At 48.2% G+C, this 57,671-nt stretch carries 43 protein-coding genes and 4 pseudogenes (2 of these 47 cut by a window edge); 42 read left to right on the forward strand and 5 right to left on the reverse strand.

Annotated features, from left to right (window positions below; translation table 11 throughout):
• From ACK2JC_RS25590 to ACK2JC_RS25640, 11 genes are all read left to right on the forward strand, one after another.
• Nucleotides 1–297 carry the 3' portion of a DNA-methyltransferase gene (locus tag ACK2JC_RS25590; RefSeq protein ID WP_411338047.1) on the forward strand. 468 nt of this gene lie to the left of the window's left edge, so 297 of the gene's 765 nt are visible here — the last part of the coding sequence; the start codon falls outside the window, past its left edge; the stop codon is at nucleotides 295–297.
• Between the two features lie 12 nt (nucleotides 298–309).
• On the forward strand, nucleotides 310–639 hold the full coding sequence (locus ACK2JC_RS25595; RefSeq protein ID WP_411338049.1) for a helix-turn-helix domain-containing protein: 330 nt from the start codon (nucleotides 310–312) through the stop codon (nucleotides 637–639).
• A gap of 174 nt (nucleotides 640–813) precedes the next feature.
• On the forward strand, nucleotides 814–1,851 hold the full coding sequence (locus tag ACK2JC_RS25600; RefSeq protein WP_411338051.1) for a hypothetical protein: 1,038 nt from the start codon (nucleotides 814–816) through the stop codon (nucleotides 1,849–1,851).
• A gap of 16 nt (nucleotides 1,852–1,867) precedes the next feature.
• A complete protein-coding gene (locus ACK2JC_RS25605; protein WP_411338053.1) occupies nucleotides 1,868–3,361 on the forward strand; it encodes a hypothetical protein in 1,494 nt (497 codons plus the stop codon).
• A gap of 35 nt (nucleotides 3,362–3,396) precedes the next feature.
• Entirely contained in the window at nucleotides 3,397–3,714 is a 318-nt protein-coding gene (locus ACK2JC_RS25610) for a hypothetical protein (protein ID WP_411338054.1), read from the forward strand.
• A gap of 1,182 nt (nucleotides 3,715–4,896) precedes the next feature.
• On the forward strand, nucleotides 4,897–5,199 hold the full coding sequence (locus tag ACK2JC_RS25615) for a TnpV protein (RefSeq protein ID WP_368072520.1): 303 nt from the start codon (nucleotides 4,897–4,899) through the stop codon (nucleotides 5,197–5,199).
• A 1,589-nt stretch (nucleotides 5,200–6,788) separates the two neighbouring features.
• Nucleotides 6,789–13,016, forward strand: a complete 6,228-nt coding sequence (locus tag ACK2JC_RS25620) for a DUF3849 domain-containing protein (RefSeq protein WP_411338533.1) — start codon at nucleotides 6,789–6,791, stop codon at nucleotides 13,014–13,016.
• Between the two features lie 179 nt (nucleotides 13,017–13,195).
• Nucleotides 13,196–14,539, forward strand: a complete 1,344-nt coding sequence (locus ACK2JC_RS25625) for a hypothetical protein (RefSeq protein WP_411338056.1) — start codon at nucleotides 13,196–13,198, stop codon at nucleotides 14,537–14,539.
• A gap of 187 nt (nucleotides 14,540–14,726) precedes the next feature.
• Nucleotides 14,727–15,566 carry a DUF6674 family protein gene (locus tag ACK2JC_RS25630; RefSeq protein ID WP_368432074.1) on the forward strand — a complete coding sequence of 280 codons (840 nt, stop codon included), beginning with the start codon at nucleotides 14,727–14,729 and terminating at the stop codon, nucleotides 15,564–15,566.
• Between the two features lie 91 nt (nucleotides 15,567–15,657).
• On the forward strand, nucleotides 15,658–20,295 hold the full coding sequence (locus ACK2JC_RS25635; protein ID WP_411338058.1) for a YodL domain-containing protein: 4,638 nt from the start codon (nucleotides 15,658–15,660) through the stop codon (nucleotides 20,293–20,295).
• 4 nt (nucleotides 20,296–20,299) lie between these two features.
• A complete protein-coding gene (locus tag ACK2JC_RS25640; RefSeq protein ID WP_411338060.1) occupies nucleotides 20,300–20,503 on the forward strand; it encodes a transposon-transfer assisting family protein in 204 nt (67 codons plus the stop codon).
• A gap of 688 nt (nucleotides 20,504–21,191) precedes the next feature.
• Here the strand turns inward: ACK2JC_RS25640 and ACK2JC_RS25645 are convergent.
• Both ACK2JC_RS25645 and ACK2JC_RS25650 read right to left on the reverse strand, forming a co-directional pair.
• On the reverse strand, nucleotides 21,192–22,565 hold the full coding sequence (locus ACK2JC_RS25645) for a relaxase/mobilization nuclease domain-containing protein (protein WP_411338062.1): 1,374 nt from the start codon (nucleotides 22,563–22,565) through the stop codon (nucleotides 21,192–21,194).
• A complete protein-coding gene (locus ACK2JC_RS25650) occupies nucleotides 22,514–22,855 on the reverse strand; it encodes a plasmid mobilization protein (RefSeq protein WP_160566882.1) in 342 nt (113 codons plus the stop codon). Before ACK2JC_RS25650 ends, ACK2JC_RS25645 begins: the two co-directional genes overlap by 52 nt.
• Nucleotides 22,856–23,258: 403 nt before the next feature.
• Here ACK2JC_RS25650 and ACK2JC_RS25655 point away from each other — a divergent pair, with 403 nt between their 5' ends.
• From ACK2JC_RS25655 to ACK2JC_RS25675, 5 genes and pseudogenes are all read left to right on the forward strand, one after another.
• On the forward strand, nucleotides 23,259–23,615 hold the full coding sequence (locus ACK2JC_RS25655; protein ID WP_002584851.1) for a nuclear transport factor 2 family protein: 357 nt from the start codon (nucleotides 23,259–23,261) through the stop codon (nucleotides 23,613–23,615).
• A gap of 21 nt (nucleotides 23,616–23,636) precedes the next feature.
• Nucleotides 23,637–24,500, forward strand: coding sequence for a GNAT family N-acetyltransferase (locus ACK2JC_RS25660; RefSeq protein ID WP_411338065.1), 864 nt, complete (start codon nucleotides 23,637–23,639; stop codon nucleotides 24,498–24,500).
• A 57-nt stretch (nucleotides 24,501–24,557) separates the two neighbouring features.
• Nucleotides 24,558–25,102 (forward strand): annotated as a pseudogene (locus tag ACK2JC_RS25665) (GNAT family N-acetyltransferase).
• Between the two features lie 741 nt (nucleotides 25,103–25,843).
• On the forward strand, nucleotides 25,844–27,763 hold the full coding sequence (gene tet / locus ACK2JC_RS25670) for a TetM/TetW/TetO/TetS family tetracycline resistance ribosomal protection protein (RefSeq protein WP_411338067.1): 1,920 nt from the start codon (nucleotides 25,844–25,846) through the stop codon (nucleotides 27,761–27,763).
• Between the two features lie 81 nt (nucleotides 27,764–27,844).
• Nucleotides 27,845–28,300 (forward strand): helix-turn-helix domain-containing protein, encoded by a 456-nt coding sequence (locus ACK2JC_RS25675; RefSeq protein ID WP_411338069.1) that lies wholly within the window; start codon nucleotides 27,845–27,847, stop codon nucleotides 28,298–28,300.
• Between the two features lie 134 nt (nucleotides 28,301–28,434).
• On the opposite strand, the gene ACK2JC_RS25680 is transcribed toward ACK2JC_RS25675, so the two are convergent.
• A complete protein-coding gene (locus ACK2JC_RS25680) occupies nucleotides 28,435–28,782 on the reverse strand; it encodes a helix-turn-helix domain-containing protein (RefSeq protein WP_107435215.1) in 348 nt (115 codons plus the stop codon).
• A gap of 521 nt (nucleotides 28,783–29,303) precedes the next feature.
• On the opposite strand from ACK2JC_RS25680, the gene ACK2JC_RS25685 reads away from it, so the two are divergent.
• The 6 genes and pseudogenes from ACK2JC_RS25685 to ACK2JC_RS25710 form a co-directional block, all read left to right on the forward strand.
• A complete protein-coding gene (locus ACK2JC_RS25685) occupies nucleotides 29,304–29,744 on the forward strand; it encodes an RNA polymerase sigma factor (protein ID WP_107435216.1) in 441 nt (146 codons plus the stop codon).
• Entirely contained in the window at nucleotides 29,728–29,976 is a 249-nt protein-coding gene (locus ACK2JC_RS25690) for a helix-turn-helix domain-containing protein (RefSeq protein WP_160566862.1), read from the forward strand. Before ACK2JC_RS25685 ends, ACK2JC_RS25690 begins: the two co-directional genes overlap by 17 nt.
• Before the next feature lie 437 nt (nucleotides 29,977–30,413).
• Nucleotides 30,414–30,608 (forward strand): DUF6462 family protein, encoded by a 195-nt coding sequence (locus tag ACK2JC_RS25695; RefSeq protein WP_138262931.1) that lies wholly within the window; start codon nucleotides 30,414–30,416, stop codon nucleotides 30,606–30,608.
• A 108-nt stretch (nucleotides 30,609–30,716) separates the two neighbouring features.
• A complete protein-coding gene (locus ACK2JC_RS25700) occupies nucleotides 30,717–30,899 on the forward strand; it encodes a hypothetical protein (protein ID WP_411338071.1) in 183 nt (60 codons plus the stop codon).
• 33 nt (nucleotides 30,900–30,932) lie between these two features.
• On the forward strand, nucleotides 30,933–32,174 hold the full coding sequence (locus ACK2JC_RS25705; RefSeq protein ID WP_411338073.1) for a tyrosine-type recombinase/integrase: 1,242 nt from the start codon (nucleotides 30,933–30,935) through the stop codon (nucleotides 32,172–32,174).
• 176 nt (nucleotides 32,175–32,350) lie between these two features.
• A pseudogene (locus tag ACK2JC_RS25710) lies at nucleotides 32,351–32,815 on the forward strand (hypothetical protein); the annotation flags it as partial.
• Between the two features lie 201 nt (nucleotides 32,816–33,016).
• Here the strand turns inward: ACK2JC_RS25710 and ACK2JC_RS25715 are convergent.
• Entirely contained in the window at nucleotides 33,017–33,550 is a 534-nt protein-coding gene (locus ACK2JC_RS25715) for a TetR/AcrR family transcriptional regulator (RefSeq protein ID WP_092361080.1), read from the reverse strand.
• 109 nt (nucleotides 33,551–33,659) lie between these two features.
• On the opposite strand from ACK2JC_RS25715, the gene ACK2JC_RS25720 reads away from it, so the two are divergent.
• The 9 genes and pseudogenes from ACK2JC_RS25720 to ACK2JC_RS25760 all read left to right on the forward strand — a co-directional run bounded on the left by ACK2JC_RS25720 (nucleotide 33,660) and on the right by ACK2JC_RS25760 (nucleotide 46,800).
• Nucleotides 33,660–34,445: an EFR1 family ferrodoxin gene (locus ACK2JC_RS25720; protein ID WP_368272069.1), complete on the forward strand. Its 786-nt coding sequence runs from the start codon at nucleotides 33,660–33,662 to the stop codon at nucleotides 34,443–34,445.
• Complete coding sequence (locus ACK2JC_RS25725; protein ID WP_276953162.1) at nucleotides 34,442–35,218, forward strand: nitroreductase family protein; 777 nt, start codon at nucleotides 34,442–34,444, stop codon at nucleotides 35,216–35,218. Before ACK2JC_RS25720 ends, ACK2JC_RS25725 begins: the two co-directional genes overlap by 4 nt.
• 558 nt (nucleotides 35,219–35,776) lie before the next feature.
• Nucleotides 35,777–37,168 (forward strand): group II intron reverse transcriptase/maturase, encoded by a 1,392-nt coding sequence (gene ltrA / locus ACK2JC_RS25730; protein WP_411338076.1) that lies wholly within the window; start codon nucleotides 35,777–35,779, stop codon nucleotides 37,166–37,168.
• Between the two features lie 282 nt (nucleotides 37,169–37,450).
• A complete protein-coding gene (locus ACK2JC_RS25735) occupies nucleotides 37,451–39,583 on the forward strand; it encodes an ATP-binding protein (RefSeq protein WP_368272104.1) in 2,133 nt (710 codons plus the stop codon).
• Between the two features lie 2 nt (nucleotides 39,584–39,585).
• Nucleotides 39,586–40,923: an ABC transporter substrate-binding protein gene (locus ACK2JC_RS25740; protein ID WP_320936692.1), complete on the forward strand. Its 1,338-nt coding sequence runs from the start codon at nucleotides 39,586–39,588 to the stop codon at nucleotides 40,921–40,923.
• A gap of 50 nt (nucleotides 40,924–40,973) precedes the next feature.
• Nucleotides 40,974–41,159: pseudogene (locus ACK2JC_RS25745) on the forward strand (GntR family transcriptional regulator); the annotation flags it as partial.
• Nucleotides 41,160–41,735: 576 nt separating this feature from the next.
• Nucleotides 41,736–42,449, forward strand: a pseudogene (locus ACK2JC_RS25750) (winged helix-turn-helix domain-containing protein); the annotation flags it as partial.
• Nucleotides 42,450–42,497: 48 nt separating this feature from the next.
• The gene (locus ACK2JC_RS25755; protein WP_320936691.1) at nucleotides 42,498–44,051 is read left to right on the forward strand and encodes a sensor domain-containing diguanylate cyclase; all 1,554 of its coding nucleotides are present in this window, start codon (nucleotides 42,498–42,500) and stop codon (nucleotides 44,049–44,051) included.
• 7 nt (nucleotides 44,052–44,058) lie between these two features.
• The gene (locus tag ACK2JC_RS25760; RefSeq protein ID WP_368272103.1) at nucleotides 44,059–46,800 is read left to right on the forward strand and encodes a putative bifunctional diguanylate cyclase/phosphodiesterase; all 2,742 of its coding nucleotides are present in this window, start codon (nucleotides 44,059–44,061) and stop codon (nucleotides 46,798–46,800) included.
• On the opposite strand, the gene ACK2JC_RS25765 is transcribed toward ACK2JC_RS25760, so the two are convergent.
• Nucleotides 46,775–47,695, reverse strand: a complete 921-nt coding sequence (locus tag ACK2JC_RS25765; protein ID WP_320936689.1) for a SufD family Fe-S cluster assembly protein — start codon at nucleotides 47,693–47,695, stop codon at nucleotides 46,775–46,777. The genes ACK2JC_RS25760 and ACK2JC_RS25765 overlap by 26 nt on opposite strands.
• A gap of 268 nt (nucleotides 47,696–47,963) precedes the next feature.
• On the opposite strand from ACK2JC_RS25765, the gene ACK2JC_RS25770 reads away from it, so the two are divergent.
• The 11 genes from ACK2JC_RS25770 to nagE all read left to right on the forward strand — a co-directional run.
• Nucleotides 47,964–48,386 (forward strand): hypothetical protein, encoded by a 423-nt coding sequence (locus ACK2JC_RS25770; RefSeq protein WP_007712635.1) that lies wholly within the window; start codon nucleotides 47,964–47,966, stop codon nucleotides 48,384–48,386.
• Complete coding sequence (locus ACK2JC_RS25775; RefSeq protein WP_107435222.1) at nucleotides 48,383–49,333, forward strand: ABC transporter permease; 951 nt, start codon at nucleotides 48,383–48,385, stop codon at nucleotides 49,331–49,333. Before ACK2JC_RS25770 ends, ACK2JC_RS25775 begins: the two co-directional genes overlap by 4 nt.
• A 41-nt stretch (nucleotides 49,334–49,374) precedes the next feature.
• Nucleotides 49,375–50,247: a diadenylate cyclase CdaA gene (gene cdaA / locus ACK2JC_RS25780; RefSeq protein WP_092361085.1), complete on the forward strand. Its 873-nt coding sequence runs from the start codon at nucleotides 49,375–49,377 to the stop codon at nucleotides 50,245–50,247.
• Nucleotides 50,225–51,565: a YbbR-like domain-containing protein gene (locus ACK2JC_RS25785; RefSeq protein WP_092361086.1), complete on the forward strand. Its 1,341-nt coding sequence runs from the start codon at nucleotides 50,225–50,227 to the stop codon at nucleotides 51,563–51,565. The genes cdaA and ACK2JC_RS25785 overlap by 23 nt, the downstream gene beginning before the upstream one ends.
• Before the next feature lie 31 nt (nucleotides 51,566–51,596).
• Nucleotides 51,597–51,860: an HPr family phosphocarrier protein gene (locus ACK2JC_RS25790; protein ID WP_007712625.1), complete on the forward strand. Its 264-nt coding sequence runs from the start codon at nucleotides 51,597–51,599 to the stop codon at nucleotides 51,858–51,860.
• Nucleotides 51,861–51,935: 75 nt separating this feature from the next.
• Nucleotides 51,936–53,657: a phosphoenolpyruvate--protein phosphotransferase gene (ptsP, locus tag ACK2JC_RS25795; protein WP_276953183.1), complete on the forward strand. Its 1,722-nt coding sequence runs from the start codon at nucleotides 51,936–51,938 to the stop codon at nucleotides 53,655–53,657.
• Entirely contained in the window at nucleotides 53,657–55,159 is a 1,503-nt protein-coding gene (locus tag ACK2JC_RS25800) for an O-antigen polymerase (protein WP_320936688.1), read from the forward strand. The genes ptsP and ACK2JC_RS25800 overlap by 1 nt, the downstream gene beginning before the upstream one ends.
• A 286-nt stretch (nucleotides 55,160–55,445) precedes the next feature.
• Complete coding sequence (licT, locus tag ACK2JC_RS25805; protein WP_007712610.1) at nucleotides 55,446–56,276, forward strand: BglG family transcription antiterminator LicT; 831 nt, start codon at nucleotides 55,446–55,448, stop codon at nucleotides 56,274–56,276.
• Nucleotides 56,277–56,307: 31 nt separating this feature from the next.
• Nucleotides 56,308–56,796, forward strand: a complete 489-nt coding sequence (locus ACK2JC_RS25810; RefSeq protein ID WP_092361089.1) for a PTS glucose transporter subunit IIA — start codon at nucleotides 56,308–56,310, stop codon at nucleotides 56,794–56,796.
• Nucleotides 56,797–56,824: 28 nt separating this feature from the next.
• Entirely contained in the window at nucleotides 56,825–57,085 is a 261-nt protein-coding gene (locus ACK2JC_RS25815) for an HPr family phosphocarrier protein (RefSeq protein ID WP_024734994.1), read from the forward strand.
• Nucleotides 57,086–57,161: 76 nt separating this feature from the next.
• Nucleotides 57,162–57,671: the start of an N-acetylglucosamine-specific PTS transporter subunit IIBC gene (gene nagE / locus ACK2JC_RS25820; protein WP_368271481.1), read on the forward strand. Its footprint extends 966 nt past the window's final position; 510 of the gene's 1,476 nt are visible here — the first part of the coding sequence; its start codon is at nucleotides 57,162–57,164; the stop codon falls past the right edge of the window.

The following is a 57,671-nucleotide window of genomic DNA, read 5'->3' on the forward strand; positions in this document are numbered from 1 at the left end:
AAAAATCCAAAAGGAAAATCCTGCGGGAATGTGTGGGAGTATCCGAGGGTTATGCCCAATTATAAAGAATCAACCGGACACCCTACACAAAAACCGGAAAAACTGGCGGAAAGAATTATTCTTGCAAGCAGTATGCCGGATGATTTGGTTTTTATTCCGTTTGCAGGATCGGGCAGCGAGATAGTCCAATGTATGAAGCATGGGAGAAATTTTATAGCAACAGAGATAAATACATCTTATGTCCGGGATATTATCCTGCCCCGGATAGAGATAACAGGCAAAATGCTTAGAAAATAGGAGGAAAGGGATATGTTTACAACAGGAGATAAGTTATTAAACGTGATGAAAGAGGAAGAAATCAGCATTATGGAGCTTTCCAGAATGTCAGGAGTGCCGGAGAGGACAATCATGGATATTCTGGCAGGCATCAGGGAGCCGGAGCTTGGCGTGGTATGCAGGATTGCGGACGGGCTTGGCATCTGTGTCCATGAGCTTCGTGCCGATGAGGAACAGTATGCAATATCTGTGCAGAAAGATACCCTTGCAAAGCTGATTGTAGTCAGCGAGATTAACGGTGTGGAACTGGAGGAACTGATACGTACCATTCTGGAAAAAGGCATTGAGGAACATGGCTTCTAGGTATAACACTTGATAGAAAATAAATCTCGGCTTTTATTTGATGAAAAGCCGAGATTTATTTTAGGTTTATGCTAGTCGAAAGGAAGTAAATATTGTAGAAAAAGGGTATTTTCTTATTTAAGGCAGTGCCAATGTGTGGTATAATTAAAAAAAGTGTTGGCAGGAGGGACAAGTATGGAAATTGTCATTCAAACGATAAGGATTATTGATTATGAAAATAATGCTGTCTATATAAGAGATACGCCAGAAACATTTTCTGAATATGTAAGACAATTAATTACTTATATAAATGGGAATACTTCTATTAGGGAGTATCGTACACGTTCAGTCAATACGGAAGTAATCAGTTGCATTGTAGATATTGTGAAAAACCAAATTGATGTGGATTATATAACAGATAAAATAGACTTCATTGCCAATAGATTATTGCTAAAAGAACGTGAGGCACAGACATCTGTTGCACATCTGGATACAAATGTGCAAAAAGGTAGTTTGATACAAGCTCTTTTGTATGATGAAGAAAATGATAAGTATACCTATCTGTTAGCAAAGGTAGAGCATACAGATTTTGTAGATGATTCAGATTTTAGTTTTAAGTCAGGTTTTTCAAAAGATATGAAAAAACTTTGGAAGTCTTGTACTTTTGAGATTGATGATTTAAATGCAGCTAGTTTTTCAGCAAAAGTATATTCTAATACTGTTGCAAAATATTGGTATGACAATTTTCTGGAATTAGATCAGGTTGTGAGTGATGAAGTGAATACAGACAAAGCATTTCGGGCAATCGAAAGTACATTAAATAGAAATGTAAAAAATATTGCGCCTAGAGATCATACCTTACTACGAAATACCATGATTACCTATTTTAGATCTAATGATTTTATTGATTATGATACCATGATAAGAAATACAGTGGAAAATTATCACCCGGTGGAATTAGAACAAGAAAAACTGGAAAAGGTAATTGAAAAGCTGCGAGAGTTACCAGAAAAACATAATTTTGATAATCAGTTTAATACGGTTTCCTCTGCTATAAATGCAAGAATTAGAAAAGTATATGATGTTTGTCATGGCGTTCAGTTAAAAATAACGGATGCGATTGAAGATTTTGATGATACAATTAAGGCATATAGAGAGAATGACGGGAATAGATATATAAGAATAAAAACAGATAATGATTTGACATATAGGAGATTTTCAGATCAGGAATGATGAGAGGAGGTAGAGTATGCTTGTAGAATTAATTCAGGCGGCAACTATAAAAGATATTGTTGTTTCAGAAAGAATGAAAGTATATGAAGCCTCTTTTAAATTTGACATAGAGAATGCTCCAGCATATAGTTATTTTTCAAACATAATTCAATTTGTTTCGCAGCGAGATAGAATTAAAATAATTTTGGAAGACGAAGCAGAAAGGATTTTTGATTTTTCAAACACTAGTGAGGAAAGCTATAAAGCATATATAAGAGATGCTTTAGTTGACGAAATTGTAGATGTTAGAATAAAAATTGACAAAGATGTGATAGATGATCATTTTTCTGTTTATGCGTTTAATGAATTTGTTAATGATATATTGTCTTTATCAATAGAAGAAGTGATGATTTCTTTTTCGGACTTGTTAAAACAAGTTTCTGAAATTTTAGTTTTTGATATATATGACACTGTTAGAATGTTTGCGACTAAATCAATGTTTTTTGTGCCATTTGGAAATAGTGTGACTAATTCAGAGTTTAATAGGTCACAAAGAATCGAAAAGTGTAAAGAAGTGTCGTATTTTTATAATTTTGACACTTATGAACTGTTGCCTGATGATTTTAAATTGATGATTGATTATGAAAGCAATCCGTTGACGGAACTTTTTCAAAAACTTACTTTTTTATTATCTATTAGTTTTATCGCAACGTCATCTTCAATTAGTGGAAGTTATCTTAAAGGAATAATAAATGGGCAACGTACAATGGAATATCAATGTGAGATAAATCAATTGCCCAATAATAAAAATTTGTATAGTATATATAACTGGATATATACAGAAGGAAATGCGATTGATAAGGCTATTATAGCAAGAAATGTAATTAGTTTACATTGCAAATATGTTCCTGTAACGGAAATTGATGATAAAGTAATGGCATCAATTCAATCAAATTATAATCTATATTTAAAGGAAAATGTAAAAGAATACTTGGACTTAAAGAATAAGGTTGCCGAATTTATTAGTGAAACTATTTCTAAAACCGGGGAATATGCGACAGGACTGTTAGATAAGTTTAAAGGAAATATAATAGCTATATTTGGTTTTATGTTTTCTGTAATCTTAGCCAATGTTGTTTCAGATCAGCCATTAGATAACATTTTTACAAAGGAAATCACTACATTGGTGGAATGCGTAATAGTGGGTTCATTTGTATATTTGGTGATATGCTATTTACAATCACGCTATGAGATTCAGAAAGTTTATGATAGCTATAATCAGTTGAAACAAAATTATAAAGAAATTTTAACAGAGGAGGATTTGCATGAGATATTTGGCGATGATGAGATGTTATTTAAAATGAAAAAAACAATCAGTAAATCAGAAAAAATTTACATGGGAATGTGGATATTATTTTTGATAAGTGTATTGATTGTTGTGGAGTGTTTAAGTAGTTCACCCAATATACAATTTATTATAGATTTTGTTAAAAAAATATATTTATCAGTTTGTATGAATAATAAAGCATAATAGAAAATATAGTTTATACGAAAGGAATATTTGCGATGAGTAATAGAAATCCAATAGAAAATTTAGGCGATTATAATAAAGTAAGAGAAGATTTGCAAGCAGTAGGGGGTAATTTAGCAGCACTTTATAAAAGTATTGGAGATACAGCGGTTTTTAAAGCAGCACCTAAATTGTTGCTTGGAGGTATAGCAATAGGAGCAGTAGGAGTTATTTCTTTTAACAAATGTGTTGATTTTGTAAAAACCAGAAGACACAAAATCGAGAAAGAACCAGAATTAAAGAAAGAATTTGTGAAGGAATTAAAAGAAGCCTCAAAGGAAGTCGAAGATGAAAGACTTACAAATTCAAAATAAGTAATATGTGAATTATTGAAAATGCTATTGATAAAGATATACATAATAATAGAGTCATAGGTGGCACTTAGGAGAAATCTTAGGTGCTTTTCCTATATAATAAATCAAAGGAGGAGCAGAAAAATTGAATAAAATTTACCGTCACTGGTGGCAATGGCTTATGAACGAACCATAGCCACCTTTTTTATTGCACAAAAACAATAAACAGGAAATGGAGGTTTACCATGAGAAAATATGACTTAATTTCCGCACTTTCCGCAGAAACATCAAAGGAAGTGGCGAGGAATGAAGAAAGCTGGAAGAAATATCTGAACACAGCATCAAGGCTCTACAAATACCCGTTCAAAGACCAGCTCCTTATCTATGCCCAAAGACCGGATGCGACAGCCTGCGCTTCCATAGAGATATGGAATGAAAAAATGCACTGCTGGGTAAATAAAGGGGCAAAGGGTATTGCCCTGATTGATGAGGAAGGGAGTCCTTACACCGGACTGCGGTATGTCTTTGACATATCGGACGTACATAAGGCAAGGCGCATTGGTCGTTTCCCGCAGCTATGGGAAATGAAGGAGGAACATCAGGAAGCGGTGATTGACCGTCTGGAAGGGATTTACGGGGAAACCAGCGAAGAAGCCGGGTTTACGGACAGGATCAGGGAGATTGCCGCTCGGATTGCACAGGATTGTTACGGGGAGCTTGCTTCAGATATGGAATATTTGAAAGAGGGAAGTTTTCTGGAGGAACTGGACAAACTGAATATTGCTGTGCGTGTCCGGGAAACGCTGGCGGACAGTATCGCTTATATGGTCTTAAAGCGGTGCGGCATGGATGATGCGGAGCTGGCGGAGGAAATCCAGTTCCCTTATATCCATGAATTTAATACGGTGGAAACCCTGTCGCATATCGGGGACAGCATATCCGATTTATCCAAGCCTGTCCTTATGGAAATCGGGAAGGCAATCGGGGTATATGACAGGGCGTATGCCAGAAATGAAGCGTCGAAAAATTTAGTTGAAAAAGGACTTGCAAATACCGCTGGCACACGCTATAATGCTTTAAAGCGTGAAAGTGAAGCGCAAGACGTACAATCTACCACACAGACCGGAAATGCCGGGGAAAGGGGAAATAATGATGAATCTGACTTACGAAAAGAACGGGGATTATCTGATACCGATGTTACAGATGGACGAGCAGCCGGAGGGGACACTGACGAAGTACGGGCTGATGAGGAAGAATTACTTGCAGGAACACAAGAAGGGAATCTACACCGGACTTCTGCTGAAAGGGAAACTGAAAGAGCATCTTCTGACCATTCAGGAACAGGCAGAGCAGAGGATGGAGCTGCTGACCGGGCAGATGATGAAGCAGGAGGGAGTGACGGAGAAACTCAAGGCAGAGAACCAGATGCTGTGGGTGCAGAAGATGAACAGCATCAGGCAGTCGGCGGAGGAGATCGTGCTGACGGAGCTGGTGTACAGCCTGTAAATAGTAAAGACACAACTGAAAATATGGAATTGCAGGAGCCGGATAGTGGAGAAACCACATTATCCGGCTTTCCTTTATCTGGGGAAGAAATCATCAACAGGCACTGGGCAAAAATAGAAAAAGGCATTTTGCAGTTTGACGAGTTTATGGAGCATAAATGCCCTGAGATAGCAGGGGTAATGCTTTTTGAGCCGGATAAGGGCAGGCAGACGGAATATATCAAGAACAGTTACAGGCATGGGGAATATACGGAATTTTATGTGGGCAAGGAACGTGCCGGATATAAGGCGGATGAAAATGGTCTGACGCTCTGGAGTGGAAGCTACCTGAACCGGACAGCGGAGGCATCTGTGTCATGGGAAACTGTGAGGGACAGCATCGCTTTTTACATGGAGAAAGGCGAATATCTGAAAGAGGGGCAGATACCGCAGTGGGAAGAAACGGAGTCAAAGGAAACGGAAGTTTACCAACAGCTTAGCCTTTTTCCAAGCATCGAGGAACAGATCGGCACTACCTCCGTGGCGCAGGCAGGAGAGAAATACATCATGCCCGCCGCTTTTTTCCTGCCAAAAGAACAGCTTGAAGCCATTCTGCGTACAGGAGGCGGACGGGATAATAACAGAAGCCGTATTTATGCCAAGTACCAGCAAGGCAAGACACAGGAGGAAATGGCGGAGTTCCTGAAAAACGAATACCGGACTACCGGGAAAGGCTTTGATTTCGGGAATAACCCTGTTTCTGTCTGGTTCAATGAAAAAGGCATGAGCGTTGGCTATGGTATGTCTGCAAGGGAAACCCCGGTTGCGGTAATGGGATGGCAGGAAGTAGAGGGCATTATCCGGTCTATGGTGGAAAATGGCACTTACATGGGCGCAAACGAAGTGTTCCTTGTGGACGCAGTGGAGCGGCAGAGGGTGTCAAATGACCTGTTCAATTTCTTCCGGGACGGTATCGGGGAAGTGCCGGAGAACATACCCATAAAGAACTATAACCACCCGGAAAGTATCACGAACCTTTGCGAGCTTTTATCCACGCAGGAGGGGAGGGACGTTGTTTCCGGGGAGCTTTCCAAAGCGAAAGAACAGCTTGAAGCCGGGGAAAAACAGATAAAATGGCGGTATGTGAAAAGACCGGAGCATCTGCTTTCAGAGATAGCGGATTTAAGTACGGAGAAGAAAGAGTACCCGGTACAGGACAGTGTGGAGGTCTTGCATGAGGATTTTATCACGCAGGACGAGATAGATGCCCGCCTGACAGGGGGCAGCGGTTTTCATAACGGGCATTTCCGCATTTATGAGTATTTCATGGAGGGGCATGACAAAAAAGATAATATCGCCTTCCTTAAAAATGAATATGGAACGGGCGGCAGTTCACCCGCCTTAATCGGTTCAGACCGGAGCGATGACTGGCACGATTCAAAGGGAATCAAGTTACAGAAAGGCACGATAGGCGATCCTTACGCAAAAGTCCTTTTGAAGTGGAATGTGGTGGAGAAGCGTATCAGCGAGCTTGTAAAAGCGGATAAATACCTTTCGCCAAAGGGTAAGGAAGCCTATGCACAGTATAAAAAAGAGCAGGCGGAGGAAGCCATGCGCCGGGAGCAGGAAAAACTGGAGCATGGTATCCGGGTGGAGTGCAAAAATGCCATAGAACAGGCGATTGCAGAAAAATTTGACGGTTATACACTTCAGGGGGATACCGCCGAGGGCGTTATCAGGCAGTATGGGAAGGAACGTGTAGAACTTGTCCTTGCCAACACAATCATGCACTTATCCCATGACGGGCGTTTTTCCCCGGATAATAAGGAATGGGCAAAATCGCTCATGCCCGATGCAGACTGGCAGACAAGGGATTATATCGTCACTTCCCACCCGGCTGTGCTGGACGGTTTTACCAACCAGGCAAGGCGGTACATAGAGCGTGACAGGGAGCCGGACAAAGCTCAAATACCAGAACCGGCAGAAGAAACTTCCGGGCAGGATGCCCAAAAGCCCGAAGCACAGCATGAAGCAGGAGAAAGCGACAGGGCGCTTGCGGAAAGGATTGCGGAGATGTCCGCTGTGGTAAAAATCTGCGGTGCGCTGTCCATGAAAGATGTGGTCGGCTGGAATGAGGACACCGGGGCGGTTGCCATTGAGGACGCTGACAGGCGGTTAGAGGGAAAAGCGGTTTATGACGCTTTATTTTTAGAAGCCGCCGATTATGTCCTGATGCAGTCATTAAGCGGCAATACGCAAAAAGCGGTGGAAATGGATACTCTGCTGAAGGAAGCACAGAAATATGCGGTACGTTACGAGAATGAGCCGGAACAGCCGAAGGAAGAAAAAGCTGCGGAGGAAACTCCAAAACCAGAGCCGGAAACAGCAGAACGCTTTACAGTTACGGAAACAACCGATGCCTTTACAGAGCCTTATACGGTATGGGATAACGAAACACAGGATTATTATGTGGCGGGCGATGGCACAGTGCCGACATTCGCTGCACCAGAGGAAGCGGATATTTTCTGCGGTAAACTCAACGGAGAGTTACAAGGTAAGGATTTACCAGCAGAGGATTTACCGGAAACAGAAACAGTTTCAGGAACAAAGGAGGTTTCCGTAAAAGAAGATGATTTCCTCGACATTGACACACAGACAGTCCGGGAGCGTTTGGAAAAAGCAGGCATTGTGGACGGGCAGCTTGTAGATGAAAACGCCTTAGAAAACGATCCGTTTATCAGGCAGGTTATGGGTGATGTGGAAGCACTGACAGGGGAAATGGAGGAAGAACCGGAAAAACCACCTGAAAAAGAGCCGGAGATTGATAAGTCGGCAGCAGCAAATTACCACATTTCTTTTAATGAAGCCGAAAACACTGGGAAAGGTTTTGCTCCAAAAGAGAAATTCCGGCAGAACGTGGAAGCCATACGCACCCTTGAAAAAATAGAAGGGGAGCGCCGCACAGCAACGCCGGAGGAACAGGAGGTCTTAGCAAAATATGTGGGCTGGGGCGGTCTTGCCGACGCCTTTGATTCTTCCAAAGCGAATTGGGCGAATGAATATCAGGAATTAAAGAGCCTGTTATCCCCGGAAGAATACGCTTCCGCAAGGGAAAGCACCTTAAATGCCCACTATACAAGCCCGGTCATCATTCAGGCAATCTATGACGCAGTGGGGAAAATGGGATTTACCAGAGGGAATGTGTTAGATCCCGCCGCCGGGATCGGGAATTTCTATGGCTGTCTGCCGGAGGAAATGCAGGGAAGCAGGCTGTACGGGGCGGAGCTTGACGGGCTTACCGGGCGTATCGCAAAGCAGCTCTATCCCCATGCGGATATAAAAATCACAGGCTTTGAAAATACCAATTATCCCAATGATTTTTTTGACGTGGCGGTTGGAAATGTGCCTTTCGGACAATATAAAGTGTCTGACAGGCAGTATGACAAGCACAATTTCCTTATCCATGACTATTTTTTGGCAAAGACACTGGATAAGGTCAGACCGGGCGGCATTGTCGCTTTTGTCACTTCAAAGGGGACAATGGATAAGAAAAACCCGGAAGTGCGGAAATACCTTGCACAGAGGGCGGAGCTTTTAGGGGCGGTCAGGCTCCCGAACACAGCATTTAAGGAAAATGCAGGTACGGAGGTCACTTCGGATATTTTGTTTTTAAAGAAGCGTGACCGGGTAATGGATATAGAGCCGGACTGGGTGCATCTGACGGAAAAAGACGGTATTGTGATGAACCAGTATTTTGCAGACCACCCGGAGATGGTATTGGGGAAAATGGAGATGGTTTCCGGGGCGCATGGCATGGAAAGCGCCTGCCTGCCGGACACTTCCCTTCCCTTGTCGGCACAGCTTAAAAATGCGCTTTCCCATGTGGAGGGCAGCATCGAACAGGCGGATTTTAACGAGATTGACGATGAGCTGGCAAAGGAGAACATACCCGCCGATCCGGATGTGAAGAATTACAGTTATACGGTTGTGGACGATACCGTGTATTACCGGGAAAATTCCATTATGAAGCCTGTGGACGTGTCGGAAAAGGCGGAACAGAGGATTAAGGGCATGGTAGCAATCCGGGATTGTACGCAGGAGTTGATAAATTTCCAGTTGGAAGAATACCCGGAGGATATGATTCAAAACAAGCAGACGGAGCTAAACCAGCTATACGATGATTTCTCCAAGAAATTCGGTCTTATCAGCTCACAGACCAATAAAAGGGCGTTCAATCAGGATTCCAGCTACTGCCTGTTATGCTCCCTTGAAAAGCTGGACGATGAGGGAAACTTCATCGGCAAGGCGGATATGTTCACGAAACGAACCATTAAAAAGCAGGAGGTTGTGACAAGCGTGGATACAGCCAGTGAAGCGCTGGCGGTATCGCTTAGCGAAAAGGCGGGCGTGGACTTAGCTTATATGTCACAGCTTGCGGATAAAAGCGGGGAAGAAATTACAAAGGAGCTTGCGGGGGTAATCTTCCAGAACCCGGTTACAGAGAAGTGGGAAACCGCAGACGAATATCTGTCCGGAAACGTGCGGGAAAAGCTGGCGGTGGCAAAAGTGTTTGCGGAGAACCGCCCGGAATATGCCATTAACGTAACTTCATTGGAGGGCGTACAGCCGAAAGAGCTTGACGCTTCGGAGATTGAGGTGCGCATCGGCGCAACATGGATTGACACAAAATATATTGAAGACTTCATGCATGAAACCTTTGAAACGCCGGGATACCTGATAGAACGGGGTACAATGGGGGTACAGTATTCCGATGTGACAGGGCAGTGGAACGTGAAGGGGAAAAATGCGGACAGGGGAAATGCGCTTGTCAACATGACCTATGGTACAAGCCGGGCAAATGCTTACAGAATTTTAGAAGATTCCCTGAACCTTCGTGACACCCGTATCTTTGATGTGGTTACGGAGGACGGGAAGGAAAAGAGAGTCCTTAATAAAAAAGAGACCATGCTTGCAAGCCAGAAGCAGGAAGCCATAAGGGAAGCCTTTAAGGACTGGGTATTCCGTGATCCGGGGCGCAGGCAGGATTTATGCGCAAAGTATAACGAGCTTTTCAATTCCACCAGACCGAGGGAGTATGACGGTTCGCACTTAAAATTCCCCGGCATGACGCCGGACATTGTACTCAGACCGCACCAGCTTAACGCAGTGGCGCATCAGCTTTACGGGGATAACACCCTGCTTGCGCACTGTGTAGGGGCAGGAAAGACCTTTGAGATGATTGCGGCGGCAATGGAGAGCAAGCGGTTAGGGCTGTGCCAAAAGAGCTTATTTGTTGTGCCGAACCATTTGACAGAACAGTGGGCAAGCGATTTTCTGCGCCTGTATCCGGGGGCGAATATTTTAGCGGCTACAAAAAAGGATTTTGAACCCGCCAACCGGAAAAAGTTCTGTTCCAGAATTGCAACAGGGGATTATGACGCTGTGATTATCGGTCACAGTCAGTTCGAGAAGATACCGCTTTCCACTGAAAGACAGATGGCGATGATCGAAAGGCAGATAGAAGAAATTGAAATGGCAATCGAAGCCCTGAAAGCGGAGAATGGCGAGCGTTACTCCATTAAGCAGATGGAAAAAACAAAAAAGTCACTTTCCACCAGATTAAGCCGCTTAAACGATTCGAGCCGGAAAGACAATGTTGTGACTTTTGAACAGTTGGGCGTAGATAAGTTATTTGTGGATGAAAGTCATAATTATAAAAACCTATTTTTATACACAAAGATGCGGAATGTAGCGGGCATTGCACAGACGGAAGCACAGAAATCTTCGGACATGTTTGCGAAGTGCCAATATATGGACGAACTGACCGGAGGGAAGGGAATCACATTTGCAACAGGTACACCGATTTCTAATAGCATGACGGAGTTATACACCAATATGCGTTATCTCCAGTACAATACCTTACAGCGTCTGGGATTGGGGCATTTTGACAGTTGGGCGGCATCGTTTGGGGAAACGCAGACAGCCATAGAATTAGCACCGGAGGGTACGGGTTACAGGGCAAAGACAAGGTTTGCCAAGTTCTTCAACCTGCCGGAGCTGATTGCGTTATTTAAAGAGAGTGCTGATATTCAGACACCGGATATGCTGAAACTTCCTGTGCCGGAAGCGGATTATGAAAATATTGTGCTAAAGCCGAGCGAATACCAGCAGGATATGGTACAGTCCCTTGCAGACAGAGCGGAGGCGGTCAGGGACAGGAAAGTGCAGCCGAACATCGACAATATGCTGAAGATAACCAACGACGGGAGAAAGTTAGCGTTAGATCAGCGGCTTATCAATGATATGCTTCCGGATGAAGAAAATTCCAAAGCCACAACCTGTGTGGATAAGGCATTTGAGATATGGGAGCAGACCAAAGAGCAGAAGTCGGCGCAGCTTATCTTCTGTGATTTATCCACACCGAAAGGAGATGGGACATTTAATGTATATGAGGACATCAGGGATAAGCTCATGGCGAAGGGAGTGCCGGAGAATGAAATAGCTTTTATCCATGATGCCAATACGGAAACAAGGAAAGCGGAGCTGTTCGCAAAAGTAAGGAGCGGGCAGGTTCGTTTTTTATTAGGATCAACCGCAAAAATGGGAGCCGGAACCAACGTACAGGATAGGCTTATCGCCCTGCACCACCTTGATGTGCCCTGGCGTCCTTCCGACATTGAACAGCAGGAAGGTCGTATTTTAAGACAGGGCAACATGAATGACAAAGTGAAGATTTTCCGGTATGTGACGGAAGGGACATTCGACAGTTATTCGTGGCAGCTCATTGAAAATAAGCAGAAATTTATCGGGCAGATCATGACATCAAAATCCCCGGTGCGGAGTTGTGAGGATATTGACGAAGCGGCTCTCACTTATGCCGAGGTTAAGGCTCTGGCTACCGGAAATCCCTACATAAAGGAAAAGATGGATTTAGATATTCAGGTATCCAAGCTAAAACTGTTAAAAGCGAACCATACCAGCCAGAAGTACCGCCTTGAGGATAATATCGTGAAGCATTGCCCGGCGCAGATAGCTACCATGAAAGAAAGGCTTGCGGGGTATCGTGCCGACATTCAGACCTACCAGCAGAATAAATTCCCGGATAAAGATACCTTTTCCATGAAAATCGGGAACCGGGTATATACGGAGAAAAAAGAAGCCGGGGCAGCACTGATTGATATGTGCCGGAGCGCAAAACAGCCGAATATGGCAGTCATAATCGGGGAATATCAGGGATTTAAGATGAGCGTTTCCTTTGATTCGTTCTTTTCCAAGTTTACGGTCAACCTGAAAGGCAGCATCAGCCATGAGGTGGAAATCGGCGCTGATCCGCTGGGAAATTTACAGAGGTTAAGCAACGCCTTAGAGGGCATGGATAAGAGAATGGAAGAAGTGGCGCAGAAACTGGAGAACGTGGAGCATCAGCTTGAAACCGCAAAAGTAGAGGTTACAAAGCCATTCCCGCAGGAAGCGGAGCTTGCGGAGAAACTGGAACGACTGACAGAATTAAATGCCCTGTTGAACATGGATGAAAAGGGCGGCGATGGGATTGATATGGACGATGAGCCGGAGAATGACGGGGAACAGGAGGAAATGGACACAGAGGAAATGGGGCATGATGCAGAAGCTGTGGCGGATGCGCCTTTCAGACCGCAGTTTAACCGGGCGGTATCGGAAAAAGTGGCGGAGCATGGGAAGGAGCGGGTGCTATCAGACAGTCCGAGAGGGCGTATTTCCGTAAAAGAAAAACTTGCCGAGATGCGGCAGAAGGCTTATGGACAGAAAATGCCGGAAAAGCCAGAGATTTCAAAGGGAAAAGGAAAGGAAAAAAGTCTGTAGACTATAAGGAGCAGTCAGAATTTGGCTGCTCCTTATAAAGAATATAGTGCAAGATTGAAAATGAATGACGTCTTAAGCTGTTTATGATAAAATGGTTCTAATTTGGAGGGATAACTATATTTCGTTCAGTGTTATATATTGGTGGCAGAAATATAATCCCTAGATTGGAGTTGAATCATATGGGCAAAAAGAAGGATGGTTTAATAGAAATTCTTGCACAATATTTTTGGAATTACAAAAGCTATGAAATAGAGGGAGTTATGAAAAGCTATGGAATATCTCCTGATGAAACACTTGATCCGTATCATAGCAAAAAAATATATGCTAAAACAGGGTTAGAAAAATTATCGGAAGAAAAAATAATTGAATTGTCATATCGTATAGTTAAAGATGCTGAGAGTGTTTCTTTAAATCGTCAAATGGAAACTTTTCTTGGAGATAGCATATTTGAGTTTACTTTTGTAACTCGGAGAAAATTAGCAGAATATCTGGGCATGTGTCCAAATTTTGAAGGAAATTTGACATTGGATGAATTACTTAGTGGTATTTGGAATTTAGATGAACCTTTTGACGATGGAGAGATGTTTGCATTTAGTAGAGCATTTATTTGGGATTACATTATGCAGCATGTAATAAGAAATGATGATATATCATACAAAGATATGTTGCTAAACATTTTGAGTTTTAAATATATAAGTGATAATTCTGTAATTAAGTTTTTGGAAAAGATGGTTAATCCAGAAACTAGAATAGGGGAGGAGCAGGAGCAATATGTAAAAGGAATTAATGAGATTATTAGTGCAGACGGGTTTGAATTAGCAGTATCTGGAAAAACATCGAATGAACTCATTTATAAAGTTTATAGGAAAAACACCGTATGCGGTAATATGAAAAACCTTGTTTTTGCGCCATTAGGTAAGAAGCCGGATATAGTGATTGATGATGCTATTGGTAATGAATTAAAGATTGTTGGCGATACAAATAACTGTTTGCTTTATAATTTTGAGCCAAATTCGGATGGTTTATCATGGAAAACCCTTGTGAGATGGTGGGAGCCTAGGGCGGTAAATAAAAATGTTCAGCAAGACTTATTTACTCGTTTACTTAACTCTTTGGATTCACAGCCAGAGAAGGATTTTTTTATTCATTATTACAAGATTTATGAGGAAAGAAATGATTTTCCGGCGTTGATTCCACAAGTGTATTTGCATTATGATCCACATGCAAAGATTTGGAGAGGAAGTGGTATTGTTTATACTCACCAGAGAATGGATTTTTTAATGCTGTTACCTAATGGGATACGAATTGTTATTGAAATTGATGGTAAACAGCATTATTCTGAAGGGGATAAATCTTCCCCCAAATTGTATGCTGAAATGGTTACTGATACAAGAGAGTTACAGCTAAAAGGTTATGAGGTATATAGGTTTGGCGGTTATGAATTCATGAATATTACGGAATCAAAAAGGATGATTCAAGAATTTTTCGAGAAATTGTTTAAAAAATATTTTATTTTAGGTTGAAGATGTTTTATTAAAAAATATATACAGCGATAAAAGCAGGAAGGAGATAGGATTAGATTGCAGAAATCGAAACAAATAAGAGCAGTAGTATTCGCTCAAATATAAAAGTAAATAAAGGTAGTATGTAGAGAGCAGCCAGAAATGGCTGCTTTTATCGTGTTCAAAATTAAACGGAGGTATTAGAAAAATGGAAACAGCAGAACAGAACACAAAACAGGTCATGGAAGAAAATGAGGTATTAAAGCAGCTTATAGAACTGTTTAACCAGCAGGATATGGGCGGGCAGTCACAGGATTTTATGGGTATTTTCTGGTATGTGGCGGGTATGCAGATGCAGCTTAGCGCAATGGTGGATGAATTACAGGGAGTCCGGGAACAGCTTTCACAGATACAGGAAAACCAGCCAAAATCTGTGACAGAGAAGCTCATGGATAAAGTGGCGCACCTTCAGGGGAAAATCACGAGCCTGTCGGAACGTCTGACAGCGGTAAGAAACCATTTGGTGGAAACAGCGGCACAGACTGTCAACGTCTTTAAGGAAAAAGGAAAAGCGGAGATGTGCAAGGTTCTCCAGAAAGGAATCACCGGCGTGAAGTCCATGCTTTCCGATTACCGGGAACGTCTGGTTGACGTGATGACGGACTGTGAAAAAACAGCCAACCAGATTGACAGCATCGGGGACGAGCTGAAGCAGATCGGGAACAGCGTTTCCAACGTGGGCAGGCTGTTAGCCGGGAAAGGCACGAAAGAGGTATCGGATGAAAAGCAGGGTGTCGGCATGACAAGGATAATCAATATGCCTGTAAAAAAGGCAGCGGAGAACCTTCGGAAGAAGATTGACGGGATAGATAAGGCATTTGAAAAGCTGGATCGGCTTTCTGTGAGTCTGGATGCCGGGAAGGAAGCGGAGAAAGGAGGGCGTGTGTCCGTAAAGGATAAATTGTCGCAGATGAAAGAAAAGGCAGGGCAGAGGAAAGTGCCGGAGCCGGATAAGGCAAAGCCAAAAAGCAAAGAGGAATGTTTATAAAAATAACTGCAAATAAAAATATCCGGAACGGGGACGGAGAGGGAAACTTATCTGTCCTCTGTTTTTATGGAGGAAAAGGAGAATTAACCAGATGGCAGATGTAAATGTAAACAAAGTTTCCATGACTGAAAAACAGAAAGTGAAGGAGATAACGGACAGGCTGGAGGAAGGCTTGAAGGAATTATTTGAGGGGGAAAAGTACAAAAGCTACCTGAATACTATGTCAAAATTCCATAATTACAGCGCAAACAATATCCAGCTTATCGAGATGCAGTGTCCGGGAGCGACGTATGTTGCCGGATATAAGGCATGGCAGAAGAATTTTGAGCGCCATGTGAACAAGGGCGAGAGGGGTATCCGTATCCTTGCGCCTTCACCTTACAAAATCAAAGAGGAACAGGAAAAGATTGATCCGGTCACGAATGAGCCTGTGCTTGACCGGGACGGGATGCCCGTCATGGAGGAAGTGGAGATAAAGATACCCGCCTTCCGGGTTGTCACAGTGTTTGATTATTCGCAGACGGACGGGAAAGAGCTTCCCGGACTTGGCGTGAGCGAGCTGCATGGGAATGTAGAGCGTTACCGGGATTTTATGGAAGCACTTGCAAGGGTTTCCCCCGTACCAATCCGGTATGAGGGCATGGAGGGTGACAGAAAAGGCTATTTTATTGATTTAAACCACCCTATCGCTATTAAGGAGGGCATGGGAGAAGCGCAGACTGCAAAAACCGGGGTGCATGAGGTGGCGCACGCAAAACTCCATGCAAAAGAGGTTGAACAGGAAACAGGGATTGCCAAAGACAGGGAAACAAAGGAAGTGGAAGCGGAGAGCATTGCCTACACTGTCTGCCAGCATTTCGGGATTGATACGTCCGACTATTCTTTTGGGTATATCGCCGGGTGGAGCAGTGGAAAAGAAATGCCAGAGTTAAAATCTTCCCTTGATACGATACGCCGGACTTCCTCGGAGCTGATAAAGGGGATTGAAGCACAGCTTTTGGAGATTGATAAAGAACGTGCTGCAGAACAGGCACAGGAGGACATTATTCTGCTTGTGGCGAATACAGACCGTTCAGAATATGACCTTTTGAGCGTTAAGGGCATGGAGCGGACAGAACTTCTTAATTCTTTGTGTACCATGAAAGACGATGACAGGCAGAGCGTGGAAGCATACCTTGAAAGAGCCGGGGCGTGGGTAACTCTGCTTGGAAATGAGCGGAGCGAGGAAGTGGAGGAATACCACTTAGATTACGCTTACAATACGGATACTTATGAGATAACCGATTTTAAGGCGTTGCAGGAAGAAAATGCCTTAAAAGGCATGGAAAAGGCAAATGAACCGATTGAGTACGCTGATGTGGTTGTGAGAATTTCCATGCCGGACAGTGGGGAATATGAAACCATTAAAATCACAAATATGCAGTCAGAAGTACAAAATGCCTTATATGACCTGCCATTTGTGGAAGATAATGCGTGGAATGGAAGCGTTACGGATTATCTGGCGGAAAAAGGCTTTGAATTTGTACCGATCATGAAAAGCGGCGGAGTAAATGACGGTTATCCGCAGTTCTATGATTTTGATGTGGACATGACAGGGAAGGAAATCCATGCCGCTTCGGAGCTTCCGGCAACGGTACAGGCAGAACAGCTCATTAACCGCATGGAATTTTACAGGACGGTTTATGACAGCGATGAGCGTAATTTGATTATGAACCACGCTTATAAGCTGGATGATATGTATAAGACAACTTCCCTGGCATATTCCCTTGCGGAGCAGAAAGACGATTTACCGCTTCTTTTGGAAACAATCAAGGAAGCGGAGAAAGAAATTGATGCCCTTCCGGATGACATGGTGGGGTTATCGGAGATGCACGAATATGGGTATTCTTGGAATGAAATGCTTCCTCTGACAAAGGACAGGGCATCGGAGCTGTTCGGGGAAGATGTGTCGGTGTACCAGCTCCATTCAAACGGTTCAGAAACACTTGTGGAGAATAAGGCAGCATTACAGGCGCATGACGGGCTGTTCGGTGTGCAGAAAGACGACTGGAGCGCCTATCTGGAGTTTCAGTCCATGAAACAGGAATTAGAGGATAGCGAACCCAACCGGGAAGCACAGCTTTTATATGGCAATGAGGGAAGGTTTGGCATCTATCAGCTTAAAGATACGGAGGAAACAAGGGATATTCGTTTTATGTCGATGGATTATCTTGAAATGAAAGGTATCCCGGTTTCCAGAGAGAATTACACTCTGGTCTATACCGGAGAACTGAGGGAGGGCATGAGCCTTGAAGATATTTATACCCAGTTCAATATAGACCACCCGACAGATTTTACCGGACATTCCCTTTCCGTTAGCGATGTGGTGGTGCTGCATCAGGACGGGAAGAACACAAGCCATTATGTGGATTCTGTCGGTTACAGGGAAGTGCCAGAGTTTACAAGGGAGACTGCATTATCAGCGGAAGTCAGTGAGGAAAAGGATTCTGTTATGGAAACAGCGGCAGAAGTGCCGGAGGGAATGGCAGAAGGCAGCGCACAGGAAGAACCGGACGCTGATAAGGTATCTTACTATGTTATTGAAGATTTATCCACATGGGCGGACGGAAGCCCGGAAAAGAGCAGATTAGAGCGTTTTGACAGCCTTCCGGAAGCAATGGGGAAGTTTGCGGAATATCGGGGAAAGGATATGGAAGATAAGCCGGATATGGCAAGGGCAACATTTGGCGTCAATGTCAATGGCAGCGAGTTTGATGTAATCCATGTCAGGAATAATGAAAACTGCCTTTCGCTTGATTTTACGCATAGCAAGGCGGCGGGGGAAAGCAGCCGCTTCATGGGAGATTTGCAGACTTTATATGATGAGGTCGGTTTTGACAAGGTAAGGGTTCACCGGGAAATGTCACCGGAGGAAATAAAGGATTTTGTAAAACAGCGGTTTGAGCATCAGCTAAAGAGCAGTGGTCTTGATGATGTTTCCCTTTATATGGACAGGTTTGACATTCTCTATGAACAGGGGAAAATGGAGAACCTTATGCCGACAGCTAACCAGAAGCATATCGTGGAAGATGTACCGTTCATGGAGTGGGAAAACCCATACATAGATACCAGTGACAGGGAAATTGGCAGGGAAGAAACGGAACTTGCTTTCCAGTTGGCAGACCGCTATATCAGTATTCAGGAAGCCAGCGAAGGGTATGATTACACAATTTATGATATGAATTACCGGGAGTTGGACGGTGGCGTGTATGACAATCCGGATATAACAATCAGACAGGCACTTGATGAGATTGTGGCAGACTTGAAAGAGCCGACACACCGGGGCACTCTGGAAGGCAGCATACAGGCGGATGATGAACTGATACCGATTGATTATGACGGATTGGTGGAAAAAGCAGAGCAGGCGGAAATGGAGCATCTTGAGGAACGTATCAGAGAGGAAGTGCCGGAAGCGGCGGAAAGCAGGGTTATAGCCGATTTTAAAGCCCGGACAGAGGAATTATGGAATGGCATCAATGGGCAGACACAGGAAGATATAGAACTTACCGTATACGCCTATTTGCAGTCCAAAATAGACGAGTATGACATGGACATAGAGCTTGTGGATGTGGCGGTGTCCGGGAGCAGATGCAGAGGTCTGGAGCAGGAAAATTCTGACCTTGATGTGGTTGTGGAATACCGGGGCGGGGAAAGGGAAGATTCCCTGTTCAACACCTTTAATGAGGACGGTTTCAGCATCGGCGGAGTGAAAGTTGACATCAACCCTATCACAGAAGGAAAAACAGGGACGCTTGGGCAGTATCTTCCGGGAGTGGAAGCGTACCTTGCGGAAAAACGTGCCGCCCTGCAGGAGCAGAAAACGGAACAGGCGCAGGAAGAAAAGCAGACAGTCATTACCCTTACGGTGGCAGAGTGCGGGGAGTTCCATAACCTCGGAGAATACCATGAGGATATAGCAAGCGTGGAGGAAGCAATCAAAATTTTCAACCAGATACCGCCAGAGAGGATGAACGGTATCCGGAGCATTGGCATCAACATCCATACGGAAGGGACGGAAGCGTATGAGGACACGCAGATGGATATTGTGTCGGGCAGGACTGCAGATCTGGAGATTTTAGATTATGTGCCGGACATTACAGACAATCCGAAAGCGGTAGCGGTCATTGCGGAACTGATCGACAAGATGCCGGATATTGAGGTGAGGGGTTCTCTGGAGAAGTGGCAGGCGGCTTTCCTTGCCGCAGAAATAGACCAGCTTTCTTATGATTATGACACCTATCAGTACAATGATACGGTGGAGGACAGGGAAGCGCAGGTAGCGAATATCGCAGAGGACATCAGGAACGGGAACACGGAATATCTGAATGATTTCCTCAATGCCATGATTTCAGACAGCATGAGGGAAGGCATAACGGATATATTCGGGAAAGGGACGGAGCTTGATGACAGTGAAGGCGTACAGAGTGCAAGGAAGGCAAAGGAGCTTTTAGACAGACTGGCAGAGTATAAACCGCTTGCGAAGATTGAGGAACTGGAAGAATGTAACTATAACATGATTGATAATGTTCTGAACAATGAGAAGCCGAAAGCAGAGCAGGAACGCAAGGCGGGCAGGATTTCCATAAAGGAAAAGCTGGCGGAGAAAAAGGCGGTCATCGAGCAGAGGGATAAGCCGGGAAAAGAAGTTTCGGAAAAGGGTACAGAGAAAAAAACAGAGAGGGAGATATAAGCGTATGGATAAATTTACAGTGGAAGAAATCAATCTGATGTGTGTGTTTGAGGGGCAGGACAGAATGGGCATGGTTGCCGATATAAAGAACGTGATCCCGCACATACAGGACAGTGACATGGTGGAGCTTGCAGGGCAGGTCTTGGGGAAGCTGGAAGCCATGAGCGATGAAGAATTTGCACAGGTCGCACTGGAAGCGGCGGAATAATTTATCGTGAAACTTTTATAGCATTATTCGACAGAACGTGATATAATTCTTTTTAGTCAGATTAGAGCAAGTAGGGATAGTCTGCGGTTGTCCTTTCTGGAAACGGAAAGGAGGTCGGTATGAATACGTTAGAAGTGCTTACGTTGGTGCTGGTGATCTTTGCAGCTTTGACATACATAGACAATAAACACAACCGCAAGTAACGGAAAAGGCTATCCTCTACTGCGAATAGAGAATAGCCAGTGATCCGTTTGTTTTACTAAAATTGATTACTCGTTTCCGATTGTACAACCGTCGGACGTGCTAGAATCCTTCGGCTTCTATGATGATTATAAACCAACACTGCGGATTTTGCAAGAGGGTTTAGGAAATGGGGGTGCTTCGGCACTCCTATTTTTTGGAGATTTTTATATTATCATACATGGATATGGTATAATCTGCAAGAATATTTTTCTGATTATATAAAAAAGAGGAGGGAAAGAATGGGATTCCGCAGGCGTCGGCATTGTGCGTAATGTGTATAACTCCCCGTTTTATGGAGTTGTGGGCAACATTGTTTGCAGGATGTGGGAAAGCTGCCTTTTGCTTTTCCATGTCCTGTGAACGGTGTTGTCCATGACGGAATGGGGAGTTATGCACATTTCCACGATGCGTTTTCAGGCTCTTAACAGACGGTTCTTCGTCCTTTTTACCGGGCAGGGGTGTTATTTCTGTCCGGCTGTTCCGGTGCGCCTTTCTGCGGCTCTGTGCGCCCTAAATACTGGTTGAGATTTTCCAGTTTCCGGTTCAGAGATTTCAGTTCCTTATCACAGTTTTTGTAAGTGGCGGTCAGTTCTTTCTTCTGCGTGGTAAGCTCCTGATATTCCGCTTTCAGCTTGTCGATGTTCAAACCTTTTAAACTGATGCCTGCCTGTTCCAGCATACGCCTTGCGCCGCCATAGAGAATGATCTGGCTCTCATGCTTCCGAAAATATGCGTCGGGGTTCTTAGCTTTTTTGTAGGCAATATTATAGGATTTATTTGCCTTATACTGTTCTGCATATTTGATAATTTCCGCAAGGTCTTTCATGCGGTTCTCCAGCTTGCGGACAGTCTGTTTTGCTTCCTTCCCTGTGGCGGCTGTGGTGGCGATTTTCTGCTCCAGTTCTTTAATAGAACCGGCTTCATTATATGCCTGTGCAGCAATCTTTAAATTCTGGATAGCTGCCCACCTTTGCAGTCCCGGACTGTTCTGGAATTTTTCATCAGAGGTGTCAACCAGTTTTCTGTTAGAGTAATCTTTTTTCGGGATAACAGCCTTCCGTTCCCGTTTCAATTCAATCCGTTCTTTGATCCGCTCCTTTGTATATTCTTTGCCAAGGGATTTCACGCTGCCACGCACAAAACGGTCTTTTCCAAGCGGGCGGAATGAGATATATTTTGGCGCATCTTCCTCAAAACTTTCCCCTTTTATTTCATAGCCTTTTGCCCGCATCAGGAGCAGAAATTCCTCATAGGTGGAAGATGATTTTATGGCAGCATTGATGTCCTTTCTTATCTGCGTTTTCCACGCTGCACCGTTTTTGTCTGACTGCCATTCATTATATTTTTTTCCACGCTCCCCGCCGGGGATAATGACGGAAAGGTTATGCTCGCTGCACAGCTCATCACTCAATTTCCGGATGCGGTAATAGGTCTGCTTGCAGTCATGATATTTGTTATGTTCAAGGTTGTCTGCGGCACAAAAAATGATGTGGTTATGGACGTGACCTTTATCAATATGTGTGGTGACAACGTAAGAATATTTTCCCTCTAAAACTTTATCGGCAAGCTCTTTCCCTATCTGGTGTGCTTCCTCAAAACTGACCTCTCCGGGAGCGAAAGCCTGTATCAGATGATAGGCTTTATTCGGGCTGTTTTCCCGGCAGTGGTCTAAGGTATATTTGAAGTCAATCGCTGCGGTTTCCGGCGCACAGGCATAAGAGGAAATATAGATGCTTTCATCAGTCTTATCCGGGTTACAGATGTAGGCTACCGCTTTATCAACGGTTGCTGTGATAGCATGGATTTTTGTGTATGCCATACCTGTTTCATCAACTCCTTTACTTCGTCCATATCTTCCTGATAGACATGGCTTGTACTGTTAATTCTTTTTGCAATCTGGTTCAGGCTGGAGCTGATCCGCCCAAGCTCTGTGTTGTACTCCCTCAAAAAACTGTAATCCACATCATATACATATCCATAGAGAATGAGCTTCCGGAGGAAAGCAGATTTGCTTTTCATGCCGGACAGTCTGAACTTCTCATCAAGGATATACTGTTCCCTGTCATTCAGACAAATTTCATTGCGGTTCGTGCGTGTCCTGTTTGCCATTTCTGATACTCCTTCCTGCATTTGGGCATAAAAAAACTGCTGTAAAATGTTCGATTTACAACAGTCTGGTTTCGTGTCTGTTCAGTTGTTTTTGGATAGAATTATCCGTATATTATTATAGCAAATCTGCGGAAAATGTTCAAGGACTGGCAGGGAAAAATCAGAAAGAAAAGCATAGAGGGTTAGGGATACTTCCCTATGGAAATTTCATCATGCGGACGGTAGGGAAGTATGGGAAATTTCGCCCATGTGTCCGGACATGGGCAGTGCTTGCTACTCTACCCTCGACACTCCCGGAGGGTGTGTTGGTTTGTGGAGTTTTTGTGCCTTTATCATGATTCTCGACTTTTAACTTGCTTTTTGATATAATAAAAACACACAAGGCATAGGAGGAAAAACAGAAATGTTAAGACCGAAAGAAGTTGTTCAGTTATGGGTAGATGCATTCAATAAACATGATGTGGAAGCAATTACAGCCCTTTATCATGAAAATGCGACGAATCACCAAGTAGCGAATGAGCCAGTAGTAGGAATTGAAGCAATCCGTACCATGTTCACAGCCGAATTTTCAACAGCGGATATGACAGCTATCGTGGAAAATATTTTTGAGGATGGGCAATGGGCAATCTTGGAATGGCGTGATCCATTGGGGTTACGGGGGTGTGGTTTTTTTCAGGTAGTGAATGGGAAAATTTTATTCCAACGAGGCTATTGGGATAAGCTTTCATTTTTGAAACAGCACAATCTTCCAATAGAGTAAATATAGCATTTAGGAGAAAATATGGAATACCGGACATTGGAAAATACAGATTCCGTTTGTATATACGAAGCGTTTACACAGGCATTTTCTGATTATCAGGTTTCAGTTGATATGCCTTTTAAATCTTTTGAAACAATGCTGAAAAGAAATGGATTTATGCCTGCGGTTTCAGTTGGAGCCTTTGCAGATAGAACGCTTGTCGGTTTTATCTTGAATGGAGTGAGAGATTGGGATAACGAAAAGACAGTCTATGACCTCGGAACAGGAGTTATCCCCGATTTTCGGAGAACAGGAATTATGGGGGAATTATTGAATCTGGTTAGCACTATATGTATAAAAAATAAAATCAGCGTGTATCAACTGGAAGTGATTCAAGATAATGAGAAGGCGCTCACTTTATATAAAAAACAGGGATTTCGAATTAACAGAATATTGAATTGTTACCAACTGACGGGCAAGATAAAAGAACCGGGCGTACATAAAGTGTGGAAACTGGAACATCCGGAAAAATTACAAGATGATCAATGGACAGCAGTCAAAGATTTTTGGACTTATCCACCTTCATGGCAAAACGCAAAAGACGCTGTTTGTGCAATCGCTAAATCCTTTTCTTATACGATTGTTAAATTTGATGAAAACTTGATTGGATATGGTATTGTGGACAAAATAAAAGGAGATATTGCGCAGTTAGCGGTACATCCCCAATATCGCAGAATGGGAGTTGCCACAGAGATTTTGTTAGATTTACTTAAACAAACAAAGAGTTTAGAGATGAGAGTAATAAATGTGGATGAACGGGATCAGGCATTGAACGCTTTTTTGAAGAAATTGAAATTTAGTGTATTTGTTAAACAATATGAAATGAGAAAACATTTTTCTGCTTAGGATATTGTATAGATGAAGAAGCTGACTTTGAGGACAGTTGTCAGTAAAGGAGCAGTTATGAGATATAACAAAACAATAATATTAAGTAATGGCATGGAATGTTGTTTGAGGAATGGAACAGAGAGTGATGGTCAGCTTGTAGTGGATAATTTCAATCTGACACATAGTGAAACAGATTATTTGCTTACATATCCAGATGAAAACAGTTTTAATGCCGCACAGGAGAGCCAGTTTCTGAAAGAAAAAGCTGAGAGTGAAAGAGAGATTGAATTGCTTGCCATAGTTGATAGTGTAATTGCGGGAACAGCAGGAATTGAGGCAATCGGTACAAAATATAAGGTACGGCATTGAGCAGAATTTGGCATCAGTGTTGTGAGAAAGTATTGGGGACTTGAAATGGTAAGGCTTTGCTGACTTCGTGTATCGAATGTGCTAAAACAGCGGGATATAACCAGCTTGAACTTAAAGTAGTTGCTGAAAATGAAAGAGCAGTTTCTATGTATGAACGGGCTGGATTTGTCGAGTGTGGAAGAAATCCCAAAGGATTTCGCTCCCGCATAGCCGGATTTCAGGAAGTCATTTCTATGAGACTGGAATTGTGATGATCAACAAATTTATTCCAGTTTCAAAATGGAGGTTACTGTCTACTGGGGTGACTGGTTGGAGTTGTTTAGCAAAAGCCAGTATGGGGAGTAGCCAAATTTTCCTTGATGTTGTTCGGCTGTTTTTATTGTCTCTGCATCTGGACAGAGAATGACAACCTATACAGGATAATTATCCGAATATTTGATGTTTCTTAAATATTATCTCCCTTTTCAGATTATGGTTGCGATTGCGCTATTTTTTAAATAATTATGCCTTTTTCCATATTTTCTGTAATATCCTTACCCGGAAGCATTTGAAGTAATGCAATATTTATCTCGTTTCCCATAAAAAATCCTCTTGTATATTTCGATTTGTTGCTTTGAATATTAGCATAAGTCTCCAGAAAATTCAATGTAAGTCAATATTATTTAATGCTTTCTTTTCGGATGCAGATGTGTTATAATTACTACATTTCCAAAAAGGAGTTAAAAATATGCGGCAAGGTATTCTTAAATAAAACTATAATCAAATAGTGGGAACAAAAAACTTTGGGATGTCCTTTGGAACAAGGGCTTAGTTTTTTGTACCAAATTTAAGAATACTTTTGCCTTATTTATATTGACATAGCAAGACAAGTGGCAAGTACCTATTGGTGCGTGTCTTTTATGTGTATGTCCACAGATTATATCCCCAGTGGTAAAAGTATTTTACTGCTGGGGATTTTTATGTCTTTTTTGGCTGTGAATGGAGGACGACATATGAAAATAATTAATATTGGCATTCTTGCGCATGTTGATGCAGGAAAAACAACACTGACAGAAAGCCTGCTGTATACAAGTGGGGCAATCATGGAACCAGGTAGTGTAGATAAAGGTACAACAAGAACGGACTCTATGGCTTTGGAACGTCAAAGGAAAATTACAATTCAGGCTGCCGTTACATCTTTTCGCTGGAAAGGGTACAAAGTTAATCTTGTGGACACCCCCGGACACATGGACTTTTTAGCAGAAGTGCATCGCTCCTTATCGGTTCTGGATGGAGCAATTTTAGTAGTGTCCGCAAAAGATGGTGTACAAGCCCAGACCAGAGTGCTGTTTCATGCGCTAAGGAAAATGAAGATACCAACAATCATTTTTATCAATAAAATAGATCAAAGTGGTGTTGTTCTTGAGCAAACTTATCAAAATATCAGAGAAAAATTGACAGAAGATATGATTGTTATGCAGGAAGTTCATTTATGTTCAGAAATAATACTTTCTGATGTTGCAGATTTTGAAAAGTGGGATGCTGTAATTGCTGGGAATGATGATATTTTAGAAAAATATCTTTCAGGAGTCCCTTTGACACTGTGGGAACTGCAAAAAGAAATAAAACGAAGGGTACAAAGGGGAACGCTTTTTCCGGTATATCATGGAAGCGCAAAAGACAATATCGGGGTAAAAGAATTGCTTGAAGTGATTACAGAAGTTTTTTCATTGGAAACAGACGACAGTCAATCGGAATTGTGTGGGTATGTATTTAAAATTGAATATACCGAGCAGAAAAAACGACGTTGCTATTTAAGGCTCTATAGCGGTACGCTTTGTTTACGGGAAACGATTCTTTTGTCAAAAAAGGAAAAAATTAAAATTACAGAGATGTCAATTCCATTTGATGGAGAAATCGTCCCAACAGACACCGCTGATTCCGGGGAGATTGTTATTTTATCTGACAATACATTAAAACTAAATGATGTTCTGGGAGATGAAAAACTATTGCCACGCAAGGCATGGACGGATAGTCCCCTGCCATTTTTTCGGACAACGATAGAGCCAATCAAAGCAGAGCAAAGGGAAGTATTACTGGATGCCCTTACAGAGATTGCGGATACTGATCCGCTTCTGCATTTTATGATTGATTCTATTACTCATGAAATTATTCTTTCCTTTTTGGGAAAAGTACAATTGGAAGTTGTTTGTTCTTTATTAAATGAAAAATATGGTGTCGAGGTAGCAATAAAAGAGCCTACCGTTATTTATCTGGAGAGACCACGAAAAGAGGCTCATTATACAATTCATATTGAAGTACCGCCAAATCCCTTTTGGGCATCGATTGGTTTGGCTGTCACTCCTCTTCCTGTTGGAAGCGGAACAGAATATGAAAGTAAAGTGTCTCTCGGTTATTTAAACCAAAGCTTTCAAAACGCAGTTATAGAAGGGATTCGGTATGGATTAGAGCAGGGAGTGTATGGATGGGAGGTAACAGATTGCAGAGTTTGCTTTGAATATGGTGTTTATTACAGCCCGGTCAGTACTCCGGCAGATTTCCGCTTTCTTGCGCCTGTTGTGTTGGAACAGGTATTAAAAAAAGCGGGAACGCAAGTTTTAGAACCCTATCTTTCTTTTACCCTATTTGCGCCGCAGGAATATCTTTCACGAGCTTATCATGATGCTGTGAAATATGATGCGGTAATTGAAACAACTTCGTTAAAAAATAATGAGGCAATTTTAACTGGAGAAATACCGGCTCGGCGGATCGGGGAATACAAAAGTGATTTGAATTTCTATACAAATGGAAGAAGCGTTTGCTTGACAGAATTGAAAGGGTATCAGGAAACTTCAGGGGAACCTGTAGTACAACCTCGCCGCCCAAATAGTCGGTTAGATAAGGTTCGCCATATGTTTCAGAAGATAATGTAACGTCTTGCGCAATGCAAGTGTTCATTGCTGGCTATTGCGAAATATCATTGATAAAATCAGTATCAGAGAGGAGGAACTATTTTGAACCAGGAACAGACGGATATTACAACAGGAAAGCAAATACGTCATCTGCGAACACAATCGGGAATGACACAGGAAGAACTAGCCGGGGAATTGAATGTTACCCGGCAGGCATTATCGAATTGGGAGAGAGATGTTAATGAACCCGATTTAAATACGTTGAAAAAAATTTGCTTTCTTTTTGGAGTCCACATGGACGATTTTGCGAAGGAGGTAATAACAAAGATGGAAACATATGAAAAAAAGGAGAAACGACAATTTAATAAGTACGATATGGCAATTGGACTTTTTTATGGTGTTGGTATATTTCTTGGCATTGGTATTTTCTTTGTTGGCGGTTTTATGACAATGTCGGGTGCAGGGTGGGGAGCATCACTATTTGGCGGTGGCTGTTTTTCTCTTGTATTTGGCTTGATATGCCATGCAGTTATTACATTGAGAAGAAATGACAAATGATGACATATTCTACTTTCTTAAAAAGAAGCGTTCTATACAGCGAAACAAGCCACAGTTTTGCAGAGAAAGGAGGTAATTAGGCGGCTAAGGGTAGCCGCCTCTGTTTTAGAAAAGAGATAGGAGAGGGAGTGGATTTACTTTGAAAAATTTTTATATGTCCGAAGATAGGCTTCCACAATAGCGAGAATTGTTGTAATCTGTTCTTCTGTACATTGTGACAGATAAACTAACAGCCGCTGGTAGTCGAGGTTGTCTGCCGGGACAGTTGGATAAAAAAACGGATCGGCGGAAATATGTAAGGCTCGTATGAGCTGCCCCAGCTTTTCAAGGCTTGGCACATTTCCATGATTTTCAATTTCCTTGATATAGCGTGAGGAAACGCCGGATTTTTCAGCCAGTTCTTCATAGGTCAGTTTTTGTTCAGTTCTAGCCTGCTTCAGACGAAGTCCCATTTCCTTGTCAATTTTCTTTTTTCTTGCCATATATGCACCTCCATGTATAGTGTATATTGCACATTTTACTTTTAAAATGCACTAATAATTCACTTTATCAGAGGGGCATAATACACAATAAAATAGAATGACTTTGGATATTGCATATAAAAAAACGCAGTATCCAAAGGTTTTTTTGCGTGGTTTTTATCCTTTGGGTACGTTTAGGGGAATTTATGTGTTCTGAACGGTCTGAGGGATATTTTTTTGACTTCGGGAACCTGTCCGTCTATTGGCGTGGGAAGGTTCTTTTATAAGGTGTTTTACTGGAAGTGAAGCAGAATATACCTTAAAGAGTGAACTATACACGCTCGCAGTTTGTGGAGAAAACAGAATAACAGATATGAATAACGTCCAATGGGCATTGAGCCTGTTCGGGCGTTTTTTATATAAATTCTTCAAAAATTTTTACTCCCACCCGAACATTAGCCTATTGCTATTTGGCAGATACAACGGAAAGGGAAAAGGCGTATGCCTTTGTCACGTCACAACGGGGGAGGAGGTGAACTCGTATGAAGAAACCTTCTTGCCATGATGAACTGACAATCAGGCATCGCTTTGACCGCCTGTGCCAGATGTCGCTGAAAGGTGAAGCGATTAACTATTACCGGCACATGGATTACCGCAGGGAGCATGAAGCCATGTTTTCTGAACTGTCTGAAAAGGAGCTGAACCAGTTGTTTGTTATGGATGAGTATGGAGTGGAGAACAGTCATTTTACAGTGTATGGCTATGACATTGAAGTAAAGGACGCCCTAATTGCGGAAGCGTTGCAGGCACTTTCGGAACGGAAGCGGAATGTAATACTGCTTTCGTATTTTCTGGAAATGAGCGATGCGGATATAGCAAGGGAAATGAACCTTGTACGCAGTACGATCCACGAACACCGGACACGCTCACTTGAGATTTTGAGAAAGATTATGGAGGAAAAAGCAGATGAAAAAGAGATGTAAGAGTAGGGAAGAAAAGAATTTGCTGCCTTTCCATATCATAAAGGCAGCATCAGAAGGTGATGTAATGGCAATCAACGCAGTTTTGAAGCATTATGAGGGATACATAATTACTTTGTCCACCCGGAAAATGTATGACGAGGGTGGGCGGCTGCATTTTTGTGTTGATGAAACGCTACGCCGGAGGCTTGAAACAAAGCTGATTACGAAGATATTGGCATTTGAAGCGGTATAAGGGGCGGTTAGCTGTCCTTTTCCATAGCTGATTATCAGCGTTGTACATTGAAAATTGAATACTGTATTGCATACAGGACGTGAGGATATGCGGAGCCACTAGGCAGATGCGCCATGACATATCTGTCCTGCCTTATGGCAGGGTGAACGTGAGGAAATGCTGAAAAACTGCATTGAAGCAAAGGTAAGGAGCGAGTGAAATCTGGCAAAGTGTGTAGCGGTTACAAGGGGCGATGAAGCATATCTGTGATAATGATACTTCCGGGTTGCAGGAAATCTGCAATCCGGTCAATTTGAATGACGGTGCAAGACCGATGTGGGCAGTGTAACGAGCTGCCACCTGTATTGCAGTTTTTATCTGCTAATAAATGGGGAGAAGTGTATTCTGTTTATTTATTAGCAGATAAGGCTGTGCAAGCAAAAAGGAGGACTATTTTAATGCAGAGAATACCGAAAGCAATTAACAAAAAGAGGTTAGTCAGATATAAGGACGGAGCAGAAATGTACAGTATGGGCATGAATAAATTTCAATCTTTAGCGAAAGATGCAGGCGCTATCTTGAAGATTGACAGAATGGTATTGGTTGATTTAGATATATTTGACCAATATCTTGAATCATTTCGTGTGAAATAGGTAGCTGGTGTCTTGGTTAAGAAAGATTTTTCGTATAACTGAAAATAAGTGTTGACTTTTGGTTAAACTGAAAGTATAATGATTATGAAATGGATGGAGGTGTATATTGTGGCAAGGACAGGTAGACCAAAGTCGGACAATCCGAAGAAGAATCTTATCGGATTAAAATTGACAGAGGCTGAAGCCGCAAAACTCAGAGAATATGCGTCCAAACATGACATGACCATAACGCAGGTGCTACAAAAGGGGATTGATTTGCAGTATGCAATGGAAGAAACCCTAAGTAGCTAGTACGAAATCTCTTTCCTTGAGAAAGGAGCAGAGATGGCAAAATCAAGAAAGGATAATAAAGGGAGGGTTTTAAGGAAAGGCGAAACGCAGCGCAGTTGTGATGGCAAGTATGTATATACTTATACTGATCCGGAGGGAAAGCGCCGGAGCATATACTCAAAGGATATTATGGAACTGCGTGTGAGGGAAGAAAAGCTGATTAAAGACCAGTTAGACGGATTGGATACATATGTGGCTGGCAGTGCAACGGTCAATTTTGTTTTTGACAGGTACATATCTACAAAGTCAGAACTCAGGGGAACAACCATGAGGAACTACAAATATATGTATGACCGTTTTATCAGGAATGGATTTGGCAGGAAAAAAATTGCAGCAATAAAATTTTCTGATGTATTGCAGTTTTACCAGCATCTGCTGAAGGACAAAGAAATGCAGATTAACACATTGGAAACAATCCATACGGTTCTTCACCCAACATTTCAGTTAGCAGTGCGGGATGATATTATCCGCAACAATCCCAGTGACGGAGTTATGGCGCAGATAAAAAAACAGCCGGGGAAAAATCATGGCGTAAGACATGCTCTGACTCTGGAACAGCAGAGAGCCTTTATAAACTATGTAGAAAGCAGTCCGAAGTATTTCCGCTGGACATCTTTGTTTAAATTTTTGTTAGGAACGGGATGCCGGATAGGGGAAGCTATCGGGATCAGATGGGAAGATGTGGATTTTGAAAAACGGATAATCAGCATCAACCACAGTTTAGTGTATTACAGTACAGAGTATAAAGAACATCCCATGTGTACGTTTTCTATATCACTTCCAAAAACAGAAGCAGGTATACGCATTATTCCGATGATGGATGCGGTATATGACGCACTCCAGACAGAACTTGCAGACCAGCAGGAAAACGGGTTTAATGAAACGGAGATTGACGGTATGAAAGGATTTATTTTTATGAACCGTTTTGGCTATGTCCATAATCCGCAGTCTATCAACCGGGCAATTAAGCGTATATACGAATCGTACAATGCAGAAGAAGTGGTAAACGCTTCCAAGCAGCACAGGGAGCCAGTGCTAATACCACATTTCTCATGTCATCATTTGAGGCATACCTTTTGCTCAAGGTTTTGCGAGAATGAAACAAATTTAAAGGTGATCCAGTCGATCATGGGACACGCCAACATTGAAACCACGATGGACATTTATGCGGAAGTCACCAATGCAAAGAAGCAGGAAGCAATTCAAAACTTAGCACACAAATTAGATGTATTTTAGGAAAGAGTCCGGCTAGGACTGACAGAGAGTACGACAAATTGTGTGCCATACGACAAGGGTACGACAAATTCGGGTGCTTTAATCAGTTTAAAAGTGTTATTTGACTGATTGTAAGATACCGAAAAGTGGCTTAATAAAGGGAAATAAGTCATTTTAAAATAAAGTGATAAGAAATCCCGACCATGAAGACTCTGGGCGGGTCCGACGCGCCTAAGAAGGCTGAGAAGGCCGCCCCGGAAGCTGCCGTCAAGACTCCGGAACCCATCGACTTCTCCAAGGTCAAGATTGAGCCGCTTTTTGAGGAGCAGGTGGATTTCGACACCTTCAGCAAGTCCGATTACCGGGCGGTGAAGATCAAGGACTGCGTGGCCGTTCCCAAGAGCAAAAAGCTGCTCCAGTTCACCCTGGACGACGGCTCCGGCACGGACCGCACGATCTTAAGCGGCATCCACGAGTATTACGAGCCGGAAGAGCTGATCGGAAAAACCGCCATCGCCATCGTCAACCTGCCTCCGCGCAAGATGATGGGGATCGATTCCTGCGGGATGCTGATCTCCGCGGTGCATGAGGAAGATGGGAGAGAAGGGCTGAACCTTTTGATGGTGGATGATAGGATTCCGGCGGGGGCGAAGTTGTACTAAATCGCTGCGGGAGTGTCATTCTATAATATAAGAAACGAACGGCGTGCCGTCTGATGGGAATTCACCAGACAGCACGCCGTTTCCGTTACCTGCAGTGATCAGCAGCAGTCTGTGGGTCCTGATCGAATACAACAGGGACTCGCTGTGATCTGTGAGCGGTTATTTTGTAGAATGTCTGCAGGATGTCTGCAGGCTGACTGGCTACGAGGAAGGCCCGCGGTCTGCAATCCGCAAAAACTCCTCCGCCATCTCCTCCGGCGACTCCCTCATGCCGCTCTCCAGCCAGCACAGCAGCATGTTATAAAAAGCGCCTGAAAAATAGTAGAGCTCATATTTTGCGATGGAGTTCACCGGCATATCGCCCCGGGCGTCGATCTCGCAGTCGGTGATCACATCCAGGAGCGTGGTCGCCATCTTTGCCCGGTGAAAGGCCAGCACCAGGTCCGCGTACTCTTTGTAAAAGCGGAATTTGTAAAGCATCATTTCCCGGCTGTAGAAACCGTTTTCGGGCGACGGCTTTCCGGTGTGGTATTGCAGTGCGATCTGCTGGATCCCGTAGTCCACCAGCTCCTCCACGGATTTGAAATTGCGGTAGAAGGAAGCCCTGGCCACGCCGGACTGTTCGATCAGCTCCGTCACGGTCAGCCGGGACCAGTCCTTGCTGCCCGCAAACTCGATCAGGGCCGCGAACAGGCGGTCCTTCACTTTTTGGTTGGCGATTTTTCGTTTATCCATGATACAAATCTCCTCATTTTGTCTCAGGTTGGGACGTTGACAAACAATACATATGTGATACAATATGTATCATATAAGCGAATGGCTTGTTTGTCAAGAGGAGGGCATTATGATTTTATATTTTAGCGGCACTGGAAACAGCCAGTATGTTGCGGTTAAAATTGCTGAGATCATCGGGGACGGCCAGGTATTTTCCATCAACCGTGCGGTTAAGTCCGGGGAGAAAACGGTGATCCGGTCGGAGGAGCCGCTGGTGTTTGTGGCTCCCACCTATTCCTGGCGGCTGCCCAGGGTTGTGGAGCGCTGGATTCTGGAAACCGATTTCCAGGGGAACCGGGACGCCTACTTTATACTGACCTGCGGCGGCAGCTGCGGCAACGCCGCCGCATACGCCAAAAAGTTGTGCGCCGGGAAGAACATGCGCTATCGCGGTCTTGCACCGGTGGTTATGCCGGAAAACTATGTGGCAATGTTCGCCACCCCGGACGAGGCAAAATGCCGGGCGATCATAGAAGAAGCGGAGCCGTCCATCACCTGGCTGGGGGAGCGGATCCGAGCCGGACGGGACTTTGACAGGCAAAGCGTGTCCCTGGGCGGCAGACTGGAAAGCGGGCCGGTGAATCCACTGTTTTACGCGCTTTTTGTGAATGATCGGGGATTTACTGTGTCGAACCGCTGCATTTCCTGCGGGAAGTGCGCCCGGCGCTGCCCCTTGGACAATATCGAAATGGCGGATGGAAAACCGGTGTGGAAGGGAAACTGCACCCACTGTATGGCCTGTATCGGGGGCTGCCCCACGGCAGCCATCGAATACAAGTCCAAATCCAGGGGGCGGCACCGCCACTATATCATGGATGATTCCTTATGCTGGAACAACGGAGGTCAGGAAAAATGAAAAACAAACATCAGATTAGAATCAACCCGGAAACATGCATCGGCTGCGGACTTTGCCGGAAGGACTGTCCGGCGGGCAATATCCGGATCAAGGATAAAAAGGCGAAAGTCATCACCCAGGACTGTATTATGTGCGGGCACTGCGTGGCGATTTGCCCTAAGGCCGCAGTCTCCATGACCGGCTTTGAGGAGCCGCCGGAGGAGATTGAAAAGCCGGCGGCCCTGGACCCCGGCGAACTGCTCAGGGCCATTAAGACGAGAAGAAGCATCCGGCAGTTCACAAAACGCCGGGTGGAGCCGGAGCTCATCGCGCAAATTATCGAAGCAGGCCGCCTGACGCCCACCGGCGGGAACGCCCAGAACGTGTCCTTCATCGTGTTAAACGAACGGCTGGAGAGCGCTGAAAAATTGGCCGTGGGTCTGTTTAGACGGCTGCTTCCTCTGATGAAGCTGGTCAATCCTATTGCAAGGAGGATGTCCATCGACGACCATTTCTTCTTCAAAAAGGCCCCGGCCGCCATTGTGATCGTGGCCCCCAGCCAGGTGGACGGCGCCCTTGCCGCCGCCAACATGGAGCTGATGGCGGAGGCCTGCGGCCTGGGCGTGCTCTACAGTGGATTCTTCTCCATGGCCGCCAACTGGTCCCGCCCCCTGCGCCGTCTGCTGGGGCTGAAGCGGAAGGAACGCGCCGTTACGACCCTGGTGCTGGGCTACTCCGCGGTGAACTACCGGAGGACCGCGCAAAAGGAAAAGGCCGGCGTCCGAACTATTTGAGTCAAGTGATCGATTCAGGTCCTCGCCTATCTCCATGGGCGCGGGCCTTTTTAATGTGCGCCCGGCGGCGCACGTTTCTAACCGGTGCAAGTCCGGAATCCGCCCGGTAGTGGGAAGGATATAGCCGAAAGCAAGGGTGTCCATCGTGAGATGGAATCTGAAGGAAGCTGGATGTGGGGAACATACTAACCCATGGGCAAATCTCTGGTCTGACGGACAGAAATCACATCAGGCTATGCATGAGGGTAAGACTGCATTACAAGCCGAAGCCCAATAACTACACGGAATCATGTATGGTAAATGTGGCAGATGGATGGAGAGAAAGAAACGTGTGTGTCTTCGCTCCGCTTCGGTCCGTGCAGAACAAGCATCCACTGGATGCTTTGCACCCCGGGGAGGTCTGTGCGGAATGTCCCGAAAGGGATAACCACTATCGAGAGGTAGTGCTGAACGTACAGAAGTCAGCCGAGGTCATAGTAGTCGAGTACCACAGGGTACTTCGGTGAAGGACCGAATCAATAGGAGTCTTTAGTACAACCGGGAAAGGAGGAAAGAGCCTTGGGTACAGAAAACAAAGACAGCTGCTCGCAAAGAGATAGCGCGGAACGTGAAGGGTATGTGAGAGCGCACCGTTCTTTCCGCCGGATATGGAAGGAAAGGGACAGTGCACAGCCGGAACTCTTGGAGGAGATACTGAATAAGGGCAACCTTAACAGAGCTTTTAAGAGGGTGAAGGCAAACAAGGGAGCGCCAGGAATCGACGGGATTACCGTGGAAGAAATAGGCGCATACCTGAGGGAAAACCAGAAAGAACTTATCGAGAGAATAAAAAGGGGAAAGTACACCCCTGACCCGGTGAGACGAGTGGAGATTCCCAAGCCGGACGGTGGAATACGAAAGCTTGGTATTCCAACCGTAAAAGACCGCATTTTCCAGCAAGCGATAATACAGCGCCTTACACCGGTCTACGAGCCGTTGTTCTCGGAGAACAGTTACGGTTATCGTCCGGGAAGAAGTGCGAAAGACGCTATTCAGAAGGTGAAAGAGTATGCAGAGCAGGGATATACCCATGCGGTAGCATTGGACTTGTCGAAATACTTCGATACTCTGAACCATGAGATACTCCTGAATATCCTGCGCAGAGATGTAAAGGACGAAAGGGTAATCCAGTGGATTAAGAGGTACCTAAAGAGTGGCGTTATGGAAAATGGAGTAGTCATGGAAACAGAAGAAGGATCGCCGCAAGGGGGAAATCTTTCCCCTCTGCTGGCGAACATCTATCTGAACGAGTTTGACCAGGAGTATCAGAAACGGGGAGTTATATTTGTCCGTTATGCAGATGACATCGTGCTGCTGGCGAAAAGCGACAGAGCGGCAAAGAGACTGCTGGAGACAAGCATGAAATATCTGGAAGGGACGCTGAAACTGAAGGTGAACCAAGAGAAAAGCCGTGTAGTCAGTGTATTTGCAATCCGAAATTTTAAGTTTCTTGGCTTTACATTGGGAAAGAACGGAAAGGGCATCTATGTCCGGGTTCATGGAAAGTCATGGGAGAAGATGAAGTCAAAGCTGAAAGACCTTAGTTCCCGAAGGTCTGTTCAGAGCATACGCCCAGCACTAGCAAAGATAAAAGTGTATATGCGGGGATGGCTGAATTATTACGGAATAGCAGATATGAAAAAGCGAATAGACGAACTCAATAAGTGGCTATACCACAGAATCCGAATGTGTATATGGAAGCAATGGAAGAAACCGAAAACGAGGGTGAAGAACCTGCGGAAAATGGGAGTGCCGGAAGACTTGGCATGGCAAGCAGGAAATAGCCGAAGAGGTTATTGGTTTACGACGCATACGGTAGCGGTGAATCTGGCAATGACAAAAGAAAGACTGATAAGCAGTGGCTTTTATGATTTAGCTGCCGCCTATCAGTCGGTGCACGTCAACTGTTGAAACCGCCGTGTACCGAACGGTACGCACGGTGGTGTGAGAGGACGGGAGCTAATCACTCCCTCCTACTCGATTGGTGATCCCGGGCGCCGGGGAAGTTTGCGGGAGATGGGGGAAATGTGGACGGACTCCGGCGAAGTCTTTGGTCCAATATTGCAATACTGGCGATAGGATGATATAATGATCAAATAAGCTTCAATGTAGTTTTACATCAATTAGTCTGTATAGGATCCTAGATTGGGACGCTGGGATAAAGTGAAAAGACCGATTGGAAAAGGAGATCAGATGAAACGCAAGGTGGTGGAAAAGCATGAGCGGCAATGGTGGGTATGGGGAGTAATTCTGCTGATAGCTTTTGCGATTTTGGGCGGCGGCTACTGGATGTATTATCAGAGTATCGAGAGCGCTGTTTACAGCACCACGCTCTCGTTTATGGAGCAGATTGCGGATCATGATCACCTAAATATCGTCAATCAGATGGACAGCAAGCGGGAGTATCTTCAGACCATGCTTGGCCGCATCGAGGCTACAAGGAAAAGCCGCATCGAAGAGGTTGTTTACAGCCTGGGGGTGGAGTCGAAGACTACATCTTTCGATACCCTTTATCTGATTTCGGAGGACGGCCAGGTGTACAGCAGTACCTACCTGACAACGCCGCTTGAAAATATGCCCTGGGCGGACGAATACCGGCAGGCGGACAGCAGTTTTGTGAGCCGGTACGATGAGGTCAGCCGGGAGCAGTGGGGAGAATATCTTGTCTACGGCGTTCATTTGCCCGTCCCAGTCCCGTGCGGAGGGAAAAATATCAGTGGAGCCGTTGGCCTGGTTCCCATCGATGAGATCGCCGATCAGATGAGACTGGAGAGCTTTGATGGACAGGGCATCGCCGCGGTCATGCAGAGATCCGGCGACATCATCACCGCAAGCCAGCAATATAACACCCGTGAAAACAACTTTTTAAAGCCGCTTGAGCGGGCGCAATTTAAAAACGGAGGTTCGCTGGAGTCCTGTCTGCGTGCGGTGGAGAATGCAGAGAGCCTGTTTGTGGAGTACAGCCTGGACGGGGAATCCTATTACGCCCTGTTCCAGTCCCTGGACCACCATGGAGGAAACGACTGGTATCTGGTAGTGCGCGTCTCCACCCGGGTGACGGAAGAGCAGGTGAAAATGCTGATTTCCCGCTCGGTGCCATTTTTCGCAGCGCTGGGGGGGATGATCCTGGCCATCACGTATTTTATCTACCACAACATGAATTCAGTGAAAATTGCCAGGGCCTCCGAGCAGGCCAAGTCTGCGTTCCTGACGAATATGAGCCATGAGATCCGCACCCCGCTCAACGGCATTGTGGGGCTGCACTATCTGATGCGCCAGAATCTGGACGACAGGGAGAAGATGAAGGGGTACCTAAAAAAGGCCGAGGTATCCGCCTCATTCCTGCAGAGCGTGATTACCGATGTGCTGGATATGTCCAAGATCGAGAGCAGCCAGCTGGAGATTTACGAAAATGAGATGGATCTGGCCGCGCTCATAGAAGAGGTGCGGATTCTGCTGGAAAACCAGACGGAACAAAAAGGGCTGCGATTTGAGATCGACTGCCGGGAACTGACCAATCCTTTTGTGCGCGGGGACGGGCTGAGGATCAAGCAGATTCTGACCAATCTGCTGGGAAATGCGGTGAAATTCACACCGGCGGGAGGCACGGTTACTTTGACCGTTAGCCAAAAGATATCTGATGAAACGGCTGACACCATGTTTCAGGTGGCGGACACCGGCTGCGGTATGAGCCGGGAATTTCTGGATCGGATCTGGCAGCCATTTGAGCAGGAACGGCGGGTTGCATCTCAGAGCGGCACCGGTTTGGGAACGACCCTGAGCAAAACCCTGGTGGAAAAGATAGGCGGCTCCATTTCGGTGGAAAGCACGCCGGGGGAGGGTACCGTGTTCACCTTCTTTATTCCGTTCCCGGTGGTGGAACCGCCCGGAGAGCAGGAGACGTGCGGTCATGTGGAGAACAGTTCATGGACTCTGGAGGGAAAACGTATCCTGGCGGTGGAGGACAATGAGATCAACCGGATGATCGTGGTGTCCATCCTGGAGGAGTATGGGTGTCAGTTAACGGAGGCCTGCGACGGACAGGAGGCGGTGGAAATTTTTGCGGGCAGCGCACCGGATTATTTCGACTTGATCCTGATGGATATCCAGATGCCGGTGATGGACGGACATGAGGCCGCCAGGAATATCCGCGCCCTGGACCGGCCGGATGCCGGGAGAATTCCGATCATCGCCATGACCGCCAATGCATTTCGGGAAGATGTTGAAAAGGCGCTTGACGCCGGTATGGACGACGTGGTTACAAAACCGCTCGATATTACATTGCTGTTCAAAAAAATTGAGATAATCGGGCATAGGGGGGAATGAGTATGAGAAAGAGCCAACTAATCTGCAGCCTTCTCGCTTTGGCGCTGTGTCTTTTATCGGCAGGCTGCCGGTCTCGGGAGGCTGAAAAGCCGGCTGCGCCGGAGAAAGTAACGCTGATCGTAAAAACTCCGCCCATCGGTCTGGGAAATATTCCCGATGTGGGAGAGGTGGAAGTCTATGATTTGATTATGGCGGCGGCGGAGAGGTTCAGAGTCCAGTACGATCGTTGCGATGTGGAATTTGTGGTCAGCCGTTATGATTATCTGGACGAACAGGCGCAGCTGGTGGACAAGTACGGTACGCCGGAGGCTGCCGATCTGTTTTTCTCCGGTTCCTGGAATCTGCCGCTGTATGTACAGAGAGGCTGGATGGTCCCGTTGGACGATATCATCAGCGAGGAGCTGCGCTCCGATATCGATGAATCGATCTGGAGGCAGAATACAATCGACGGTAAAGTTTACACGCTGCCGTTTCATCAGCTCCAGAATACGCTGATGGTAAACCGGGAGATGATGGAGGCCGCGGGCCTGGAGGCGTATATTCCGGAGGAGGGGGCGGTGGCGTGCTGGTCCACGGAGGAATTCCGTTTGATCTGCCGTGAGCTGGCAAAAAGCCTGACCGATGAAAATACCTTTGCGTTTATGATGTACGCCGCCAACAATCAGGGGGACAGCCACATCATGACGCTGCTGAGGGCGTACGGTTGTCCGCTGTATGACAAGGATGGGAACTTTACCGTCAACACCCCGGAAGGCATTCGGGCTCTCGAGTGGATCCGGGAGATGGACGAGCAGGGGATCATCCCGCGGGGAGCGGAGAATCTGGAATTGCTGGACTGTGTCAATCTGTTTTACAACCGGCAGCTGGCCATCTGCATGGGAAACCTGACCAATATGTGGGATACCAGGAATCGTGGGATAGACGCCTTTGCAGCGAATTTTCCCAGTCTGGACGGAGAGGGATATTGCTCTGCCACCACCAACGGCTTCTGCCTGTTTGACAACGGGGATGAGGAGAAGATCCGGGTGGCCAAGGATTTTCTGCAATATCTCTATACGGACGAGGAACTGATGAAATATACCCTGGGCACGATTCCGGTCAACAATTCCGTCATCCGGCAGTATCAGGATGAGATCTGGCTGCTGAGAGCTTACGGGGAGAATACATCCCATGTGGTGAACAGCGTGCAGAGCAATCGTAACTGGCAGGGCGTGCGGGATGTTTTTTATGTCCAGATCAATGATCTTCTGACCGGCCAAAAAACTCCCAAGGAGGCTGGGGAGGCCATTGACGCAGGCTGCAACGCCGCTCTGGAGAAGGGCCGGACCGATGCCGGATAAATTCCGTTACGGGTGGAAAACTTAAAACTTGACAGAAATGGAAGCTGAATATGAAACATGACGTAATTCAATACGAGCGAATCTACAATTTGCTCAAAAACAGGATCGAGAGCGGGATACTCCCGGTTGGCGCCAAGCTGCCGGGGCGGTCCGTGCTGTGCAGAGAATTCGGGACGTCCGAGCGGACGATCCGGCGCGCATTGGAGCTGTTGGAACAGGATGGCTACCTGGAGATTGCGCCCCGGAAGAAGCCCGTTGTGATTTCAGCCTTTGCCGCTCCGCCTTCCCGGGCGGCAGAGGGAACCAGAAAAGCGGATGCCGCCCAGATAAACGATCTGTTGCAGACCAGTATTCTGCTTTGTTATCCGATCTATCTGCGGGGGCTGCATCAGTGTACCGGAAGCGACTGGCATACGCCGGAAGCGCTGTTTGCACGCATGGATCCGGGAAGGCCGGAAGAATTTTGGCAGCTCTCCAGCCGGCTCTGGCGTTTTTTTATTGCCAGGAATGAAAATGAACTACTCCTGCGGGTTGTGGACAGCCTGGGATTCAGAGGAAAAGAGCCGCCTCACGGCTCCTATGAGGACCGGGAACGCTACTGCGGGAATATCAGGAACCTGTTTCAGACGGTAAAGAACGCTGGGGAGCCGGAGCGGGCGGATCTGGAGGCAATTTTTTTTCAATACAGAAAGATTGCGGAGCAGGCGGAGGCGTATCCCTTTATCCGCCTGCTGCCCCGCTGTCCCATGCTGGCGGAGGCGGAGGGGCTGGGCCAACAGCTCAGCCTGGCACAGGAGCGTTATTCCACGGTCTGCCTGGACTTGCTGGGACTGATCGCCATTGGCCGCTATCAGCCGGGCGACCACCTGCCCACCCACGATGAATTACAGGAATGGTACGGCGTCAGCCGCGATACCACGGTCAAGGCGATCCGCATGCTGCAGGACTGGGGCGTGGTGACGGCGGCTCCCAGGCGGGGGATCTCGGTGGTGATGGACCTATCGGACCTGAAAAAGATACAAATCACGCCGGAATCCATCGCCTGTCATGTACGGCGGTATCTGGACAGCCTGGATCTGCTGTCGCTGACCGTGGAACAGGTCGCCTCCCATGCGGCGGCGCAGGCGGAACCCGGACAGGTACATCTGCTCTGTGGTACGCTGGCGCGTCAGTGGGAGCAACCCTATGAGCATCAACTAATACCGCGTACCCTTTTGGACTTTATCACGGAGCACATTCAGTACGACGCTCTGCGTTCAATCTACGGAGTGCTTGCCCGGAACTTCAGCATCGGCAGAAGTATTCCGAAATTGGTCAGCCCGGACAAAAATCCACAGAACTGTGAGATTTACCGGCAATGTATGGAAGCAGCCGCGATTTTGATGGACGGAGACGGAGCTTTGTTCGCCAGGCGGGCGGCCGGAATGTTTGAGCAGATCCGCTGCCTGGTCTGGGAGGAATGCGGACGTCTGGGCTACCGGGAGGCCGCCATGAAGGTATACGATGGGAGAGCGTTGTGGCAATGAGGGGGAATAGAAACCGGTCTGTTTTGGAAGAAGGAGGGCATCATTGCCGTGAAACGAGAGAAAAAATGCATTAAAGGCGGGAAATGGAAAATATCCTTTGCCCCGATTACCCGTTACAGCGTGGTGTTCTGCACGCTGTTTATGGGCATCGCCTTCCTGGGAGGCTGCGTACTCTCCGCCGGCCGGCTGCGGTCGGAGACGGAGGCGGCTCTGACCGCGAGCCACGCACAGATTTCCCAGAAGGTTGCCGGAGCGGTTGATTTGCTGGAATCCCTGGCCAGCCTTCCGGAGTATTATGACCCGGATATACCGCCTATCGATAAAGTGAAAAAACTGGATCAGATCAGCCCTTATTTCGGGTATATGATGATCTGCTACGTGGACTCCGATATCACTGTCTATTCCGACGGGGCGGAGCCTGCCAGCCTGGCCAGCCGGGACTATATGCAACAGCTGTTTTCCACCGGCCGCAGACAGGTGACGGACAGCTTCGCCGCGGGAGCGGACGGCGTCACGCTAAACTATACGGTGGCCGTTCCTCTGATGGACCAGAAGGGACAGATCACGGGCTGCCTGTTCTGCGCCATTTATTTTGACGAGGTGGTGGACATTTTAAGACAGTCTGCCGGAAATGGCGGCACAGGGATCACGCTGGTCGGCTCCCGGGGGCAGGTTATGTCCTCCACGGACGCGTTACCCTACGGGGAATCCATTATGAATACCCTGCGCAAGGGCGTGCTGTTCGGCACCACAGCGGACCAGCTGGAGGAGCAGCTTTTGGCCGCAAGCCCCGGAGCTTTTTGGAGTATACGGGACGGAAACCTGTACTATACCGCCTATCAGAGAGTGGAGAATACCAACTGGGATATTCTGTGCTCCGTTGATTTCTGGTCCACCTTTGAGAAAACGGTTCCGGCTCTTGTACTTGTGGCTGGGCTGACAGTTCTTGGATGCCTGTGCCTGTTATGGTTTGTGCGGCGCTATATTGCCGGTCAGATGCAGATTGTGGACATGCTGGTCCACTCGGTGGAGGAGTTGGAAAAACGTGTTTATCAGGACGAGCGGCCGGAGGACGTGGATTTCCAGGAAGTGCTGCGCCTGACCAGCAACGGTCTGTCCGACAGTCTGACCGGCGTGGTCACCCGGTCGGTATTCTTAAACCAGGGCGCCGCCCTGCTGAAAAAGGCTGACCCGCAGAAGCTCAAGGCTTTGTGCTTTGTGGACATGGACAATTTAAAATATATCAACGACAGCTGTGGACATGCGGGCGGCGATATCGCGTTAAAAAGTCTGGGCTACATTCTCCGGGAATACGAGAAAAAGTATGACGGTGTGGTGGGACGGTATGGGGGCGATGAGTTTGTCGTCCTGCTGACCGGACTGGACGATGAACAGGAGCTGCGCGGCGTGCTGGACGGGCTTGTGCTCCGCCTCCAGAGCAGCGTTCAATCGGGCGGACAGAGCATTCCGGTCCAGTGCAGCATCGGTGTAGCGGTATACCGGCCGGGGATTGAGCTGGAACAGATGATCGCCGACGCCGACGAGGCCCTTTACTATGTGAAGCAAAATGGAAAAGGGTATTATCATATCCACCAGAATTGAGGAATCTATGAATAAACGAATTGGAAGGCGGATATCGTGGGCTGCGGTTTTGCTGCTGATTTTTGTTGTGGCCGCACTGCCGGGGGTGGCGCTGCGCGGTGCCATTGTGGAGGTACGCCAGAGAGAGGCGGAAAATATCCTTTTTTATTACCGTGAGAAGATTTTGCTGCAGATGCAGGGGACCATGAACGAGGCCGACTCCCTGGCGCAGACGGCGTACGTGATGGAGATGGAGCAGCCGGACCAGCTGTTCTGGTTTGAACGCGCAGCCGGGCATTTATTAGAACGGCCGGAGGTCTGTTTCGCTTTTTGGTTTGAGGGGGATACTCTGGCCAGCGCCCTGCCGCGGGATGAATTTGGAGATCTGACGGGCAGCGGACTGCAGGACTTCTCCTACATCTATACGATGGCAAAGGTGGTCAAGGACCTTGTGGTAGAAGGACCCATTGTCATGGAACATGACAATAGACAGCAAGAGGTATTTCTGTTTTTAAAGCCGGTTGTGGAGGAGGGCGCTTATCTGGGACAGGTGGCCGTGGCGTTGGATCGGGATTATGTGCTGGGGCAGATCGGTCTGGATGATCTGTACGCCAAAGGATATGATTACGAGCTTTGGCGTGTGGAACCTCAGAACGGGAACAAGGAAGTGATCGCCGGTTCCCGGGCGGACATCGACTTTTCCCAGGCGCAGAAAACGGTGTTTCATCTGCCGACCCAGTGGACGCTCAGCATCCAGCCGGTTGCGGGCTGGCTCAGCCCGGGGCAGCGTCTGGGACTGGTCCTGCTGTGCACCGTGTTTGGAGCAGTCCTGTTGTCACTGGCTTACCTGGCCGGCAAAAATGTACGGCAAAGGCGCGCGCTGCTTAAGGCCACGTATGTGGACAAAGACACGGGGCTTTACAACCGGATTGGCTTTACGGCCGCTCTTGGCGACTGGCTGAAACAGGGAAACACACCCATTATGCTGTTTTACTTCTCAATCGAGGGATATACCCAGGCGATCCGGCGCATCGGACCGGAGGAGGAGACGGCGTTTCTAAAGGGCATTTCCGGGCGGATCGACGGGTTTATCCACAACCCGTTTCTCGCGGGCAGGCTGGATGCGGGAAGTTATATTGTGGCGGTTCGGGAAGAGATGAACCAAACCCAGCAGGAAGATTTTGCCAGGGGGCTGTCGCTGGAATTCCTGCTCCAGGTGCGGATCAATGAAGAAAAGAACTTTCTGATGGCCCGCTACCAGTATGCCTGCTGCCGGCCGGGAGAGGACGAAGCAGGGAAGGCGATTTCTGATCTGATTCACGCATACTATATCCGCGTGTCCCAGGAATCCCCGGTGCGCATGCTGACGGAAAAATGCCGGCAGCTCATAGAGGGGAAAAGCGATGTGATCTTTGACGAGTACACGGACCTTGAGATGATGGAGTTGTCGAAAACTTTTAACCGGTACCGAAAGCAGGTGGAACAGCTGGCCTACTCCGATCCGGTGTTCAACGTGGGCAACCGGCCGAAGTTCCTTCGGGACACCAATATGTTGATTTCCTATGACCGAAAAAGGCGGTTCAGCCTGTACTGTGTGGACATCTGTTCCTTCAGCCAGTACAATGACCTGTTCAGCGCCAGCATCGGGGACGAGATTCTCCACGAGGTGCGGCGGCGGCTGTCCCGTCCCTTTGGCTCTTATCTCTACCGGATCAACGGCGACGTATTTCTGGGCGTGTCTCTCTCAAGGGAAAGCGCACAGTCCGTTGCCGCCAGGCTGCAGGACCTGTTTGCAGCGCCCATTACGGTGGGGAAGCTCTCATTTCCGCTGCAGATCCGTATTGCGGCCTGCCGGTACCCGGAACACGGGGAAACGCCGGGTGAGCTTTTAGACCATATCCAATCCGCGCTGCGCTTTGCCAAGGAATCGGGCCAGGCAATCGCCATATACAACGGCAGGCTCGACGAGATGATCCGGACAGAGGCCGATATTCTGGGCCGGTTGAAGGACGCGGTCCGGCAAAAGACGCTGGAAGTCTGGTATCAGCCCATTATGCTCCTGGAAGAAAATGAATATACGGCAGCCGAAGCCCTTGTGCGCCTGCCCAATGGAAAAGGAGGTTATTTCTCCGCGGGCCAGGTGATCTCGCTGGCGGAACGAAACGGTATGGTGGAGGCGCTGGGTGACTATGTGCTGACGCAGGCGTGCGCGTTCCTGCATGAGTATGGTGACCGGCTGGGCATCCGGCGCATGGGGATCAATCTCTCCGTGCAGCAGCTTCTGGTGGGCAACAGCGCCGGCCATCTGCTGGAACTGATCGGCTCCTCCGGCGTGGATCCCCGCAAAGTCACGCTGGAGATCACGGAGAGCATCCTGATCCAATCCATCGACCAGGCTGCACAGGTGCTGGGAAAGTTGAGACAGGCCGGAATCCACGTGGCGCTGGACGATTTTGGCGTTGGCTACAGCAGCCTCAACTATCTCTCCAATCTTCCGGTGGACATTCTCAAGATCGACCGGTCCCTGACCAAGCAGATCCTGACTGATCAAAAGCAATTTGCGCTGCTGAAATCCATTGTGGAGATGGCGCGCATCAACGATCTGATGGTGGTGGCGGAGGGCGTGGAGACCCAGGCGGAGCAGGCGATAATCACCTCTGCCGGGGTGCAGTATATTCAGGGATATTATTACGCCAGACCCATGCCTGGGGAAAAACTGACTGAATTTTTAAAGCAGGGGCCGGTTATCCATTCAGAAACCCCTCAATAATCCGCCTCTCAGCTTCCCCCTCCGACAGCCCCAGGGTGCGCAGCTTCACGATCTGTTCTCCTGCGATCCTGCCGATGGCGGCTTCGTGGATCAGGGAGGCGTCCCGGCAGCCCGCGATCAGTTCCGGGAAAGCGTCCACCCTGCCCCGGTCCATCAGAATGGCGTCGCACTCCGAATGCCCGCTGCAGCGGCAGTTTCCCATGAGTTTGGAGCGGTATGTCTGGCGGGAGCTACCCCTGGCCACGGAGCGGGAGATAAGGTTGACGGCGGACCCGTCCCCGTCCATGGAAACCGTGAAATCCGTCCGGGCTGTATCCCGTCCGTCGGTCTGAATGCGCTCCCGGATGGTCAGCCGGGCGGCCGCCGCCAGCCGGGCGCTTGTCGTTCGCACCGTGCGGTCCACGCCGCCCAACTGCACGGTATCCATTTCCAAAGCGGACCCGGGGCCCAGCACGGCGAAGGTCACCGGATCGATGCGTTTTAAGCCGGAGCCGTTCCCTGTTCCCACATGTTTTTCGCGATAAATGACGCGGGAGCCGTTTTCCAGGAAAAAGCGGTGGATGCCGTTGTGAGCCGCATCCTCAGCGCCGTCGGTGTGCACGCCGCAGCCCGCCACGATGGTCACGTCGGCCCCGGCGTCCACATAAAAATCATTGTATACCAGATCGTCCACGCCGCCCTGGGTGACGCAGGCCGGGATGTAGACGGTTTCCCCGCGGGCCCGGGAGTCGATGTGGATATCCAGGCCGGGCTCATCCGTTTTTACCGCGATGCGGATGTTGGGCGAGGACTGCCTGGCGGCGCAGCGCCCGTTTTCCCGGATGTTGTAGGCCCCCACAAATTCCTCTTTAAAACCAGTGAGTATCTTTAATAGCATTTCTGTGATTTTATTCATTTTTCCCTCTCTATATCCCCTTATTATTGCGTGCAGGCTTTCCGCGGATTGGGCGGTGACAACGTTTTCAGCCGGAAAATCAACCGGCGGACCGCCTTGATTTGACGTTGACAACGGAAGATCCGTTCTATTATAATATGCTTTGACTGCGCGCGGGAACATTACGAAATATTAAAAATTCGCATAAGGTGTCGCAAAAACAAAAAAGATGTGGTATACTAAAATGGTATGTCAAGCGATATGCGACTACTGATTGTAAGGAGTACCTATGCTGAATGAGGACAAGGTCAGATATATGACGGAGCTGGCCATCTTTGAAAAGAATAAAGGCAGGGAAATGTTTTCCATAAACCGTTATTTCAAGGGAGACTACATCAGCGGACAATTATTCCGCTCCTTTTTCGCTTACACGTTTTCCTATCTGCTGGTGATGCTCCTGTGGGTGCTGTACCGACTGGAGGATCTTCTGGGTGCGATCTCCTTTGAGGAGCTGACCGCTCTTGGAAAAAAGTGGGGATTCTGGTACCTGGCCGGGCTGGCCGCGTACCTGCTCATCACGCGGACCGTCTACGCCAGGCGCTACGACTATGCTTCCCGGGTCCAGATCATGTACTCGGCAAAGCTGAAACATCTGGTCAAGCGCTATGACAGACAGGAAAAGGGGAATCATAAAGGAGGGAAGACCGTATGACAAGTCTCCTCGTAATGAAGGAACATCTGAAGGCCATTTACGCGAAATACAATATCGTGATACAGCCGATTCTGCGCTTTATATTGGGAATGTGCGCGTTTTATTGCCTGAACACCAACATCGGCTACATGACCAGGCTGAAGAATCCACTGGTGCCGCTGCTGTTATCTCTGGCGGGGGCGCTGCTGCCCTACGGGGCTATTGTATTTTTTGCAGGCTGTTTTATGATTGCCCACATCTATGCGGTTTCCTTTGAGATGGCGCTGATCGCCCTGGTGCTGATCCTGATTGTGGCCATCCTTTACTTTGGCTTCCGGCCCGGAGACTGCTTCCTGATGCTTCTCACACCCATGGCGTTTATGATGAAGATCCCCTATGCGGTGCCGTTGTTAGTGGGGCTTGGCGGAAGCCTGGCTTCGGTGATTCCGGTGGGCTGCGGCGTGTTTATCTATTACCTGATCATGTATGTGAAGCAGAACGCGGGGGTGCTGACCAACGACACCTCGGTGGATATTGTGCAGAAGTACAGTCAGATTATCAAGTCCGTGACCTTCAACAAGACCATGATGGTGATGATCGCCACCTGCGCGGCCGGGATTCTGGTCGTGTATCTGATCCGCCGCCTGTCCCTCAATTACGCCTGGAGCATCGCCATCGTGGCGGGCTGCGTGGCCCAGCTGTTGGTGATCTTTGTGGGGGATTTTGTGTTCGGCGTGTCCGTGCCCACGGGACAGCTTCTGGCCGGGATGACGGCTTCGGCGCTGCTGGCGCTGGTCTACGATTTCTTTATTTTTTCCGTGGATTACAGCAGGACGGAGTACGTGCAGTTTGAGGACGACGATTACTATTACTATGTGAAGGCAGTGCCCAAGATGACGGTGAGCACACCGGACGTCAAGGTACAGAAAATCAGTACCCGCAAGCGGAGTGGAAGAGAGCGGGCATAAAGCATGACGAAAATTTTTGAGATAGAGAGGGAGGTGATGGCATGGCGGAACTGATGGAAAAGGCGTCCTCCTGGCTGTCGCTGCTGCCCAGGATTACGACGATCAACCTGCTGGAAGTGGCAATTATTTCCATATTGGTCTACGAGATCCTTTTCTGGGTGAAGAACACCAGGGCCTGGACCGTACTTAAGGGCCTGGGTGTGATTCTGATATTTGCCGTGTTCGCCGCTGTGCTGCACCTGAACACCATCCTGTGGATTTTGGAGAAGACCACGGGAATCGCGGTGACGGCGCTTTTGGTGGTGTTCCAGCCGGAGCTGCGCAAGGCGCTTGAGCAGCTGGGCAGCCAGAATATTATATCCAATATCCTGAGCTTTGACGATGCGAAGGATCACAGGAGTTTTGACGACAAGACCATTAACGAGCTGGTCCGCGCCACCTTTGAGATGGCCAAGGTAAAGACCGGCGCTCTGATGGTGATCGAACGCGCCGCCTCCTTAAAGGAGATCGAGCGCACGGGCATCGAGGTCAACGGACTGGTGTCCAGCCAGCTGCTGATCAACATTTTTGAACACAACACACCGCTTCACGACGGCGCTGTGATCATCCGGGGCAACCGGGTGGCGGCCGCCACCTGTTACCTGCCGCTGTCGGACAACATGTCCATCAGCAAGGATCTGGGCACCCGCCACAGAGCGGCGGTGGGCGTGAGTGAAGTGACGGACAGCGTCACCATCGTGGTCTCGGAGGAGACCGGCAGGGTGACGGTAGCAGAAGGGGGAACGCTTAAGAGAGTGACGGATGCCGAGGGCCTGCGCACCATCCTGGCAGGGGTGAAAGGGCAGGTTGAGACCGGCAGCCGATTAAAAATCTGGAAGGGAAGGCTGAAGAATGAAAGAAAAGCTGACGAATAATCTGGGCCTGAAAATCATTTCCGTCTTCCTGGCGTTCTTTGTCTGGCTGGCCGTGGTCAATATCTCGAACCCGGAGGTTTCGGATTATCAGGAGGTCCCCTTAGAGATTTTAAATGAAGGCGTGCTGGAGGCCAATAACCTCACCTACGAGGTGGTCGGCGGCAAGAATACGGTTACGGTCAGTTACAAGGTTCAGACCCTGGACACCGGCACCATCAAACCGTCGGATTTCCGCGCCTATATCGACTTAGCGGAGATGTATGAGCCCACCGGAGCGGTGCAGGTAAAGGTGGAGGTGCTGCGCCACAAGAATCTGCTGATCGGACAGCCGGTGGCGAGGCCGGGCGTGATCCGGATCAGCACTGAGAATCTGCAGAGGAAGCGGTTTGATTTGGGCGTGAACACGGTTGGCACCACAGAGGACGGCTATACGGTGGGGACCGCCACCATCAGCCCGACCTACGTGTATGTCAGCGGACCTGTCTCCAAGGTGGGACAGATCAGCAAGGTGGGCATCGAGATCGATGTGGACAATGCCAATTCCAACCGGACCGGCACCGCAACCCCCAAATTCTATGACGCCAACGGCAATGAATTGGTGGATCTGGAGACGGATGACCGGGTGACCTTAAACCACTCTGAGGTGGACTATGAGCTGGCGATTCTGAAAGAAAAACGCCTGGCTCTGGACCTGAAGGTGGAGGGCAGGGTGGCCGACGGCTACCGCTACACGGGTGTGGAGAGCAGTGTGAACTCCGTGGCCGTAGTAGGCCTGAAATCCAACCTGGCGGATGTCACCGCAGTCACGATACCGCCGTCCGAGCTGAATATGGATGGGGCCACAGGTGACCGGGAGGTGACCATCGACCTGACCAAGTACCTGCCAAACGGGGTGCAGCTGGCCGAGGACGAGAACAAGGAGATTACAGTGACCATCAAGGTTGAACCGCTGGAGAGCAGGACCTATGTGCTGCACACCAGCCAGATCAAGCAGGTGGGAGCTTCCAGCCAATATGAATACGAGTATGATCGCAGTACGATCAACGTGCTGATCCGGGGCCTCAAGGAGGATTTGGACCAGCTGACCGCCGACCAGTTTGGCGCGGAGATCGACGTCAGCGCCATGACGCCGGGGGAGAACGACGGCGAAGTGATGTTCCAGGCGTTTTACGAAAATTCCGCCTATGAGGTGGTGTACTATGACCACCCGCAGATTACGGTGCGGGAGATCGGACCCGGCGCCACTGACGGCGGGGATGAGACGAGCGGGACGGACGACGGTGAAACCGCGGCGGATGAGACGACGGCCGCCGATTGAGAATATGGCAGTAGGTAAGGAGAGATAGCTTATGGTAAGTGCGGTAACAGTTATTAAAAATCCCTCCGGTCTGCATTTGCGGCCGGCAGGCATCCTGTGCAAGGAGGCGCTGCTGTTCCGGTCGACGATCACCTTCAAGATCGGAAGTACGACCGCCAACGCCAAGAGCGTTCTGAGCGTGCTGGGGGCCTGCGTCAAATCCGGCGACGCGGTTGAGTTTATCTGCGACGGACCGGACGAGGAGCAGGCGCTGGCCGCGATGGTCAGAATCGTGGAGAGCGGATTGGGTGAGTAACAGCGGACGGGGTGCCGGATCGGCACCCTGAATGCTGTGAGTATAAATATTTAATACAATAAGGAGGTAATCATTATGAAAAAGGGAACGAGCGCTTCATCCGGTATCGGAATCGGCAAGGCAGTTATTGTGGAAGAGGCTGAGCTGGTCATCAAAAGGGAGAACGTTTCGGATGTGGAGGCTGAGCTTGGGCGTTTTAAGGGGGCGCTTGAGCAGAGCGTGAAGGACACCGAGGTGCTGGCGGCGGATTTGGCCACCAGAGTGGGAGAGAAGGAAGCGGAGATTCTGCAGGGGCACATCATGCTGTTGTCCGATCCCATGCTCACCGGCGAGATTGAGAATTCCATCAAAAACGACGGCGTCAACAGCGAGTTCGCCATTGAGACCGTATGCAATATGTACGCCGACATGTTCGCCTCCATGGGGGACGAGCTTATGCAGCAGAGAGCCACGGACATGCGCGACATCAAGACCAGGATGCAGAAGCTCCTTCTGGGCGTCCGCTCTGTGGATATCGCGTCTCTTCCGGCGGGCAGCGTGATCGTCGCCAAGGACCTGACGCCTTCCATGACGGCGGGGATCAACCCGGCCAATGTAACCGGCATTGTCACCGAGCTGGGCGGCCGCACCTCCCACAGCGCCATTCTGGCCCGCGCCCTGGAGATTCCGGCGGTTGTGGCCGTGGAGAATCTGATGGAGCAGGTGAAGGACGGCGACGACCTTGTGCTGGACGGCAGCACGGGTGAAGTGATGGTGAATCCGGACGCGGCGGTGAGAGCGGAGTATGAGACCAAGCGCGACGTATTCTTAAAGGAGAAAAAGGAGCTGGAGCAGTACATCGGCAAGCCCTCCGTCACCAGGGACGGCGTGCAGGTGGAGATCGTGGCAAATATCGGCAAGCCCGAGGACGCGGAGAAGGTGTTACAGTACGACGGCGAGGGCGTGGGCCTGTTCCGCACGGAATTCCTGTTTATGGACCGTACCTCCATGCCCACGGAGGAAGAGCAGTTTGAGGCGTACAAGAAGGTGGCCATCGCCATGAACGGCAAGCCGGTGATTATCCGCACCCTGGATATCGGCGGCGACAAGGAGATCCCCTACATGGGTCTGGAGAAGGACGAGAACCCGTTTTTGGGCTACCGCGCCATCCGTTTCTGCCTGGACCGCAAGGAGGATATCTACAAACCGCAGCTGCGCGCCCTGCTGCGCGCCAGCGCCTTTGGCAACATCCGCATCATGGTTCCCCTTGTGACCTGCATCGAGGAGTACCGCGAGGCCAGGGGACTGGTGGAGGAGCTGAAAGCCGAGCTGGATGAGGCGGGCATTGCCTACAAGAAGGACATCCAGGTGGGCATCATGGTGGAGACCGCGGCGGCTTCCCTGATCGCGGATATCTTTGCCAGGGAAGTGGACTTCTTCAGCATCGGCACCAACGACCTGACCCAGTACACCATGAGCGTGGACCGGGGTAACAAAAAGGTTTCCTACCTGTATTCCACCTTCAATCCCGCCGTGCTGCGCAGCATTCGCCACATCATCGCCTGCGGCCGCGAGGCCGGCATCATGGTCGGCATGTGCGGCGAGGCGGCCAGCGATCCCATGATGATCCCGCTGCTTCTGGCGTTTGGATTGAATGAGTTCAGCATGAGCGCGTCTGCGATTCTGCGGGCGAGAAAGATGGTAACCGAGTACAGTGTGCAGGAGCTCCAGGCGGTTGCGGACAAGGCCATGAGCTTTGCGACCACGGCTGAGGTGGAGCAGTACATGAAAGAATTTGTGGAGAGCGGAACGGTTTAATGGCAGTTTATTTGATTTGTTACGCATTAAGTTACCTGTTGGCCCGGCAGCATGTTTACATGCTGTCCGGGCTGGTTTTGATTACAGCGGCCCTGTGGCTGTACTGGCGGGACTACCGCGCCAGCCGGGATCTGATTCACCTGCGGGGCCTGTTCTGCCTGGCTTTTGTGGGCGGCCAGGGCGTGTCCTGCTTTAAGCTCAGCCGGCTGCAGACCGACTGGGCCGGGGAGACCTGGCTGTGCTTTCTGCTGGCGGTCTTAGCGTTCTGGCTGGCCTTTGAGGCGGTTCAGCGGATGGCTTTGCGCAGGCGGGGGAACGGCGGCAGGGAGGGCGGCAGGCGGGAGCACGACGGTAGGGAGCGCGACAGGCGGGAGCACGACAGCCAGGGCATCAACCCAGGCCGCATCAACTCAGGCCGTTTCCCGGAGACCGGGGCTACGGGAGAATTCAACGGCAGCTCGAAGCGGATTCTCATCTGCATGGCGGGCATCACGGGCGTCTCGGCCCTTGCCTTTGTTTTTGAGGCGGTGAAGCTGGGCTTTATTCCCATGTTCTCCTACGGCGTGCCCCACGCCTACTCCTATTTCCATGTCAGCGGCGTGCACTATTTCACGGTGTCCTGCGTGCTGGTGCCCAGCCTGTTTGTGCTCTATCTGTTTTCGCGGGCGGCGGACGGCGGGGAGTGCGGCGTCCGGGTGTTTGGAACGGCGGCGGGCCGTGCTGGAACGAAAGTGGAGCGCTCCGGAAACCCGGCCCCCCCGGCTGCGCCTGACCGCGGACTGATTCTGGCCGCAGTTCTGACCGGGATATCGATCCTCATTCCGCTGCTGTGCGTTTCCCGCTTCCAGCTGATCCTGGCGGTGGGCATGGCGGTGTTCACCTTTATCTCCGTCCGCAGAACCTTCCGGCTCAAATACCTTTTGATCCTGTGCGTCCTCATGGTTCCGGCCTACCTGGCTTTGACGGTGCTGCGCAGCCACAGCGTATCCTACCTAAACGGCATCTTTGAGATGAAAAATCCGCACACGCCGATCTTTGTGACCCAGCCTTACATGTATATTGCCAACAATTACGACAATTTCAACTGTCTGGTGGAGCAGCTGGGAAGCCACAGCATGGGACTTCGCATGCTGTTCCCGGTGTGGGCGCTGACCGGCCTTAAATTCCTGAATCCGTCCCTGGTGAGTTTTCCGATTTTTGTGACAAAGGAGGAGCTGACCACGGTGACGCTGATCTACGACGCCTACTACGATTTCGGGGTGTTGGGAATTCTGCTGTTCGGCCTGCTGGCCGGAGCGGCCTGCGCGCTTTTGTACCGCCTGCGCTGGCGCGCCCGCAATCCCGTCTGCCATGTGATCTACGCCCAGATCGCCATGTACATGGCTCTGGCCTTTTTCACCACCTGGTTCTCCAACCCGTCCACCTGGTTTTATTTGGCGGTGACGGCGGCCGCATACTGGTTTGTCGGTCACGGATTTCCTTATTTTGGCAGAGATATGTAAATTATGTAAAAATAGTAAAGTTTTTATAAAGAAATCGTTGACTTTTTTCTTACGGACTGCTATAATTTGGATTAGTGAGTGAGATTTGTCTCATTCCAACCTACAATTTGATACTTGGATTGTTACTGTTCGGCAGGCAAAACCAATTTTGTAAAGGAGAGAGATGAATCGTTTTTCTCTTAGACAAAGTTGGTTTTTTTATTTTTTTGAGCTTATCCGCAGCGCTGTGGACTGCTGCACAGAGAGGGGGAGAAAATTGCAGGACCCGTTGACTGGCAAGAACGTCATGAAAATCAGTAAAATTATCAATAATAATGTGGTCAGCACCTTTGACGAGGACGGAAGGGAGGTCGTCGTCATGGGACGGGGAGTGGGTTTCAAGGCCAAAGAGGGAATGGCCGTGAACGAGGCCAAGGTGGAGAAAATCTTCCGCCTGGACAGCCAGACCTCGATGGATCAATTTAAAGAGCTGGTCGTGAACCTTCCGATCGAGCACGTACAGATTTCCGCCGAGATCATCAGCTATGCCAAGAGCGTTTTAAACCGTCCCATAAACCCCAACGTGTATATCACGCTGACAGACCATATCAATTTTGCGCTGGAGCGCTTCAAGCAGAAGATGATGTTCTCCAACCCGCTGATCCACGAGGTGAAAAGCTTTTACCACGCGGAATACCTGATTGGAGAGTACGCCATTGCCATGATCCGCAGGGACCTTGGAGTGATGCTTCCGGTGGATGAGGCGGCCAGTATCGCGCTTCATATCGTCAATGCGGAATATGATGCACCCATGCGGGACACCATAGATATTACCAATCTGATCCAGCAGGTGAGCGAGGTGGTGATCGAGTATTTCAACATTCAGATCGATGAGGACTCGCTGAGCTACGAGCGGTTTATCACCCATCTGCGGTTTCTGGCCCAGCGGATTTTTACAGGGGAGCACATGGAGTCGGATAACCCGGAATTTCAGGAGATGATCGCGAAAATGTACCCGGAGGAACATGTTTGCAGCCAAAAGGTACAGGTGCTGATTGATCAGAAGTATGGACACAAAATGACAGAGGAAGAAGCGGCGTATCTGGCGCTGCACATCAAGAGGATCCGCACGCGTTAAAGCGGCGGAAGACTGGAAAGGGGATTTATATATGTTTAAAGGTTTAAAAGGGCTTTTCGGAGGAAAAGAAAAGGCAGTTGTAGGAGCGCCGGTGAGCGGCAGGGCGATCCCCATGAGTCAGGTCAATGATCCTACCTTCAGCCAGGAAATCCTGGGCAAGGGCGTGGCCATCATTCCCGATAAAGGGCGCATCGTAGCTCCCATCGACGGCACGGTTACCATGGTGTTTGACACCAAGCACGCCATCAGCATGCAGGGCGAGAGCGGAGTGGAGCTGATCATCCACGTAGGGATTGACACCGTGGAGCTGAAAGGACAGTATTTCACCGCACTGGTGAACGCCGGCGCGCAGGTGTCCAAGGGAACCCCGCTGCTGGAGTTTGACATGGAGAAGATCAAGGCAGCCGGTTATGACGTGGTGACGCCGGTGATCGTCTGCAACACGCCCAATTTCCCCGACATGACCGTAAAGAGCGGCATGGAGGTCCGGGAAGGCGACACCGTGATCGAGCTGAACTAGGTTATACAGGCGGAAAAGGAGGACGGATATGCTGGAAGAACGTTTTGTGTTGAAGGACTCCATGGGGCTTCACGCCCGGCCCGCGGCCCAGCTGATGATGGCGCTGAAGGATATTCAGAGCGCGGTGACCATCAGCGGCAACGGGGAACAGGTGGACGGTAAGGATGTGATTCAGATTCTGTCTCTGGGATGTGTGCAGGGGGATCAAATCACCTTTACGGCGGAGGGGCCGGACGAAGAGAAGGCCATGGAAGCGGTCCGCCGGGTTATGAAGGAACTGGACTGTTGAAGGTCCGAAATTGATTTAAACCTGTAAAGGTTTAGATAGATGTGTGAATCTTATTAAAGAAAGGGGATTTATTATTATGATGAAATGGTTACAGAAGCTTGGCAAGTCATTGATGCTGCCCGTTGCTGTTTTACCGGTTGCAGGTATTTTATCCGGTATCGGCTACTTCCTTTGCCCGGCGGTTATGCAGGGCGGAGATATCACGGGTGCGATTCCCATGATCGGTTACTTCCTCACCCAGGCGGCGCTGGCGCTGATCGACGGCGCAATTATCGCCCTCCTGTTCGCGGTAGGCGTTGCGGTCGGTATGTCGGATGACCATGACGGAACTGCAGGCCTGGCAGGCCTTGTTTCCTGGTTGATGATTACCCATCTGCTCTCTCCGGGAGTGGTTCAGACTCTGGCCGGTATTGCGCCGGACACCATCCAGGGAATGGCATTCGCTAAGATCCAGAATGCGCTGATCGGTATTATCGCCGGTATCATCGGATCTACCTGCTACAACAAATTTAAGAATACCAGACTGCCGGATTGGCTGGCTTTCTTCTCTGGCAAGCGCTGTGTTGCTATCGTTACTGCAATGTTC

The organism is Enterocloster lavalensis (assembly GCF_046603895.1).
Lineage (GTDB): Bacteria > Bacillota > Clostridia > Lachnospirales > Lachnospiraceae > Enterocloster > Enterocloster lavalensis.

Excerpts from the sequence above, each read along its gene's own strand:
- tet (WP_411338067.1), top strand. The coding sequence starts at position 25,844 with ATGAAAATAATTAATATTGGCATTCTTGCGCATGTTGATGCAGGAAAA.
- ACK2JC_RS25650 (WP_160566882.1), bottom strand. The coding sequence starts at position 22,855 with ATGGCAAACAGGACACGCACGAACCGCAATGAAATTTGTCTGAATGAC.
- ACK2JC_RS25635 (WP_411338058.1), top strand. The coding sequence starts at position 15,658 with ATGGCAGATGTAAATGTAAACAAAGTTTCCATGACTGAAAAACAGAAA.
- ACK2JC_RS25705 (WP_411338073.1), top strand. The coding sequence starts at position 30,933 with ATGGCAAAATCAAGAAAGGATAATAAAGGGAGGGTTTTAAGGAAAGGC.
- ACK2JC_RS25680 (WP_107435215.1), bottom strand. The coding sequence starts at position 28,782 with ATGGCAAGAAAAAAGAAAATTGACAAGGAAATGGGACTTCGTCTGAAG.
- ACK2JC_RS25630 (WP_368432074.1), top strand. The coding sequence starts at position 14,727 with ATGGAAACAGCAGAACAGAACACAAAACAGGTCATGGAAGAAAATGAG.
- cdaA (WP_092361085.1), top strand. The coding sequence starts at position 49,375 with ATGGCGGAACTGATGGAAAAGGCGTCCTCCTGGCTGTCGCTGCTGCCC.
- ACK2JC_RS25655 (WP_002584851.1), top strand. The coding sequence starts at position 23,259 with ATGTTAAGACCGAAAGAAGTTGTTCAGTTATGGGTAGATGCATTCAAT.
- ACK2JC_RS25695 (WP_138262931.1), top strand. The coding sequence starts at position 30,414 with ATGCAGAGAATACCGAAAGCAATTAACAAAAAGAGGTTAGTCAGATAT.
- ACK2JC_RS25660 (WP_411338065.1), top strand. The coding sequence starts at position 23,637 with ATGGAATACCGGACATTGGAAAATACAGATTCCGTTTGTATATACGAA.
- ACK2JC_RS25740 (WP_320936692.1), top strand. The coding sequence starts at position 39,586 with ATGAGAAAGAGCCAACTAATCTGCAGCCTTCTCGCTTTGGCGCTGTGT.
- ACK2JC_RS25775 (WP_107435222.1), top strand. The coding sequence starts at position 48,383 with ATGACAAGTCTCCTCGTAATGAAGGAACATCTGAAGGCCATTTACGCG.
- ACK2JC_RS25610 (WP_411338054.1), top strand. The coding sequence starts at position 3,397 with ATGAGTAATAGAAATCCAATAGAAAATTTAGGCGATTATAATAAAGTA.
- ACK2JC_RS25625 (WP_411338056.1), top strand. The coding sequence starts at position 13,196 with ATGGGCAAAAAGAAGGATGGTTTAATAGAAATTCTTGCACAATATTTT.
- ACK2JC_RS25685 (WP_107435216.1), top strand. The coding sequence starts at position 29,304 with ATGAAGAAACCTTCTTGCCATGATGAACTGACAATCAGGCATCGCTTT.
- ACK2JC_RS25615 (WP_368072520.1), top strand. The coding sequence starts at position 4,897 with ATGGACGAGCAGCCGGAGGGGACACTGACGAAGTACGGGCTGATGAGG.
- ACK2JC_RS25800 (WP_320936688.1), top strand. The coding sequence starts at position 53,657 with ATGGCAGTTTATTTGATTTGTTACGCATTAAGTTACCTGTTGGCCCGG.
- ACK2JC_RS25765 (WP_320936689.1), bottom strand. The coding sequence starts at position 47,695 with ATGAATAAAATCACAGAAATGCTATTAAAGATACTCACTGGTTTTAAA.
- ACK2JC_RS25720 (WP_368272069.1), top strand. The coding sequence starts at position 33,660 with ATGATTTTATATTTTAGCGGCACTGGAAACAGCCAGTATGTTGCGGTT.
- ACK2JC_RS25725 (WP_276953162.1), top strand. The coding sequence starts at position 34,442 with ATGAAAAACAAACATCAGATTAGAATCAACCCGGAAACATGCATCGGC.
- ACK2JC_RS25605 (WP_411338053.1), top strand. The coding sequence starts at position 1,868 with ATGCTTGTAGAATTAATTCAGGCGGCAACTATAAAAGATATTGTTGTT.
- ACK2JC_RS25715 (WP_092361080.1), bottom strand. The coding sequence starts at position 33,550 with ATGGATAAACGAAAAATCGCCAACCAAAAAGTGAAGGACCGCCTGTTC.
- ptsP (WP_276953183.1), top strand. The coding sequence starts at position 51,936 with ATGAAAAAGGGAACGAGCGCTTCATCCGGTATCGGAATCGGCAAGGCA.
- ACK2JC_RS25790 (WP_007712625.1), top strand. The coding sequence starts at position 51,597 with ATGGTAAGTGCGGTAACAGTTATTAAAAATCCCTCCGGTCTGCATTTG.
- ACK2JC_RS25735 (WP_368272104.1), top strand. The coding sequence starts at position 37,451 with ATGAAACGCAAGGTGGTGGAAAAGCATGAGCGGCAATGGTGGGTATGG.
- ACK2JC_RS25810 (WP_092361089.1), top strand. The coding sequence starts at position 56,308 with ATGTTTAAAGGTTTAAAAGGGCTTTTCGGAGGAAAAGAAAAGGCAGTT.
- ACK2JC_RS25595 (WP_411338049.1), top strand. The coding sequence starts at position 310 with ATGTTTACAACAGGAGATAAGTTATTAAACGTGATGAAAGAGGAAGAA.
- ACK2JC_RS25690 (WP_160566862.1), top strand. The coding sequence starts at position 29,728 with ATGAAAAAGAGATGTAAGAGTAGGGAAGAAAAGAATTTGCTGCCTTTC.
- licT (WP_007712610.1), top strand. The coding sequence starts at position 55,446 with ATGAAAATCAGTAAAATTATCAATAATAATGTGGTCAGCACCTTTGAC.
- ACK2JC_RS25785 (WP_092361086.1), top strand. The coding sequence starts at position 50,225 with ATGAAAGAAAAGCTGACGAATAATCTGGGCCTGAAAATCATTTCCGTC.
- ACK2JC_RS25770 (WP_007712635.1), top strand. The coding sequence starts at position 47,964 with ATGCTGAATGAGGACAAGGTCAGATATATGACGGAGCTGGCCATCTTT.
- ACK2JC_RS25600 (WP_411338051.1), top strand. The coding sequence starts at position 814 with ATGGAAATTGTCATTCAAACGATAAGGATTATTGATTATGAAAATAAT.
- ACK2JC_RS25640 (WP_411338060.1), top strand. The coding sequence starts at position 20,300 with ATGGATAAATTTACAGTGGAAGAAATCAATCTGATGTGTGTGTTTGAG.
- ACK2JC_RS25645 (WP_411338062.1), bottom strand. The coding sequence starts at position 22,565 with ATGGCATACACAAAAATCCATGCTATCACAGCAACCGTTGATAAAGCG.
- ACK2JC_RS25760 (WP_368272103.1), top strand. The coding sequence starts at position 44,059 with ATGAATAAACGAATTGGAAGGCGGATATCGTGGGCTGCGGTTTTGCTG.
- ACK2JC_RS25815 (WP_024734994.1), top strand. The coding sequence starts at position 56,825 with ATGCTGGAAGAACGTTTTGTGTTGAAGGACTCCATGGGGCTTCACGCC.
- ACK2JC_RS25620 (WP_411338533.1), top strand. The coding sequence starts at position 6,789 with ATGCGCCGGGAGCAGGAAAAACTGGAGCATGGTATCCGGGTGGAGTGC.